Source organism: Chromobacterium vaccinii (assembly GCF_001855275.1).
GTDB lineage: Bacteria > Pseudomonadota > Gammaproteobacteria > Burkholderiales > Chromobacteriaceae > Chromobacterium > Chromobacterium vaccinii.
In genome coordinates, this window is record NZ_CP017707.1 from 2,975,710 (window position 1) to 3,033,380 (window position 57,671).

Sequence of the window (57,671 nt, forward strand, 5' to 3'; positions counted from 1 at the left end):
CGCCGCGTCGCCGGCCCGCATCGCGTCCGCGCGTTACGGCACGGCGGGCCGGTCGCGATGCGGCGGCCCGTCGTTTTCCATTCAGGCCGCCACCCGCTCCGGCCAGCCATGCGTCGCCACTTCGGTGGCCAACTCCAGCCAGGCGGCGTCGCCTTCCAATTCCGCCAGACGCATGCAGCTGAGCGCCAGCTTGACGCTGTGGTCGTCCCGTTGCTCCCGCGCCAGCCGGCGGATGTCGGCCAACGGCGGCAGCGGGTCCCGGCGCAGCGTCGGCAACGCCGGGCAGCCGTGGTAAATGAACGCCCCCAGCAGCGCCATCTGCATCTGCAAGACCGCGCAATCCGGCACTTCGCTCAAGCCTTGTCCGCGCGCCAGGCTCAAGCTGGCCTCCCAGGCGGTGAGCAAATGCAGGATATTGAACTGGCGCCTGGCCAGAAACAGCAGGCGGCACAGGCGGCGCTGCTCGCGCGCCCCGGCCAGCAAGCCGGGCGGCAGGCGCCACGGCAGCACAGACGCGGCCAGCGCATGTTCGATGTCGTCGGCGATCAGCCTGCCCTCCTCGCCCGGCGGAATCGGCGCGCGGTGCCAATCGCGCAGCAGCTCCGACAGGGTCAGCGGCACCGCGCTGCTGCCCGGCGACGGCAGCAGCCGCCAGTTCGCCAAGGCATAGGCCAAGGCGGCGTCAATCTCAGCCGCCACCTCGCCGCGCGCCGCGTAGGCCAGCCGGATCACGCCGTGAAACGACGCCGAAGCCGGCGCCTCCAACACCAGCCGCAGCCGTTGCGGCCAGCAGCGCTGCCAGCGCTCGCTTTCCCGCTCCCAGGCGAAACGCCGCCGCCAGGCGGCCTCGCTGGCCGCGTCGCCCAGCCAGCCGCTGGTGTCGGCGATGTCGCGGCCATCGTCCACCAGGGGTTCCAGATGCGCGCATGACGCGGCCCGCCGGCGCAGCTCGCCCTCGTCCGCGCCCAGTTCGGCCAGCGCCTGCAAAGCCATAGGCACATGATTGGACAAGCCTTGCCGGTAACTGCCGGAATAGGCCAGCAATGGCGGCAGCAACTGTCGCAGCATCCGCGTCTCCTTCGCGATCAACTCCTCTGCACTGTGCGTGGAAGCGGCGCGCAATGCCAATTGGATTTCAGGATGTAGGCGATAGCAGAACGCTATCTGTACGGCACGCGCGGGCCAGGACGGAAACAGCTGGCGCGGCGACGCAAAAAAACCGGCCCCGCAAGGCCGGTTATTCGCTGAATCAACCGCTTACCACACCTCGCCCGGCCGCCAGTCGGTTTCCAGCGACGCGCTGATGTCCAGCGCCGACGGCGTATGGAACAAGCGATAGATCATCACCTCCTCCTCCGGCGTCTCCACCAGGCCTTCCCGGTCCTGGTAGGCCAACGGCCCCAGCCACAGCTCCCAACCGCGGCGGGCGTAGAAATCGGCCTCGGACGGCGACAAGGCGGCGATATCGTAGTCATCGCCGATCAAGGCCGGAATGGTGGAGAGCACCGCGCAGCCATAGCCCTTGCCCTGCCGCTCCGGCAGGGTGGCCATCGCCTCCACATAGGCGGAACGCAGCGGCGGCAGGCCTTCGGCGCGCAGTTCTCGCGGCAGCCAGGCGGCGTGGCTGACCAGCTCGCCCTCCTCGCTGACCATCAAATGAGTGGCGTCGCCCAACAACTCCATATACGGCGAAAAATCCTCTTCGTAGGCCTGAGAGCACAAGCTCAGGATGCGGTCGCGCTGCTGCGCGGTCAGATCGCGGTTGGGCACAACCGTGAAGCTGAGCGTGGACATATCGGTCATGGCGGGCTCCTATCGTCGAAAAACAAGAGCGGCTGACGCAAACGTCCGAAACCGGCGCGCCGACGCAGGCAACAGCCTGCGACGAAGGCGGCACGGCATCGGGATGTCTGGCCGGCCTCTCGAAAGAGGGCCAGGGGCACCAGTGGCTGAGACCCCGCCGCGCTGGCAGGGTTCAGCCCACCTGCCCTTCCATCCAGTCCGGCGGATACCGCCCGCCAGCCACATGGCGGTGGAAAGACGAGTACGGCCAATCCCGCACCCGCGCCGCCCAGCCGTGCCGGACCGGGCTGTAATGCAGGAAATCCAGATGGCGGGCCAGCTCCTCCGCCCCGGCCACCCGCCGCTGTTCGTAGCGCAGTTGCCAAAGCGCGTCCCGTTCTCTGGGCCGCCCGTCCGCGCGCAGATAATGCGCGCCCACCAGCCGCGTCACCCGGCGCTTGATCTCGCGCCAGCGCGCGCCGTGATCGGCGTCGCCGGCCGGCAGCGTCCAGATCGCGTGCATCCGGTCCGGCAGCAACACCCAGCCCTCGATCCGGAACGGCCGCGCCGCGCGCACGGCGACGATGGCCCGCCGCAAAGCGACGCGGACCATCTCGTCGGTGAGCACCGCATGCTGGCGCGTGGTGGCCACGGTGAAGAAGAAGCACGCGCCCGCCACCACTCCTGGCGGAAGGGGAGACATCGCTCGCCCCAAGCAAAAGAAGCCAGAGTAACGGAAACGGGGGGATCAGGGGACCGGCCGAAAGCCGGGGTGAGTGGCATGTCCATCGTTGCGGCATTGACCCTTCGTGATAACAACCAGGCGGTTACCACTCACATACCCGCCTCTTTGAAAAAGCGAGTTCCGCCCAAAGGCGGGTCAGGGGGCTGCGCGGCCAGCCCCCTGGCCGCCCCAGGCCGCCCCTACCACGCGCGAAACCCCACTCACCGGCCAGGCGCCGCCGAACTCGCGTCGCGCTACCGTCGCGCCGCTCAAACAAGCGGCGGCTTAAAACCTGGCCGGACGATTTTTAAGCGGCGCGCGCTGAAAGGGGAAAGCAGGAGACTATCGATATACATCTCGTTTTGCAGGCAAGGAATAGATATATCGTTCCATCTCGCTAAATTGTTAGTTCTCGCGCCGTAGAACCGAACCGATGCCGCCCCTCCCCATCAGCGCAAGCCGGCTCCGAAACCCTTTCCAAGGTTTTAAGCCGCCCCCTGTCTGAGCGGGGCGACACTTGCGCCCCGCGAGTTGGGCAGCGCCTTGGAAAGGGTTTTGGAGACGGGGTTTCGCCGCGCTGCTGGGGCGGCCTGGGATCGCCAAGGGGCTGGCCGTACAGCCCCTGGCCCGTCCGCCGGGCGGAACCGGCATCCAATCATCGTCCGCGCAGCGGACACAAAACCAGCCGGCTCATACCAAGTAAACGTTGGGCTTCACTGCGCTCAGCGCCAACCTACATGAAAGCCAGCTTGCAGTACTCCACAACCAACATCCTATAGATTAGTCTTTACTCTTATCACTCTGCCGGGTTTGAACTATAAAATGCTCCGTTCCTTCTAAAACCCTAGACCACTGACCAGCCACCTTCCTTTGAAACTCCACATCATCAACATGGCCTTGTGGAATATAAAATTTATCAAGCTCAACTTGAGAAAGATTTTTATAACCAAGATCACTTGCCATTGCCGACAATAGCTCCAGCCATTTATGATCTCTCGACTCCCCTGGAGGCCGATGCAACAAGTCATAGTACTCATGCCACAAGCTCCTCACCTTTTGGATTCTTGAGAAAATAATATCAATCTTATTCAAGGACTGCGCCATTTGAGAAGAAATGAAAGGTGCCTTTCTCTCTGCCATGAGCAAAATAAAAAGCTGTCGTTTCGCCTCTATTTTTTCCTTCCTACTTTGAAACCACAAAGTAAAAACCACTCCTGATAGAGGTCCTAAAAAAACAGCAAATCCCGTTATCCATGCCTGTACCTCTTGGACTTTAAGAGTTTCCAGTGCTATTAAATTGATATCCATAATCACCACCAAAATATATTATAAAAATAATTTGCAATGCAAAATTTACCCATCAATAGAAAATCCATACACCATACCAATGCAACCCATCTCCCCATCAGTGCAGCGGACTCTACAAAACAATTCACACCGACCAGACCTTTTCAACATAGCAGCCAAACAAAAAGGGCAAGCCTCCCGGCCTGCCCTCTCGATCCACCATTTGACGGTGCGTCGCCCTTTCGGGTGACGCACCCTACCCATCTACGTTACAGCGACGGCAATACCTCGCCGTCGATCAGGCCGTTGAAGCGGCCGCTGGCCACCAGCGCCGCGGCCTTCTCGATGTCCGGCGCGAAATAACGGTCCTTGTCGTAGAACGGCACCTGCTCGCGCAGCATCCCCTTGGCCGCTTCCAGCTTGTCGCTGGATTTATTCGGCGCGCGGAAGTCTATGCCCTGGCAGGCGGCCAGCAACTCGACGCCCAGGATGCCGGCGGTGTTGCCGGCCATGTCGCGCAGGCGGCGGCCGGCGAAGGTGGCCATCGACACGTGGTCTTCCTGGTTGGCGCTGGTGGGCAGGCTATCCACCGAGGCCGGATGCGCCAGCGACTTGTTTTCGCTGGCCAGCGCCGCGGAGGTCACCTGGGCGATCATGAAGCCGGAGTTGACGCCGCCGTTGTTGACCAGGAAGGGCGGCAGCTTGGACAGATTGCTGTCGATCAGCAGCGCCATCCGGCGTTCGGACAGCGAGCCGATCTCGGCGATGGCCAGCGCCAGGTTGTCGGCGGCGAAAGCCACCGGCTCGGCGTGGAAGTTGCCGCCGGACAGGATGTCGTTGTCGCCGGCGAACACCAGCGGGTTGTCGGACACCGCGTTGGCCTCGACGCGCAGCACTTCGGCGGCGTTGCGGATCTGGGTCAGGCAGGCGCCCATCACCTGCGGCTGGCAGCGCAGGCTGTACGGGTCCTGCACCTTGCCGCAGTTTTCATGCGATTGCTCGATCTGGCTGTGCGCCAGCAGTTCGCGGTACAGGCGAGCGGCGTCGATCTGGCCCTGGTGGCCGCGCACTTCGTGGATGCGGGCGTCAAACGGAGTGCGGCTGCCCAGCGCGGCTTCCACCGACAGGCTGCCGGCCACGGTGGCCGACACGTACAGGTCTTCGGCGGCGAACAGGCCTTCCAGCGCGAAGGCGGTGGACGCCTGGGTGCCATTCAGCAGCGCCAGGCCCTCCTTCGGCGCCAGCGTGATCGGTTCCAGACCGGCGGAGCGCATCGCCACCGAGCCCGGCACCCGCACGCCGTCGACGAAGGCTTCGCCCTCGCCGATCAGCACCGCGCTCATATGCGACAGCGGCGCCAGGTCGCCGGACGCGCCGACCGAGCCCTTCTGCGGAATCACCGGGTAGATCTGGCGGTTGAACAGCGTCACCAGCGCGTCGATCACTTCGCGGCGGATGCCGGAAAAGCCGCGCGCCAACGAGTTGATTTTCAACGCCATCACCAGCCGCACGCTGCTGTCTTCCATCGGCGCGCCGATGCCGGCGGCGTGCGACAGCACGATGGAGCGCTGCAGCAGCTCCAGCTCGTCGGTGGCGATCTTGGTGCTGGCCAGCAGGCCGAAGCCGGTGTTGATGCCGTAGACGGTGCGGCCCTCGGACAGCACGCGCGCCACGGTGGCGGCGGAGGCGTCGATTTTCGCGTAGGCGGACGGATCGATCTTCAATTGCAGACCGGTTTCACGTGAAACGCGGCGCAGGTCGGCCAGCGTCAGCCGGCCCGGTACGATGTTGAGGATGCTCATGGCTTCTGTCTCTCTTGCTTCTTTGTTCTATTGCTTGCGTATCTCGTTATTGCGGCAATGCGTACAGGCGGAAGAAACTGTCGGCTCCCCGCCTCATCGCGCTTACTTCAGCATCGGCAAATCCAGGCCCTGTTCCTTGGCGCAGTTCACCGCGATGTCGTAGCCGGCGTCGGCATGGCGCATCACGCCGGTGCCCGGATCGTTGCGCAGCACGCGGCCCAGGCGTTCGGACGCGGCATCCGTCCCGTCGCAGACGATGACCACGCCGGAGTGCTGCGAGAAGCCCATGCCGACGCCGCCGCCGTGATGCAGCGATACCCAGGTCGCGCCGCCGGCGGTGTTGAGCAAGGCGTTCAGCAGCGGCCAGTCGGACACGGCGTCGGAGCCGTCGCGCATGCTTTCGGTTTCGCGGTTGGGGCTGGCGACCGAGCCGGAATCCAGGTGGTCGCGGCCGATGACGATGGGCGCCTTCAGCTCGCCGTTCTTCACCATCTCGTTGAAAGCCTGGCCCAGGCGGGCGCGGTCTTTCAGACCCACCCAGCAGATGCGCGCCGGCAGGCCCTGGAAGGCAATGCGCTCCTTGGCCATGTCCAGCCAGTTGTGCAGGTGCGGATCGTCGGGGATCAGCTCCTTCACTTTCTGGTCGGTCTTGTAGATGTCTTCCGGATCGCCGGACAGCGCCACCCAGCGGAAGGGGCCGATGCCTTCGCAGAACAGCGGGCGCACATAGGCCGGGACGAAGCCGGGGAAGTCGAAGGCGTTTTGCACGCCCTCTTCCAGCGCCATCTGGCGGATGTTGTTGCCGTAGTCCAGCGTGGCCGCGCCACGCTCCTGCAACGTCAGCATCGCGCGCACCTGCACCGCCATGGATTTCTTGGCGGCGGCGGTGATCTCGGCGGCGGCGGTTTTCTGCTTGTCGCGCCACTGGGCCACGGTCCAGCCCTGCGGCAGATAGCCGTGCACCGGGTCGTGGGCGGAGGTCTGGTCGGTGACCACGTCCGGGGTGATGCCGCGCGCCACCAGTTCGGCGAACACGTCGGCGGCGTTGCCCAAGAGGCCCACCGACACCGCCTTGCCCGACTGCTTGGCGTCCTCGACGATGGCCAGCGCCTCGTCCAAGGTGGTGGCCTTGCGGTCGACATAACGGGTTTTCAGGCGGAAATCGATGCGGGTTTCGTCGCATTCGACGGCGATCATGGAAAATCCCGCCATGGTCGCGGCCAGAGGCTGCGCGCCGCCCATGCCGCCCAAGCCGCCGGTCAGAATCCAGCGGCCCTGCGGCTTGCCGCCGAAGTGCTGCCTTGCAACAGCCACAAATGTCTCATATGTACCCTGCACGATGCCCTGCGAGCCGATGTAGATCCAGGAGCCGGCCGTCATCTGGCCGTACATCATCAGGCCCTTTTTATCGAGCTCGTTGAAGTGCTCCCAGTTGGCCCAGTGCGGCACCAGATTGGAGTTGGCGATCAGCACCCGCGGCGCGTTTTCGTGGGTCTTGAACACGCCGACCGGCTTGCCGGACTGAACCAGCAGCGTCTCGTCGTCTTCCAGCCGCTGCAGGGTTTCCAGGATCTTGTCGTAGCACTCCCAGTTGCGGGCGGCGCGGCCGATGCCGCCGTACACCACCAGGCTTTGCGGGTGCTCGGCCACCTCGGCGTCCAGATTGTTCTGGATCATCCGATAGGCGGCTTCGGTCAGCCAGCTTTTACATGTGAGCTGGTTGCCGCGCGGCGCGCGGATGTGGCGGGAAGCGTCAAAACGCGGGTCGGTCATGGTTCTCTCTCCTCTGTTTTCCTTGAATCGCGCGATCGTCAACGGCGCAGGTGGCGGCTCAGGCTCCAGGCCAGCCGCGCCGCCGCCTTGGCGCCATGGCTGTCGATATCGAATGCGGGATTGAATTCCACCAGATCGGCGCCGGCGAGCTTGCCGCTCTTGGCGATGCGCGAAGTCAGCGCCTCTACCACGGCGATGTCGACGCCGTAGCCGGCCGGGGCCGACACCGCCGGCATCTGCGCCGCCGGCAGCACGTCCAGATCGATGGTCAGGTAGACGGCGTCGACGCTGTCGAGGAATTCGGCCAGCTGGCCGCGGATGTCGGCCAGCTGCCAGCCGGTCATCTCGGTGTCCAGCCGCCACTCGGCGCCCAGCGCGCGGGCGGTGTCGAACAGCGCCTGGGTGTTGGCGGTTTCGGCCACGCCCAGGCACAGGTAGCGGAACACGCGGCCGTGGCGGGCGCAGTCGGCGGCGATCTGCGCGAACGGCGTGCCGCTGGTGGCCTCGTCGGCTTGGCGCAGGTCGAAATGGGCGTCGAAATTGATCACGCCGATGCGTTTGTCCGGATGCGCCGCGGACAAGCCCAGCCAGTGGCCGTAGGCGGTTTCGTGGCCGCCGCCCAGCACCAGCGGCAGATGGCCGGCGGCGATAACCTGCGCCACGCGCTCGCCCAAACGCTGCTGCGCAGCTGCCAGGTCGCCGTCGGCGCACGCGACGTCGCCGGCGTCGTACAAGGGCAAGGTCGGGTGCCAGGCCAGGTTGGCCAGCGCCTTGCGCAGCGCCTGCGGGCCGGCGGCCGCGCCGACGCGGCCTTGGTTGCGGCGCACGCCCTCGTCGCAGGCGAAGCCGATGATGGCGATCCCCGGCGCGCCGCTTTCAGGCAGCGGCTGCACCGCCTGATGCCAGCGTTTGGCCGCCTCGCCTTCGGCCGCGTCCACGCGGCCGGTCCAGATCTTCATGTCCACCATGAGCATGCTTCCTTTATTGCCGTCCCGGCCGGAAGCGCGCTGGCGTCCGGCGGGCCGAACGGTAATCAGTCGATATGTTGCGCCGTGCCGCGGAACACCCGCCGCTTCAACAGCGGCACGCCGACGCTGTAGGCCAGCTCGGCCGGGTGGGCGATGTCCCAGACCAACAGGTCGGCGACGCAGCCGGCGGCCAGCCGGCCGTGGGTGTCGCCGCGGCCCAGCGCCCGCGCCGCGTGGCGAGTGACGCCGGCCAGCGCCTCTTCCGGCGTCAGGCCGAACAAGACGCAGGCCTGGTTCATCGCCAGCCGGATGGAGGCGAACGGGCTGGTGCCAGGGTTCAGGTCAGTGGACACCGCCATCGGCACGCCGGCGGCGCGCAGCTTGTCCACCGGCGGTTTTTGCGTTTCGCGCAGGAAATAGAAAGCGCCGGGCAGCAGCACCGCCACAGTGCCGGCACGGCCCAGGGCCTCGACGCCGGCATCGTCCAGATATTCGATGTGGTCGGCCGACAGGCCGCCGAATTCGGCCACCAGCTCCGCGCCGTGGAGGTTGGACAGCTGCTCGACATGGCCCTTCACCTTCAGGCCATGGGCGCGCGCCGCCTCGAACACGCGGCGGGTCTGCCCCGGCGTGAATCCCACGCTCTCGCAGAACACGTCCACCGCCTCGGCCAGGCCGGCCCTCGCCGCCACCGGCAGAATGGATTCGACCACCAGGTCGACATAGCCGTCGGCGTCGCCGGCGTATTCCGGCGGCACCGCGTGGGCGGCCAGCAAGGTCGTCGCCACCTCCACCGGCAAGGACGCTTCCAGCCGTCGCGCGGCGGCCAGCTGCTTCAGCTCGTCGGCCTGGGTCAGGCCGTAGCCGGACTTGATCTCCACCGTGGTCACGCCTTCGGCCATCAAGGCTTTCAGCCGCGGCAAGCTGGCCAGCGCCAGCTCCTCCTCGTCCAGCCAGCGAGTGGCGCGGACGGTGGAGACGATGCCGCCGCCCTCGGCGGCGATCTGCTGATAAGGCACGCCGGTGAGCCGCTTTTCCCATTCCGCCGCGCGGCTGCCGCCGTACACCAGGTGGGTGTGGCAATCGATGAAGCCCGGCGTGATCCAGCGTCCCTGCAGGTCGAACACCTCGCCGTCGAAAGCGGCGGCGTCGACGCCAGCCTGCGGCAGCACCGCCTCGATGTGGCCGTCGCGCAACAGCAGCGCATGGCCTTCCAGCGCGCCGTAGGGCGCGTCATGGACCGGGTCCATGGTGGCCAGCCTGGCGTTCAGCCACAGGCTGGGCCGGTGGGGATGGGGAACGTTCATGGTCGTCCTGCCGGGTTATTTGTATATACATTTAATCGCCTGGACTGCCGGTGTCAAGCGCAAGGGAAAATCTTTTCCCAGACTGTCTCATGCAAGGTACTGATGTTGCATGGCAATAAAAAACGGCCGCTTGTCAGGCGGCCGTTTTTTCTGCGATTGTCGGTTAATTGTATATACCGTTTACTTCTTCACCCGCGTCTGCGAACGCAGCTTGTAACGCAGCCCCGGATGGGTGAGCCGGGCGAAGCTGACCAGCTTCTTGTGCGACCAGGTGCGGCGCAGCACCAGCAGGCAGGGCTCGGCGGCGGCGATGCCCAGCAATGCCTGCTCCGCCGCCCCCGGCAGCACCGCTTCCACGCTATGCTCGATATCGGTGAGCGGGCAGCTCTGCATCAGGTAGTCGTTGGGCGTGCGTTCGGAAAAGTCCTGCCGCAGATAGTCGGGCGCGAAAGACGGGTTGACGTAGCGGTCCTCCAGCTGGATCGGCACCTCGTCCTCGCAATGGACGATCAGCGAATGGTAGACGGCGCCGCCGGCGCGCATGCTGAGCCGCAGCGCCACCTCTTCGCTGGCCGGCGCCGCCTCCAGCAGAATCACGTGGGCGGTGTGGCGATGGCCGCGCGCCTCGATTTCGGCGGCGATATTGTTGATGTCCAGCAGCGGCGACTCCGCCTTGCGCTCGGCGACATAGGTGCCGTCGCCGGCGAAGCGCAGCAGGATGCCGGCCTCGGCCAGGTCGCGCACCGCCTTGTTGACCGTCATGCGCGACACGCCGAACTGCCGCGCCAGCTCCAGCTCCGGCGGAATCTTGCAGCCAGGCAGAAAGTGGCGGTCGCGAATGCCGGACAGGATGTAGTCCTTGATGCGCTGGTAACGGGGTTGGGCGGCGTCTGACACCTTGGCTCCAGTCTTGACGGGAATGAGCGATTGTAGCGCGAGCGGCCGCATCGCTGGCTGATCCAGCGCAGATAAAGGGAGGCGAAACCATGATGACCCTGCCGCAGTGGCTGGCGGCCTACGACGAAAGCCACCGCCATCCGTTCAACATCGCCATGCACAAGCTGTGCGTGCCGCTGATCGCGCTGTCGCTGCTGGGCATGCTGATCGTGCTGCCCGGCCCGCTGCCCTGGGCCTGGCTGGCGGCGCTGGCCGCCGTGGCCTGGTACTGGCGGCTGTCGCGCGCGGCGGCGCTGGTGATGGCCGTGCTAAGCGGCCTGGCGTTGCTGCTCTTGACCATCGCCCAAAGCCAGGGCCTGCCGCTGGGCATCGTCTCGCTGCTGGTGTTCGCGCTGGCCTGGGCCGGCCAGTTCGCCGGCCACGCGCGCGAAGGCAAAAAGCCGTCGTTCACCCAGGATCTGCAATTCCTGCTGATCGGCCCGCTGTGGACGCTGCGCGCGCTGTGGCGGCGGCTGGGCTTGATCGAATGACGCGCTGAACCGTCCCGCCGCGCGCTATCATCGGTGTTTTCCCGATCCCGATGGAGCGCGCGATGTTCCTTCCGCAAGGCCTGAGCCTGGCCCCCCTGGCGCCGGGCGTCGACCAAATTCTGCTGGCCGGCGACGGCTTCTCCGCCCGCATCGCCCTGCTGGGCGGCCAGTTGATCGACTACCGCCGCGACGGCGAGCCGCCGCTGCTCTACCTGTCGCCGCAAACCGCCTGCCAGCCGGGCAAGGCGATACGCGGCGGCGTGCCGGTGTGCTGGCCGTGGTTCGGCCCGCATCCGTCCGATGCCGGCCAGCCGGCGCACGGCGTCGCCCGCCAGCAGCTCTGGACCCTGCGCGACGCCAGCCGCGACGGCGAAGTGTTCCACGTGAAACTGGATGGCCCGCGCCACGGCGATCTGGCCGCCGAGCTGGATTTCCGCATCGGCCCCGACGGCGCCGCCATCGCGCTGGCCACCACCAACCATGGCGATGCCGCGCGCACCCTCAGCGCCGCGCTGCACAGCTATTTCGCGGTGTCCGACATCGACAGCGTCGAGCTGCTGGGCCTGGAAAACGCCCCGGTACACGACAAGGTGGCCGACGCCCGCTCCGCCCTGCCGGCCGGCCCCTTCCGTTTCGTCGGCGAGGTGGACCTGGTGGTGTATTCCAGCCAGGCCGCGACGCTGCGCGACGCCGGCTGGCGACGCGACATCGCCATCCAGCCGGAAGGCTCGGCCAGCGCGGTGGTGTGGAACCCGGCGCCGGCCAAGGCGCGAAAGCTGGCCGATCTGCCGGACGAGGACTGGCGGCGCTTCGTCTGCGTGGAAACCGCCAACGCCGGCGACGACGCGCGCGCGCTGGCGCCGGGCGAGCGCCACCGGCTGGCTTGCCGCCTGCATTTCTCTTGTCACGGCTAGGGGTTATAATCCCCAGTTCGAGACGGCCGCCGCGACCCTTCGGTCCGGCGGCGCTTTCCAGGCTATCCGGACCTCAGCAATGGCACGACCAGACAAGATTTCCCGCTTCCTTCCGCTGACCTTCGCCAACGGCAACAGCGTGCGCCGTTTCGGCAAGCACTGCCCGCAGTGCCGCGCCATGGTGGGCGCCGAGCACATGGAAGGCCTGGCCAGCCTGATGCACGGCAAGATCTACCTGTCCGCCGAAGCCTGCTGTCCTCAGTGCGAGCAGCGCTTCCCGGTGGCCTGCGTGATCACCGACGACAAGCGCGTGCACCGCGTGCTGCTGCCGCTGTGGATGTTCCGCTTGTGGATGAAGTCCGCCACCCGCCACGATCCTCAGCCGATCAACAATGACAAGTGGGACCTGGAGCAGGCCGACAGCGCGCCCAAGGGCCTGATGCTGCCGGCCGACGCCGACGTGCTGCGCTCCGAGGAAATCCTCGGCCGCTTCCAGGGCGAGCCGATCAGCGCCTGGATCGAATACCAGGGCCAGCGCTTCGTGTTCGACCGCGCCGCCCCCGGCAACAATCTGGCCCTGGCCGCCAGCGAACTGTTGCTGGAAGGCCGGCTGATCTACCGCCAGCAATAAGGCCGAGCGCCGCCGAGCAGGCGCTAAAGCTTGTCCACGCCATTCGCGGTCCGCCCCATGCCCGGAGCCGGCGGCGGATTCGGCTGCTTCGGCTCAGCCGCTCCGCAGGCCCGCGCCAGCTTGTCCAACCCCTCCAGCGCCTCCGCCATCGCCCGGTACGAATCGACGGAACCCGCCGCGCCGCCGCCGGCCAGGCGCTTCTTGGCGTCGGCCCGCCATTTGCGGGTGATCAGATCGAGCCTCTGCCGCTGCGCCCGCAGAATCTCCAATACCTGCTCGTCCGGCAATGCCCCCTCTCCCTGCAGCATCGCCTTGTACGCCCGCACGCTCCTCACTTCGCTCCCGATCTGGCTCATTGCTCCTCCTTGGCGCATTTGATGCCGGAACACGCGTTCCTGCGATCCCAAACGTCAATCATCCATTCCGGTCCTGCCCGCCAGCCAATCCCGCAGCGCCGTCGGCCGGGTGCGGCGGCGGTCGCGCACGAACAGCTCGGCGCCCAGCGTCTGCTCCATCTGCCGGATCACCTGACTGGCCCCGGACTGGGTGATGCCATGGCGGCGCGCGGCCTCTGTCACCGTGCCGCACTCAGCTACCGCCAGCATCAGCCGCCAGTGCATCAGGTTCATCATCGATCGCCCCCTCATGAAAACTACGTCTTGCAACCATCGGCACAGTTAATGACAGGGTGCTGAAATTCTTGTTTTACCGCAAGCGCAGCCAGGCGGCAGCATGGAGGCCTGAATCGCGTTGGCATTGCCCCGCCGCGGGCGGTGCGAAGCGCCGCACCAAGTGGAGAACCCGATGGAACTGTATTTCGCCCTCATGGCATGCTCCCTGGCGCCGCACATCGCGCTGCGCGAACTCGGCCTGCCGTTCGAGCTGGTCCGCGTCGACAACCGAACCAAGCGAACCGGCGACGGCCGCGATTTTCTCGACATCAATCCCAAGGACTATATCGCCGCGCTGGCGCTGGAAAACGGCGGTTGGCCGCAGGCCCGGCTGCAGGAGATGCTGAACTTCATCGCCGCCGAACTGCACGGCGGCAGCGCGCCGCGATTCCGCTCCGGCCTGCCGGAGACCGCGTTGCAGATATTCCGCGACAAGCTGTTCCAGCGGCTGGACTGGCTGGAAGACAGGCCGCAAACGCAGGCCTGCCTGCTGGGCGACCGCTTCGGCATCGCCGACGCCTATCTGTACGAGGTGCTGGGCTGGCTGCCGCGCTTCGAAATAGACATCGCGCTCTGGCCGGCGCGGCATGCCTACTGCCAGCGCATGGACGCCCGGCCGTCGGCGCGGGCCGCGCATCGGGCGGAAGAAACCGCGGCGCCGGCGCGCTGAGCCGGTTCCGCAATGAAAAACGGCCGGGAAAACCCGGCCGCTTCGCGCTCCAGCAAAAACTCAGTGCACGCTGGCCGGGTAATGGCCGGCCACCCAGCTCTCGAAGCGGTCGAACATCGCCGCGTCGCCGGCCGCGTTGTCGGCGATCAGCTCCGCGCCGTGCACCAGGCGGATGCGCGCGTCCAGCGCGTCCGGATACTGCGCCGGATAATCGCGGGCGGCGGATTCGGCGATCAGCCTCCGCGCGTCGGCCCAGGCCTCGTCCACGCTCTGGTTGCAGCTGTCGGCCAGGTAGCGGGCATTGAACGGCTCGCCGGTCAGGCGCAGCAGCGTGGCGTTGTGGTTGATGCTGTTGCCCGGGCCCCAGTAGTGCTCGGCCAGCAGCGGGCCGATAGCCGGGTTGTCGGTCAGGTAGCCGAACTTGCCGATGAAGTAGGCGCGAGTCTGGTACACCGCCATATTGGCCAACAAATAGCCATGGTAGGCGGCGGCCGATTCCTGGTTCAGCAGATGCGGAATGGCCAGCAGCGGACGCGGGCTGACGGCTATGCCCAGGATGCGCCGCTCGCTGTCGCGCGCCAGCTGCAGCACGCGCTCGGCGGTGAGCTCGCTCTCCGGCTGCGCGTACAAGGCGCGCTCAAAGTACGCCACCACGGCGATCGAGCGCTCAGCGTAGGCGGCGAACGGCTGCGTCGCCTCGATGCGGGCGCGGATCAGCTCGTCCGGAATCGCCTCGCCCTGGCCATTGCGGGCGTAACGTTTCAGCCAGTCGGCGTCGTCCAGCAGGCTGTCGCAGAACATGCTCTGGGTTTCGGCGTAGGCCATAGACGTCGGCGCGAACTCCTGCGAGAAGCACGGCGCGTTCTGCGTGACATTGGCGAAGTGTGCGGCGTGGCCGCCCTCGTGGAACAGCGTGTTGATCGCGCGCGCGCCGCTGCCCACCTGGTCCGGCTTGGCGTCGGCAGTGAAGTTGATCTGGCCGGCCACCCAGGCTTCGCCGTCGAAGAACGATGGAATCGGACCGTGGCAGAAACCGTTCTGGTACTTGCCCTGGCGCTCGATCAGATCGAGCTGCATCGTCGCGCCGCGATACTGGATGCCCAGCCGGCGGAAGCTCAGCACCCAGCGCTCGACGGCCTTGGAGAACGGCAGGTAGGGGTCCATCTGGCGGGTAACGTCGCCGCTCATGTGGAAGCGCAGATTGTGCGCCAGCAGCGCGCCATCGCCGTGCTTGGCCCTCAGTTGGTCCAGCGCGCGCTGGTTGGCGTCGCGGGTGCGGGCCTCGAAGTCATCCAGAATGGCGAACAGCTGATCCGGCGTCATCTGCTCGTTCTTCTTCACCTTGTATTCGAAGTAGTCGGCGTAACCCAGGCTGCGGGCGAGCGCGTTGCGCTTATTCACGATGGCGATGAAGCCATTGTCCAGCGCCCAGCGCTCCAGGCCCATCAGCGCGTCGTGCGAGCTCTTGCGCGCCGCCTCGTCGCGGTTGGTGCCCATATTGGTGGACAGCCCGCTCAGCGTCGCCTCTTCCAGCTCGCCGGCCTCGTTGATGTGGCGCATCTTGTAGCCGCGGCGCTTGGAAAACAACTCGGACTCCAGCGCCACCAGTTCGGTCATCAGCTGGCGCGCTTCGTCGCTTTCAATGATGTTGCTGTCGAACAGCGCCTGCCAGCCATTGAAGCCGTGCAGCAGCGCGTCGCGCTCGGCGCCGGCCGGCAACGCCTCCAGCTGGGCGATGGCGGCCTTGGTCCGCGCCAGCCGCTGCGGGCTGGAGATGAAGTCCTTGAACGCGCCCTCGGCGCGGGCGAAGCCGGCATCGTCGTCGGACACCGCCATATACGTATCCCAGAACAGGTCTTCCTTGGCCTTGTGGATGGCCAGGTAATCGCGGTTGAGCGCGTCGAACTCGCCGCGCAGCGCTGCCAATGCAGTCATTTCCATTTTCTCCCAGGGATGTCGCCGCTCTATCGGCGGCATGGTTTGAGCGATGAATATCGCCACGTCATGGATGATTAAGTCTCATACCATATCCCCGCAAGGTCAAGATATCTCAATGCTATTTCACATGGATCCCCTTTTTTTGCATGAGTAAATCAAAACTCGCGCCGATCGGGGCGACATCAACCGCCGGAAAACCGGCGGCTGATGGCGCAAGCGGCTAGAACATCGACAGCGGGTAGGCCGTGTTCACCCGCCACACCCCGCCGATCGGGTTCAGATAACCGGCGATGCTGAACACCGCGCCGTTTTCGCCGGTGCAATAACCGGCGGCATTGACCGCTGGCGCCGACGGACCGACAAACTGGCCACCGGCTGGCGGCGCGGCGGCAATGGCGTGGGTATAGGCGTAACGGACCGACGCCATGATCTGCGCCCGGTTGCAGGCATCGGGATAGAAAGTGGAGCTGCCGGCCCCGCCCTTGGCGACCCATGCGCCCGCCGCCGCGTCATACACCTGGATGCCGCCGCCGACATAGCGATATGGCCCTGGATGGGCCGCGCCGGGCAACACGATGTAGTCCACGCCACCGGTAATTTGAGCCGCCAACGGCGCAGCGGCCCCCGCCCCCAGCACGGGATTGTGTCCGCCCGGCCGGGCGTGGAAACCGGTGGCCGCGCCACCGTTGATCTCGCCGCAGAAAATATGCCGCAGATTGATCTGCGGGTTAAGCCGGCTATTGGCGGCAGGCGGCACGGCGACCTGCACCGGAACCGACGCGACATCGATCGAAGCCGGCGCGCAATTGATCGCAGCGGCGGCCGGCAGCGCCGCGGCCAGTCCAAATAGAAGCAGCAGAAGGGAATGCATGGGAAACTCCTTGCCTGGCGGACAGCACATGCTGCCTACCAGACAAGACGAAACGGCTTCCCCTTTGTGAAAACCGCACGCCCTCCCCGCAACCGCGCGGACTCAGGCCGCGAGCAGCAGATCCAGCCGGCGGCCATCGCGCAACGGCTGCATGTCGAAGCCCAGCCGCTGCGCCAGCAGCAGCATCGCCACGTTGCCGGGCGCGCAATGCGCGCGAAAGCGCCGGCACGCCAGCCGCTCGCGGCCGAAGGCCAGCATCAGCCGGGCCGCCTCCCGCGCGTAGCCCTGCCGCCAGGCGGTCTCGGTCAGCTCGATGCCGAACTCGGCCTCGCCGTCGTCCGCGCCGCGCAAGCCGACCGAGCCGATCAGCGCGCCGTCGTCGATGCGCTCGATCGCCAGCTGCCAGTCGCGGCGCGGCACTCGCCGCTGCTGCGCCAGGAAACCAGCCAGCAGCCGCGCGCAGAAATCCGCGCCCATCTGCTCAGGCGCGTAATGGCGGCCGAACGCTGCGCCCTTGCGCACCGCCAGATAGGCGTCGAGATCGGATTCGCGAAAATCGCGCAGCCGCAGCCTGCCGTCCGGCTCGGCCAGGATCAGCATGAGCAGATCTCCAGCCGGCGCCGATCGGCGCGCTGCTCCAGCCGCGATCGGCGCAGATGGTCGTCATCGGCCAGCAGTTGTCGCGGTGGCGCTTCGGAGGACAGAATGGATGGGGAAACGGGCTCGTCGCCGAGCATGTCGCGCAGCAAGTGGCGCGACAGGATAAAGATCGATGCCATGATGGCGGTACCTGTAAAGAACGATGAAAGAGCGAGGAGTCCGGCGCGCCGGGCGGCGAAACGGCTCCGATAATTCCCGCGACGATGCGTTTTTGCAGGATACGCACGCGGCGGAAGCGCGAAGTCTGCTCCCGCCCATGGCCATTCGTCAAGCATAAGGCCGCGGCCTTATGCTCACCAGCGCCGGCTTGTCTGCCTGGCCGGCGCGTGCGCCGCGCGCCAGCGGCCAAATCCGGTGCGCAAGGCGGCATCCATCAGTCCCAGCTGCAGGCCGACCATCACCGCGTACAGCAGCATGCCCCCGCTCAGCGGCATCCATGGCACCGCCCAGTCGCTCAGATGCGGATACAACAGCCAGGCCAGCAGCAAACCGGCCACCAGCGTCAGTTCCACCACGCGCCACGATCGGGTGCGCAACGCCAACCGGACGCCGATGTCGGTCAAGAAAAAAACCAGGCAGAGCAGATAGAGTTCCATGATGAAATCCCCGCTACAAGGACAGCGGCGCCGCGGGCTGGCTCCAATTGTCCGACATTGTACGGCGCTGGCTGCTGCCCGCGATTTCTGCGCCCTGCCCCCCTTTTCTTAAGGGGTTATAGCCAAACCCGTACCAAGTGTCAGGTACGCCTTTTATGTTTATGGTCTAGCCACGCCGGTCAGATTCATTACATTGTCAGACAACATCCATAAGGAGTCGGGTTTTATAGCGCTTCAGTACAATGTTTTTCTGGGTGGCGCGCCGCTATCCTGCTGAAATCAGCAAACTGTCATAAGGATTTCCATCATGGCCACCAGCACCCAGGGACAGGTTCTCTCGCTGCAAGGCAGCGTCAAGGCGATCGGCGTCGACGGCAAGGTACGCATCCTGAAAGTCGGCGACATCCTGCAGCCCGGCGAGCAACTGCAGCTGGAAAACGGCGCCGCCGTCAGCATCAGCCGCGCCGACGGCGAAGTGATGCACCTGGACGGCGACCGCCAGGTGACGCTGACCGAGGAGGTGCTGCACGCGCAGCATGCCGACGCGGCGGAAGCCAGCATCGCCCCGCTGGCGCCGGAAGCGCAGCAGATCCTGGCGGCGCTGGACAATCCGGCGGCCAACCCCGGCAATCCTTTTGACAGCCTCGACCCGGCAGCCGCCGGCCTGAACGACGCCGGCGGCGAGAACAGCGGCCACTCCTTCGTCCGCATCGGCCGCATCTCGGAAAGCCTGACCGGGCTGCAGCTGGAAGCGGCGCAGGTAAGCGCGGCGCAAGTGCCCGAAAACCGGGCCGCCGACGTCCCGGCGCAGAACTCGCCGCCGTTCTTCACCGCCGCCAATGGCGCGCCGTTGGGCAGCGACATGAATGTCACCACCGACGAAGACACGCCGGTCAGCGGCACGCTGACCGCCAGCGATCCCAACGGCGACCCGCTGACCTTCGTCAAAGGCGCCGATCCGCAGCACGGCACCGTCACCGTCAATCCGAATGGCACCTGGACCTATACCCCGGCCCAGGACTACAACGGCGGCGACAAATTCACCGTCACCGTCAGCGACGGCCGCGGCGGCACCGCCACCGTGACCGTCAACATCGGCATTACCCCGGTCAACGACGCCGCAGTGATCACCGGCAATGACCAGGGCGCCGTCACCGAAGACCTCAACGTCTCCGCCGCCAACACTCTGGACTACAGCGGCAAGCTGAACGTGGTCGACCCTGACAAGGGCCAGGCGGTGTTCGACACCGCCCGCGTCGACAACAAGACCGCCAATCTGGGTTCGATCACCATCGACGCCAACGGCAACTGGCACTACAGCGTCGACAACGCCAAGGTGCAGTATCTGGGCCAGGGCGACACCCGCACCGAAGTCTTCACCGTCTACTCTCAGGACGGCACGTCCCACGACATCACCGTAGTCGTCACCGGCGTCAATGACGCCGCGGTGATCTCCGGCAACGACCAGGGCGCCGTCACCGAAGACCTCAACGTCTCCGCCGCCAACACCCTGGACTACAGCGGCAAGCTGAATGTGGCCGATGCCGATCAGGGCCAGGCGGTATTCAATACCAGCCGCATCGACAACAAGACCGCCAATCTGGGGTCGATCACCCTCGACGCCAACGGCAACTGGCATTACAGCGTCGACAACGCCAAGGTCCAATACCTGGGCCAGGGCGACACCCGCACCGAAGTCTTCACCGTCTACTCCCAGGACGGCACGTCCCACGACATCACCGTCGTCGTCACCGGCGTCAACGATGCCGCGGTGATCTCCGGCAACGACCAGGGCGCCGTCACCGAAGACCTCAACGTCTCCGCCGCCAACACCCTGGACTACAGCGGCAAGCTGAATGTGACCGACGCCGACCAGGGACAGTCTTCGTTCGACACCACCCGCATCGACAACAAGACCACGAATCTGGGTTCGATCACCCTCGACGCCAACGGCAACTGGCATTACAGCGTCGACAACAGCAAGGTCCAGTACCTGGGACAGGGCGACACCCGCACTGAAGTGTTCACCGTCTACTCCCAGGACGGCACGTCCCACGACATCACCGTCGTCGTCACCGGCGTCAATGATGCCGCCGACGTCGGCCACGGCGCCGGCGACATCGGCTCCGGCATCGTCAAGGAAGACACCGCGGCCCAGACCGTCGCCAGCGGCAAGCTGACCGTAGTGGATGTCGACCAGGGCCAGGCCCAGTTGCAGCCTTACCAGCAGGTGACCGATTACGGCACCTTCCAGGCCAACGCCGACGGCACCTGGACCTTCACCATCGACAACAGCAGCGCCAAGGTGCAGGCGCTGGGCGAAGGCGACAAGGTGCCGCTGCAGTTCACCGTCCTCTCCGAGGACGGCACCGGCAGCGCGGTGGTATCCATCCAGGTGCTGGGCACCAACGATGCCGCCACCTTCTCCGGCAATGACACCGGCAGCGTGACCGAGGACCAGAACGTCTCCGCCGCCAACACCCTGGATTACAGCGGCAAGCTGAACGTGTCCGATGCCGACCAGGGCCAGTCGGTGTTCAACACCAGCCGCATCGACAACAAGACGACCAACCTCGGCAGCATCACCATCGACGCCAACGGTAACTGGCACTACAGCGTCGACAACGCCAAAGTGCAGTACCTGGGCCAGGGCGACACCCGCACCGAAGTCTTCACCGTCTACTCCCAGGACGGCACGTCCCACGACATCACCGTCGTCGTCACCGGCGTCAACGATACCGCGGTGATCACCGGCAATGACCAGGGCGCCGTCACCGAAGACCAAAACGTCTCCGCGGCTAAAACCCTGGACTACAGCGGCAAGCTGAACGTGGTCGATGCCGATCAGGGCCAGGCGGTGTTCAACACCACCCGCATCGACAGCAAGACCGTCAACCTCGGCAGCATCACCATCGACGCCAATGGCAACTGGCACTACAGCGTCGACAACAGCAAGGTCCAATACCTGGGCCAGGGCGACACCCGCACCGAAGTCTTCACCGTCTACTCCCAGGACGGCACGTCCCACGACATCACTGTCGTCATCAACGGCGTCAACGACGCGGCCATCATCGGCGGCACCGACCACGGCATCGTGGTCGAGGACGATATCACCCAGGTGAACGGCACCCTGCTGGTCAAGGATGTGGATCAGAATCAGTCCGCCTTCCAACCGATGGCCGACGTTCAGGTCGACTACGGCACATTCCACTTCGACAGCGCCACCGGCCAGTGGACCTTCACGCTGGACAACGCCAAGGCTCAGGAACTGACCAGCGCCGATAGCCTGGACCGCACCTTCACCGTGCACTCTGTGGATGGCACGCCCCACGTCGTCACCATCACCATCCAGGGCAAGGATGATCCGGCCGTCATCACCGGCAACGACCAGGGCGCCGTCACCGAAGATCTGAATGTGTCGGCGGCGAATACGCTGGACTATGTTGGCAAATTGAATGTCGTCGACCCTGACAAGGGCCAATCGGTATTCAATACCAGCCGCGTCGACAACAAGACCGCCAATCTGGGTTCGATCACCATCGACGCCAACGGTAACTGGCACTACAGCGTCGACAACGCCAAGGTGCAGTACCTGGGCCAGGGCGACACCCGCACCGAGGTGTTCACCGTCTACTCCCAGGACGGCACGTCCCACGACATCACTGTCGTCGTCACTGGCGTCAACGATACCGCGGTGATCACCGGCAATGACCAGGGCGCCGTCACCGAAGACCAAAACGTCTCTGCGGCTAAAACCCTGGACTACAACGGCAAGCTGGATGTCAGCGACCTAGACCAGGGCCAGGCGGTGTTCAACACCACCCGCATCGACAGCAAGACCGTCAACCTCGGCAGCATCACCATCGACGCCAATGGCAACTGGCACTACAGCGTCGACAACAGCAAGGTCCAATACCTGGGCCAGGGCGACACCCGCACCGAAGTCTTCACCGTCTACTCCCAGGACGGCACGTCCCACGACATCACTGTCGTCATCAACGGCGTCAACGACGCGGCCATCATCGGCGGCACCGACCACGGCATCGTGGTCGAGGACGATATCACCCAGGTGAACGGCACCCTGCTGGTCAAGGACGTGGATCAGAATCAGTCCGCCTTCCAACCGATGGCCGACGTTCAGGTCGACTACGGCACATTCCACTTCGACAGCGCCACCGGCCAGTGGACCTTCACGCTGGACAACGCCAAGGCTCAGGAACTGACCAGCGCCGATAGCTTCGACCGCACCTTCACCGTGCACTCTGTGGATGGCACGCCCCACGTCGTCACCATCACCATCCAGGGCAAGGATGATCCGGCCGTCATCACCGGCAACGACAAGGGCGCCGTCACCGAAGATCTGAATGTGTCGGCGGCGAATACGCTGGACTATGTTGGCAAATTGAATGTCGTCGACCCTGACAAAGGCCAATCGGTATTCAATACCAGCCGCGTCGACAACAAGACCGCCAACCTCGGCAGCATCACCATCGACGCCAACGGCAACTGGCACTACAGCGTCGACAACGCCAAAGTGCAGTACCTGGGCCAGGGCGACACCCGCACCGAAGTGTTCACCGTCTACTCCCAGGACGGCACGTCCCACGACATCACCGTCGTCGTCACCGGCGTCAACGATGCCGCCACCTTCTCTGGCAACGATGCCGGGGCGGTGACCGAAGACGCCAATGTCTCGGCGGCGAATACACTGGACTACAGCGGCAAGCTGAACGTGTCCGATGCCGACCAGGGCGAGGCGGTGTTCAATACCAGCCGCGTCGACAACAAGACCACCAATTTGGGCAGCATCACCATCGACGCCAACGGCAACTGGCATTACAGTGTCGACAACGCCAAAGTCCAATACCTGGGCCAGGGCGAGACCCGCACCGAAGTCTTCACCGTCTACTCCCAGGACGGCACGTCCCACGACATTACCGTCGTCGTCACCGGAGTCAACGACGCCGCGGTGATCTCCGGCAACGATCAGGGCGCGGTGACCGAAGACCTCAACGTCTCCGCCGCCAACACCCTGGACTACAGCGGCAAGCTGAACGTGGTCGATGCCGATCAGGGCCAGGCGGTGTTCAACACCAGCCGCATCGACAACAAGACCAGCAACCTCGGCAGTATCACCATCGACACCAACGGCAACTGGCATTACAGCGTCGACAACGCCAAAGTCCAATACCTGGGCCAGGGCGAGACCCGCACCGAAGTCTTCACCGTCTACTCCCAGGACGGCACGTCCCACGACATCACTGTCGTCGTAACCGGCGTCAACGATGCCGCGGTGATCTCCGGCACCGATCACGGCATCGTGGTCGAGGACGACATCACCCAGGTGAACGGCACCCTGCTGGTCAAGGATGTGGATCAGAACCAGTCCGTCTTCCAGCCGATGGCCGACGTTCAAGTCGACTACGGCACCTTCCATTTCGACAGCGCCACCGGCCAGTGGACCTTCACACTGGACAATGCCAAGGCACAGGAGCTGACCAGCGCCGATCGCTTCGATCGCACCTTCACCGTACTGTCCTTGGACGGCACGCCCCATACCGTCACTGTCACCATCCAGGGCAAGGACGATCCGGCGGTGATCACCGGCAATGACCAGGGCGCCGTCACCGAAGACCTCAACGTCTCCGCCGCCAACACTCTGGACTACAGCGGCAAGCTGAACGTGGTCGACCCTGACAAGGGCCAGGCGGTGTTCGACACCGCCCGCGTCGACAACAAGACCGCCAATCTGGGTTCGATCACCATCGACGCCAACGGCAACTGGCACTACAGCGTCGACAACGCCAAGGTGCAGTATCTGGGCCAGGGCGACACCCGCACCGAAGTCTTCACCGTCTACTCTCAGGACGGCACGTCCCACGACATCACCGTAGTCGTCACCGGCGTCAATGACGCCGCGGTGATCTCCGGCAACGACCAGGGCGCTGTCACCGAAGACCTCAACGTCTCCGCCGCCAACACCCTGGACTACAGCGGCAAGCTGAATGTGGCCGATGCCGATCAGGGCCAGGCGGTATTCAATACCAGCCGCATCGACAACAAAACCGCCAATCTGGGGTCGATCACCCTCGACGCCAACGGCAACTGGCATTACAGCGTCGACAACGCCAAGGTGCAGTATCTGGGACAGGGCGACACCCGCACCGAAGTCTTCACCGTCTACTCCCAGGACGGCACGTCCCACGACATCACCGTCGTCGTCACCGGCGTCAATGACGCCGCGGTGATCTCCGGCAACGATCAGGGCGCGGTGACCGAAGACCTCAACGTCTCCGCCGCCAACACCCTGGACTACAGCGGCAAGCTGAATGTGACCGACGCCGACCAGGGACAGTCTTCGTTCGACACCACCCGCATCGACAACAAGACCACGAATCTGGGTTCGATCACCCTCGACGCCAACGGCAACTGGCATTACAGCGTCGACAACAGCAAGGTCCAGTACCTGGGACAGGGCGACACCCGCACTGAAGTGTTCACCGTCTACTCCCAGGACGGCACGTCCCACGACATCACCGTCGTCGTCACCGGCGTCAATGATGCCGCCGACGTCGGCCACGGCGCCGGCGACATCGGCTCCGGCATCGTCAAGGAAGACACCGCGGCCCAGACCGTCGCCAGCGGCAAGCTGACCGTAGTGGATGTCGACCAGGGCCAGGCCCAGTTGCAGCCTTACCAGCAGGTGACCGATTACGGCACCTTCCAGGCCAACGCCGACGGCACCTGGACCTTCACCATCGACAACAGCAGCGCCAAGGTGCAGGCGCTGGGCGAAGGCGACAAGGTGCCGCTGCAGTTCACCGTCCTCTCCAAGGACGGCACCGGCAGCGCGGTGGTATCCATCCAGGTGCTGGGCACCAACGATGCCGCCACCTTCTCCGGCAACGATCACGGCGCCGTCACCGAGGACCTCAACGTCTCCGCCGCCAACACCCTGGATTACAGCGGCAAGCTGAACGTGTCCGATGTCGATCAGGGTCAATCGGTATTCGACACCAGCCGCGTCGACAACAAGACGACCAACCTCGGCAAGCTGACCATAGACGCCAACGGCAACTGGCATTACAGCGTCGACGACGCCAAGGTCCAATACCTGGGCCAGGACGTCACCCGCACCGAGGTGTTCACCGTCTACTCCCAGGACGGCACGTCCCACGACATCACCGTGACCATCAAAGGCGTCAACGATCCGGCCGTGTTCGGCGGCACCGACGGCGCCACTCTGGTGGAAGGCACCTTCCCGACAGCCACCGGCACCCTGCTGGTCAGGGACGTCGATGCCGGCGAGGCTGGCTTCCGCCCGCAAGCCGACGTGCTGGTGAAATACGGCACCTTCCATTTCGACAGCGCCACCGGACAGTGGACGTTCACCCTGAACGACACGGCCCAGGAGCTGACCAGCCAGGACAAGATCAACTACACCTTCCCGGTCCAATCGCTGGACGGCACCTCGCACAACGTCAACATCACCGTCTACGGCACCGACAATTTCGCCAAGATCAGCGGCGAAAGCACCGGCGCCGTCACCGAGGACCTCGCCGTCGGTGCCGATGGCGCGCTCACGCATAACGGCAAGCTCGACATCGCCACCCCGGACAAGGGCCGCGCGGCGTTCGACACCGGCCGCGTCGACAGCCATGCCGGCAATTACGGCACACTGACGATAGACAAGGACGGCCACTGGCAGTACAAGGTCGACAACGACAAAGTTCAGCACCTGGGCCAGGGCGAAACGCGCACCGAGGAGTTCACCGTCTACGCCAAGGACGGCACCGAGCACAAGATCAGCGTCGACGTCCACGGCGCCAACGACGCGCCGGCCTTCGTCGGCGACCAGACGCACGGCTTCGCCAAGGACGGCGGCATCCAGGTCACCACCGCCGAGGACACCCCGGTCAGCGGCCAGCTGCACGCGCAGGACGTGGACGCCAACGACCAGCTGAGCTACGCCGCCAGCGGCAACCCGCAGCACGGCACCGTGGTGCTGGGCAAGGACGGCAGCTGGACTTACACGCCGAACCAGGACTACAACGGCAGCGACAGCTTCAAGGTGACGGTCACCGACAAGGCCGGCGCCACCGACACCATCACCATCCACGTCGGCATCACGCCGGTGGACGATCCGTCGGTGCTGAAGCCGGACAGCGGCAACATCGTCGAAGACAAGCCGCTGGCGGTCGATGCCGCCCACGGCCTGCTCGCCAACGATTACGACGTGGACAGCAAGCTCAGCGTGCACAGCGTCACCGTGGCAGGCCAAACCTACCAGCTGGGCAAACAGGGCGTGGACGTGGCGCTGGACGGCAAGGGCGTGCTGCATGTCAACGCCGACGGCAGCTACAGCTTCGCCCCGGCCGCGCACTACGCCGGCGAGCTGCCGCAGATCGGCTACACCACCAACACCGGCAGCAGCTCGACGCTGACGCTGACCATGACCCCGGTCGCCGACGCGCCGGTGGTCGGCGTACAGATCGGCCAGGGCAGCTACCAGCCGGGCAGCCCCTATGTCGGCGGCCGCAACTTCGAATCGTGGGAAAAGACCGCGGCTGAATACGGCAAGAACGCGATCACGCTGGACGACGGCAACAACTCGTTCGCCGACCTGCGCGGCAAGACCGACACCGGCTTCGCCGTGCGCGGCATGGGCGGCAACGACGCCATCTACCTGGACACCAGCAAGGCCGACAACGTGCTGATCGGCGACGACGGCAACCTGAGCCAGTTGAGCGGCAAGCCGAATGAAGTCAACGACACGCTGTATGCCGGCAAGGGCAACGACATCCTGATCGGCGGCAAGGGCGACGACAGCCTGTACGGCGGCGACGGCGTCGACACCGCGGTCTATGCCGGCAACTTCAAGGACTACACCATCACCCGCCCGGTCATCGGCGCCGGCGGCAGCGTGTTCTTCGAAGTGACCGACAAACAGACCACCGCGGCCAATCCCTACGCCGGCGAAGGCCACGACAGCCTGTACGACATCGAGCGGCTGCAGTTCAAGGACGGCACCTACTACTGGAACGGCAAGGACTGGGCCAAGGAAGGGCCGGACCTCACCCGCTATCCGATCGACATCAGCGCCTCGCTGGTGGACCGCGATGGCAGCGAAGGGCTGGACAGCATCGTCGTCCGTCTGGACGCCAAGTACGCCGGCTCGCAGCTGTTCGACAGCCAGCACAACCTGATCGGCATCATAGGCAAGGACGGCTCGCTGACCATAGTCCAGGCCGGCCACTGGGACGCCAAGGCGCTGGACGTGAAGCTGTCCGGCCTGCAGCTGGAAGTGCCCGGCAACGTCAAGGGCGCGCTGTCCATCGGCGTCGACGCTGTTTCACGTGAAACCGGCAACGGCGACACCGCGACCGGCCATGCCGGCGCCAACGCGGCCAATATGGCGCCGGAGACCTTCGACGTGTCCGCGTCCGGCCAGGAAGACCAGCCGCTGATCAGCATCGCGCTGTCCGGCAAGGACGGCGACGGCAGCGTCTCCGGCTTCGTGATCAAGGACCTTCCGACCAACGGCACGCTGTACAGCGACGCCGCCGGCACCCAGGTCGTCAAGGCCGGCGACACCGTGGGCGGCGCCGTCTACTTCAAGCCGGCGGGCCACTGGAGCGGCGACACCGGCTTCGGCTACGCGGCCAAGGACAACCAGGGCGCGGTGGACGCCAGCCCGGCCAAAGCCTCCATCCACATCGAAGCCGTGGCCGACGCGCCGCAGCTGTCGCTAGGCGGCTACTCGTCGCTGGCCTCGCTCAACTTCGAGGACGTCAATCTGAACGGCCGCGAATGGCGGCAGGACGTGGCGGTCAACAAGATCGGCGGCGCCAATACCATAGGCGTGTGGAACACCGACAACGGCCGCGGCCTGATCGAAGTGGGCACCGAGCGCACCTACACCGGCGGCAGCTCGACCAACAAGGTGCTGGAAATCGAAAACGGCCCCGGCGACCGCACGCTGTACACCGACATCCAGTGCGAAGCCGGCCGCTTCTACCAGCTGGGCTTCGACATCTCCGCTCGCCTGAACTACGTCAGCAGCTCGCAGTTGCAGGTCAAACTGATCGCGCTCGACGCCAGCGGCCACCCCACCGGCAAGGCCACCGTGCTGTACGACTTCAACCCGACCAGCACCGGCTGGCTGCGCGACCAGCAGGTTGCGCTGCCGATCGCCCAGGACGGCAAATACCGGCTGCTGTTCGAGGCCAAGGACGGCGATGCCAACGGCGCCATCCTCGACAACCTCAGCTTCAAGGCGATGGACAACGTCGGCTATGAAGGCAACTTCATCAAGCTGAGCAGCATCAGCGCCTCGCTGGTCGACCGCGACGGCTCGGAAACGCTGAACGTCTCCCTGTCCGGCCTGCCCAGCGGCGCGGTGCTGAAAGACGCGTCCGGCCATCAGGCGATGGTGGACGGCTCCGGCCGGCTGGATGTCAGCAACTGGAGCCTGGACAGCCTGCAATTGAAGGGTCCGGCCGGCTACCATGGCCAGCTGAACCTGACCGTCACCGCCACGGCCACCGAGCAGTCCAACCACAGCCAGGCCAGCAGCAGCCAGAACCTGAGCGTGTCCATCCAGGCGGTAGACCATCCAGTCACCCTGTCCGGACTGCACGCGCTGGATGGCGGCAGCGACGCCATCGCGCTGGAAAGCCATCTGGCCGCCGGCACCGCGCCGGACGCCGCCCAGCTGACCCAGCAGGGCAACTTCGTGGTGAACGCGCCGGACGGCGTGGCCAGCATCCGCATCGGCGGCGTGGAAGTGGTCGGCGCCGACGGCAGGCTCACCGGCAATACGCTCAGCACCGCCTACGGCGCGCTGAAGGTCACCTCCTTCGACGCCGCCAGCGGCAAGCTCGGCTACCAGTACACGCTGGGCCACGCCGGCGCCAGCGCGGGCGAGCGCTTCATCGATAGCCTCAACGTGGAAGTGCGCGACCGCGACGGCAGCAGCGCCAGCGACAAGCTCAACGTGGCCATCGTCAATGACGCGCCGCTGGCGGCCGACGACCGCGCCAGCCTGGCGGTGCTCAGCGGCGATCTGAAGATCAGCAGCAACGGCATCGTCGGCGACTGGATGGACTGGGACGGCGGCCACCGCGTCAGCACCTTCAACCAGGGCGGCAACGACAACGGCCAGAACCAGCTGCGCTGGGGCGACACCTACGGCCAGCAGTCCGGCTATAGCTTCCGCGACAACGACACCCTGTTGAACAACACGCTGCCGCTGAACCAAACCTTCAAGCTGGGCGACCTCACCCACCTGAACTACGAGATCAGCGGCAACTCCGGCATCAGCAACGCCACGCTGGGCCTGTCGTTCATGCTGGGCGTCCAGCCGCAGCAGTTCCTCGTCCACCTGAACCACCAGGAGACGCCGAACAGCCGCGACTACGAAGCCAGCAAGGACATCGTCACCATCGACAACGCCAGCCAGACCTTCGAGTACAACGGCCGGCAGTACATCCTGCAGATCCTGGGATTCGATGATGGCAAGGGCCATATCGGCAACGAAATCCACACTGCCGAGAACGCCAACTCCACCTTCGGCATCATGGCGCGCATCGTCGAGGGGAGCGACTTCCACCATCCGGCCACCGGCGGCGACGTGCTGCAGAATGACGCCGCCGGCGCCGACGGCGGCCTGAAGGTGGTGGCTTGCGCCAGCGGCGGCCAGGCCGGAAACGGCGGCGTGGAGGCCATCCTGCACGGCCAGTTCGGCGACCTGCTGATGCACGCGGACGGCAGCTACAACTACACCTTCACCGGCGATAGCAAGCTGTTGGGCAACGGCCAGACCGACACCTTCACCTACACGGTGCGGGATGCCGACGGCGACCTGTCCAACGCCAGGCTGCACATCGACCTGTCGACGCTGGACCCGAATCAGCGCCTGCTTCAGGGCGATGCCGGCGACAACCGGCTGACGGGCACCGACGCCAGCGAGCTGATCCGCGGCGGCGCCGGCAGCGACATCCTGACCGGCGGCGCCGGCGTCGACACCTTCAAGTGGTCGCTGGGCGATCAAGGCACCGCTGCCAAGCCGGCGCGGGACGTGATCACCGACTTCGGCCAGCATGGCGAGAAAGACGTGCTCGACCTGAAGGACCTGCTGCAGGGCGCAAGCCACAACGCGGCCAGCCTGGAGGGTTACCTGAACTTCCACAAGGAAGGCGCCAACACGGTGATAGACGTCCATCACCAGGGCCAGGGCACGGCGGTCACCCAGCAGATCGTGCTGCAGAACGTCGATCTGACCCAAGGCGCGACGCTCAGCGACGCGCAGGTGCTGAAGAACCTGCTGAATCACGGCCAGCTGCATACCGATTGAGGCGCGCAGCCCGATGTCGGCAGCCCCCCGTCCGCGCGGGGGGCTTTTTTGCGTCCACCGCGGCATGGCGGAGAAAAACCATCCATGTCCGCGTCGGCGGAGCGCGGCGCTGCCATCCCCTTGCTGCGGACCGATGAAATGAAAGAAGGGAGAACGAAACGGGAATGTCGCGCCGGCGGGAATTTCCGGCATGAAAGCGACCCGGCTGGCGGCGGCGGTCCGCCGCGGAACGGCGGCGAACGCTGCATGTCACCCCAGCCGGAAAAACGGCGTCACGCCACGGCGGGACCGGTCAGGCCGTCGACGCGCAGTTCCAGCAGCCGTTTCGCGTCGGCTTCGCTGACCACTCCCTTGGCGATCAGCCTGGCGCCCATCAGCGACGTCATCCGCTGCACGCCCTTGACCAGCACCTGCCGGCCCTCGTCCTGATGGATGCCGCGCGTCAGCGCGCCGTCCAGCACCAGATAGTCGATGCCAGCCTGGTTCAGCCGGGCGACCAGTTCCAGCCTATGGCCGCGGATCTCCACCGCCAGCCGGTGGCCGGCGCCCTTCACCGCCTCGCCGAAAGCCAGGAAGGCATCCCAATGCTCGTCCAGCCCCGCCTCGTCGAACTCGAAGGACACCGTCGTCCGGCTGCCGCCCAACATTTCCATCGCCTGCCACTGGAAGCCTCTGGCCGCCAGCGAGGCCGGGGACAGGTTCACCGCCAGCGCGGAGCCCGGCGCGTCGGCCAGGGCCAGCCTCAGCGCCTCCAGGTCGGCCAGGTGGCTCAGGCCCAGGCGCAGGCTATGCGACACCAGCCGCATCGCGTTGATCGCCGGCAGGCCCCCCATCGCGGGCCGGAACAGCATGCCCTCCTGCCACAGGATGCCGCGCGCGGCATCCCGCACCGGGAACCAGCGCAGCCTCAGGCTATGCTCGCGGCAACTGGCTTCGATCAGTTCGCGCCAATCCCATTCGCTGCCCACTTCCGGACCGCCGCCATCATCGACCCGCCACTGGTTGTCGCCCGCCGCCTCGGCCTCGGCCAGCGCCTGGCTGGCGCGCGCCAACAGGCTGGCCAAGCCATCGCCCTCGACAATGCCGCATACGCCGATGTGGCCGATGCCGTCCCGGTCGCTCAAACCCATCTGCCGGTAAAAAGCCAGCTGCTCGCATAGCGTCTCCGCCAGCTGCCGGCCGCCGTCGATCTCCAGCTCCGGGCAGAACACGGCGAAATCGGCGCCGCGCAGCCGGGCCGCCAGCCAGCCCTTGCGCCGCGAAGCCAGATCTTCCAGATCCGCCGCCAGGCGGACCAACAAGGCGTCGGCGCGCTCGCCGCCCAGCCGCTGGTTCAACTCGGCCAGCCCGGCCAGCCTCAGCAGCAGCAGGCAGCCGCGGACATCCTCCTCCTCGGCCAGCGTGCTGGACACCGCCTGCTCCAGCGCCTCGCGGTTGGGCAGGCCGGTCACCGGATCGGTATGGCGCTCGCGCCGCAATTGCTCCACCTCTTCCGACTGCTCGCCCAGATAGGACTGCAGCCTCTCCACCATGTGGTTCATCGCGCCCACCACCCGGGCCAGTTCCGGCACCTTGGGCTCGGTCATGCGCTGGAAACGACGCTCGCTGATCGCCCGAGCCTGATTGACCACCCGCTGCAAATCGCGCCGCAGCTTGAAAATATCGATGGAACCCAGCAAGCCGGCCAGCAAACCCGCTCCCAAAAGCCACAACATGGTCTGTAGCGCGCCCATCCACAACGACTCGTAGGCGTAGCCCAGCGCGGCCTCTACGCGTATCTCCCCGGCCTGCAGCCAGCCGGCGGTGACCAACGCGTTGCCCGGCTGCGGGGACAGCGGCAGCAAAGTCCGGAACCAGTCCGGTGCCGCTGGAAAAACCGCCTGGTTGACGCGGTCGACCACAACCTTGCCGTCGGCTCCCTGCCAGCGGATGTGATGAAAATATCCCTGGTCGAAAGTCGCGTTGATCAAGGTTTCAGCCATCGCCTTATCCGCCTTGTTCTGGGTGATCATCAGCGCCAGCGCATTGGCGGCATTGGCATTTTGGCCTGTCAGCTGCTGTTCCAAATAACTGCGCGCGTTGTACAGATTGGCCAGCAGCGCGCCTGACAACGACGTGAACACCAACAACAGCAGCAACAGCCACAACCGCTGGATAAGGGAAAGGTTTTTCATCGCGTCGCCCATCTCAAAAAGTGAAGCCCTCGTTTTTCATCTTGTCCATCACCTGGCGCCATCGCGTCAGCTTGGAGACATTGCTGCTGCGGTTGCCCACCCACAGGCCCTGGGCGTTGAAGCTGAACACCGGCAGCAGGTCGGTCCGCTGCGAAGCCGGCTCGATCGAGGTCACTAGGCTGTCCAGAATCTGCGGCTCGGCGCTGGGCGTGGGATAATAGGCCAGCACCATGTGAGCCTGGCTGATCGTGCTGTCCGGCCCGCCTATCCGAGCCTTGACGTAGGTGATGCGCAGCTTGTCCGGCGAGACGCCGAGCACCAGCAGCGAGATGTACTTGCCGATGCTGAAGTCCTCGCAGTCGCCCGCCCCCTTGCCGAACATCTCCAGCGGCGTCGCCCAATAATCCTGAACGCCCCAGTTGTCTATGTCCTCGCGGTACAGGATGCGCCGGTTGAAAAACTGGTTAACCTCGGCCAGCTTCTGCCGCTCGTCCACGCCCTGCAGCTTGCCCAGCAGCTGGTTCCATTCGCGGAACAGCGCGACCGCGCGCGGGCCGTAGCGGGCGGCCGAACGCTCGGTCGGCAGGCTGGCGGCGGTGACGCACAGGCCCGCCAGCAACAGCGCGACGGACATCAGGCAGCGCCGCAAGCGCCGTCCCGAAACGAGCGAGGCAAGCTTCATGGTCATTCCATGCCGATCAATGATCGCAACTGTAGCAGATTGACGAATGATATTCGCTTGGCGCGGAATATTCACTTGCCATTTAAAGAAAATTTGTTTAATCTATTTATTGAAATATTTAATAATATCAACCTCTTGCACCCGGAGACGATTAACCATGAAACGCTTACAAAAATGCAGCGTTCGCCTGACGCTGGCCGCGTTGATGAGTTTAGCGGCCGCATCGGCGCAGGCCACCGACCTGCGTCAAGTCGTGGAAAAAACCATCGCCAACAATCCGGAAGTCCGCTTCCGCTTCCATGAATTCCGCTCGTCGGCGGAAGAAGTCGGCATCGGCCGTTCCGGCTATCTGCCGACCGTGGATGTCTCCTACACCCAGGCCCGCGAAGACAACAAGGAGCCGCTGGTCAATTACGGCCCGCAAATCACCAGCGACTTCAACCGCAAGGGCTGGTCCGCAGACCTCAGCCAGAACCTGTTCCAGGGCTTCCAGACCATGAACACGGTCAAGCAGCTGGAGTTCGGCAAACGCGGCAAGTACTACGAATTCGTCGACGCCTCCGAACAGCTGGGCCTGGAAGCCACCCGCACCTATCTGGACGTATTGCGCTACCGCCAGCTGCTGGATTACGCCAAGGAAAGCTACGGCGTCCACAAGGGCATCTACGATCAGATCGAACAAAAGGTGAAGGCCGGCGTCGGCCGCCGCGTCGACCTGGAACAGGCAGCCGGCCGGCTGGCGCTGTCCGAAACCAATATGATCAACGAGTCCTCCAATCTGCACGATGTGTCCGCCCGCTACGCGCGCCTGATCGGCGAGGAGCCGCCGACCGACCTGGCGCCGGTGCCGGCGATGCAGGACAAGCTGCCGCGCGACAAGGACCTGCTGGTCTCCGCGGTGCGCAGCAGCCCTGCCTATTTGGCAGCGCAGGAAGGCGTGCGCGCCGCCCAGAGCGATCTCAAGGTCAAGCGCGGCGCTTTCTCGCCGACGCTGGACCTACGCGCCCACGCCGAGAAAACCGACAACCTGAACAGCGTCTACGGCACCCACGACAAGCAGTCGGTGGCGCTGGTGTTCAACATCAACCTGTTCCGCGGCGGCGCCGACAAGGCCCGCTTGGGCGTGGCCGCCGAACGCTACAACTCGGCGCTGGACCTGCGCGACAAAGCCTGCCGCGACCTGCAGCAGACGGTGCGCATCGCCAGCAACGATGCCCACAAGCTGAGCGAACAAATGGGTTATCTGCGCCAGCACGCGCTGTCTACCGAAAAGGCCCGCGATGCCTACCTGAAGCAGTTCGACATCGGCCAGCGCACCCTGCTGGACGTGCTGGACAGCGAGAACGAGCTGTACGACTCCAAGCGCGCGCTGGCCAACGCCGACTACGACAACAAGCTGGCCCAAGCCCGCGTGCTGGCCGCGTCCGGCCTGCTGCTGCCCGCTCTGCAGCTGAAGCCGATCGAAGAACAAAGCTTCGAATCCGACAGCGACGACTCGCAGCGCGACGCCTGCAATACCGCCTACACGCCGCCGCAGCCGTTCAGCACCGCCGGCATCCCCATCCATCCTTATGTGTCCACCACGATGGCGGAAGACGCCGCGCCAGCGAAGAAGACTGGCAAAGCCAAACGCTAAAACCTGGCCGCCGCAACCAGGCAAGACCCGCAATGCGGGTCTTTTGGCCATTGTGGCGGCGATCACCGGCATCGGGGCGCCGGCCCGCGCGCGGAACGGAAGCTGATCGCCGTTCGCGCCCGGCCGCGCGTTCCTTTGGCGGCACGTAAACAGTCAGACCCGGCACGATTGCCGACAATATCCATGGGAGTGGAAGCATGGCTTCCGAAATATCCAATCCTGAAACCGCGCAGCCGCTGAGCGAGCAAGCGACCCATCTCGACCCCCTGCTCGACTGCCTGTTCTCGCTGGCCCGCGGCTACGGCATCACCGCCACCCGCGAATCGCTGGTGGCCGGCATTCCGCTGGTGGACAACCGGCTGTCTCCGTCGATGTTCGCGCGCTCGGCGCGCCGCATCGGCCTGTCCACCCGCGTGGTGCGCCAGCCGCTGTCCAGCCTGCGCCAGCAGCTGCTGCCCGCCGTGCTGCTGCTGGAGAACAACACCGCCGGCATCCTGCGCGAGATCCGCGACGGCGTCGCCTTCCTCAGCATGTCCGAGCTGCCGGACGCCGTCGTCGAGATTCCGCTGGAAGACCTGGACCACAGCTTCGAAGGCATCGCCATCCTGGTGAAGCCGCGCTTCCAGTACGAGAAGCGCGCGCCGGAGCTGGCCGAGATCCGCGCGCGCCACTGGTTCTGGCGCACCATCTACGGCAGCAAGTCGCTGTACCGCGACGCGCTGATGGCTGCCTTCCTGATCAATGTCTTCGCGCTGGCGATGCCCATCGTGTCGATGGCGGTCTACGACCGCGTGGTGCCGAACATGGCGCTGGAAACGCTGTGGGTGCTGGCGATAGGCGCCGCGCTGGTGCTGGTGTTCGATTTTCTGCTCAAGCTGACCCGCGGCTACTTGATAGACCTGGCCAGCAAACGGGTCGACGTCGCGCTGTCGGCGCTGATCATGGAGCGGGTGCTGGGCATCCGGATGGAGGCGCGGCCGGCCTCGGTCGGCGCGTTCGCCGCCAATCTGCGCGCCTTCGAAACCGTGCGCGACTTCATCGCCTCGGCGTCGATCACCGCGCTGATCGACGTGCCCTTCGTGCTGATCTTCCTGGTGGCCATCCTGTGGATCTCGCCGCTGATGGCGGTGCCGATGGTGATCGCCATCTTCATCATGCTGACTTTCGCCCTGCTGGTGCAGGAGCGGATGCAGGCGCTGACCGAGACCACGCTGCGCGCCAGCTCGCAGCGCAACGCCTACCTGGTGGAAAGCCTGTCCGGGCTGGAAACCGTCAAGGTGCTGGCCGCCGAGGGCGTGCTGCAGGGCAAGTGGGAACAGGCCACGCTGTTCCTGGCCCAGGTCGGCTCGCGACTGAAGATCCTGGCCGCCTCCACGATGAACTTCGCCGGCTTCATCCAGCAGTTGCTGTCGGTCGCCATGCTGGTGCTGGGCGTATACGAGATCATGGCCGGCAACGTGTCCATGGGCGGCGTGATCGCCGCGGTGATGCTGTCCAGCCGCGCGATGGCGCCGCTGAGCCAGGTGGTCAGCCTGCTGACCCAGTACCACAACGCCAAGACCTCGCTGGCCTCGCTGGACGGCTTCATGAAGATGCCGGTGGAGCGCGAGAAGGACGCCGCCTTCTTCCACCGCACCAGCTTCAAGGGCGAGATCGAGTTCCGCAACGTGTCGTTCAACTACCCGAACAACCCGATGGTGGCGCTGCGCGAGGTGTCGTTCAAGATCCGCGCCGGCGAGCGCGTGGCCATCATCGGCCGCGTCGGCTCCGGCAAGACCACCATCCAGAAGATGATACTGGGCCTGTACCAGCCGACCGGTGGCGCGATCCATATCGACGGCATGGACATCAAGCAGATCGACCCGGCCGAGCTGCGCCGCCAGATCGGCCACGTGCCGCAGGATCCGGTGCTGTTCTACGGCACCATGCGGCAGAACATCTCCATGGGCTCGCCGCATGCCTTCGACGCCAGCATCGCCGCCGCCGCCGAGCAGGCCGGGCTGACCGAGTTCGTCAACAGCCATCCGCAAGGCTTCGACATGCTGATCAGCGAACGCGGCGAATCGCTGTCCGGCGGCCAGCGCAAGGCGGTGACCATCGCCCGCGCGCTGCTGAACTCGCCACCCATCCTGCTCTTGGACGAGCCGACCAGCAATATGGACCACAGCAGCGAAAGCCAGATCCGCCAGACGCTGGCCCGGGTGTCGTCCGGCAAGACCATGCTGCTGGTCACCCATCACAACGCGCTGCTGGACCTGGTGGACCGGCTGATCGTGGTCGACCACGGCGCCATCGTCGCCGACGGTCCCAAGCAACAAGTGATCGAAGCGCTGCAACAGGGCAAGATCGGAAAGGCGGGCGTTTGAGATGGAAATGAACTGGAAACAACGCCTGAACGGCTGGGTGGAGCGCGGCCAGGAACGCACCGGCCCGTACTGGGACAAGCTGATGGACTGGGCCTCCGCCCGCGACCTGGCCGACCGCAACGACTTCGCCGCCGACGCCGACTGGGCGATCCTGCAGCAGAGCCCGGGCCGGCCGCGCATCTTCGTCTGGAGCATGCTGGGCGTGTTCATCGTCGCCTTCCTGTGGGCGGCCTTCGCCAAGGTGGACGAAGTGTCGCGCGGCGAGGGCAAGGTGATCCCGTCCAGCCAGAACCAGCACCTGCAGAGCCTGGACGGCGGCGTGGTGTCGCAGATCCTGGTCAAGGAGGGCCAGGTGGTGCAGAAGGGCCAGCTGCTGCTCAAGGTGGACAACACCCGCTTCGTCTCCTCGCTGGAGGAAAACCAGGCGCAGTACCTGGCCTTGCAGGCCAAGACCGCGCGGCTGAAGGCGCTGGCCAACGGCACGCCGTTCACGCTGCCGCCCAAGGTGCTGGAGCTGGCGCCGGAGATCGCCAAGCAGGAACTGGACCTGTACAACTCAAAGCAGATGGAGCTGAACGCCAGCGTCGGCATCGCCCGCCAGCAGTTGGCGCAGCGCAGCCAGGAGCTGAACGAGGTGCGCGCCCGCTATGCCCAGGCCCTGTCCAGCTACGATCTGACGATGAAGGAACTCACCGTCACCCGGCCGCTGAAGGAGTCCGGCGCGGTATCCGACGTCGACCTGCTGCGCCTTGAGCGCGACGTCGCCCGTTTCCGCGGCGAACGCGACCAGGCCGCCGCCCAGATGCCCAAGATCCAGGCCGCCATCGGCGAGGCGCAGCGCAAGATCCAGGAGGTGGAGCTGGCGATGCGCAACACCGCCAGCGCCGAGCTGTCGGACACCATGGCCAAGGCCAGCAGCCTGTCCGCCGGCAGCGTGGCTCTGGCCGACAAGGTCAAACTGTCCGAAGTGCGCTCCCCGGTGCGCGGCGAGATCAAGCGGCTGTTCATCAACACCATCGGCGGCGTGGTGCAGCCGGGCAAGGACATCATCGAGATCGTGCCGATGGACGACTCGCTGCTGCTGGAAACCCGGATCACCCCGCGCGACATCGCCTTCCTCCATCCCGGCCAGCGCGCCGTGGTGCGCTTCACCGCCTACGACTTCACCATCTACGGCGGCATGGAGGGCAGCGTGGCCGAGATCGGCGCCGACACCATCACCGACGAGAAGGGCAACGCCTTCTACATCGTCAAGGTGAAAACCCAGGGCTCGCTGCTGGGCAAGGAAAAGCTGCCCATCTTCCCCGGCATGGTGGCCCAGGTGGACATCATGACCGGCAAGAAGAGCATTCTGTCCTATCTGCTGAAGCCGGTGCTGCGCGCCAAGGCCGAAGCGTTGCGGGAGCGCTGACATGGTCCACCTGCTGTTCTCCGCCAGCTCGGTGCTGGCCGGCTACTGGCAGGACGCGCTGGGAGAGGCGCGCCGCTGCGCGCGCCTGCCGCCGCCGGAGCGGGACGCCGTCTTGTGGCTGGATCTGGCCAGCCTGGACGCCGGCCAGCGCGACGCCGACTGGCCGACGCTGTGCCGCCACTACCGGGTGGTGGCGCTCAGCTCCTCGCCCAACGACGCCGAAGGCATGCACTGGCTGCAACTGGGCGTGTCCGGCTACGCCCACGCCTACGCCGCCGCCGACGAGCTGCGCCAGATCGCCGCCAGCGTCGCCGCCGGCGGCACCTGGCTGGGCCGCAGCCTGCTGCTGCAGCTGTGCCAGCGCTTCGGCGCGCTGGTGCCGCCGCCCGAGCAGGCCGGCTGGCGCGATCGGGTATCCAGCCGCGAGGCCGAGGTGATCGCCATCCTCAAGCAGGGCCGCTCCAACAAGGAGATCGCCCGCGAGCTGGACATCACCGAGCGCACGGTCAAGGCCCACCTCACCGCCATCTTCCAGAAGTTCGGCGTCGAAGACCGCTTCCAGCTGCTGCTCAAGCTGACCCAGCCCGCGCACTGAAACGGCGCGCCGCGCATGAAAAAACGGCCATCCTCCGGGATGGCCGTTTTTCTTTGATGGACCAGGCGGCTCAAGCCGGCTGCCGGCGCCTGCCGCGCCACAGCTCGCGCGCGCCCACCGCCGAATACAGCGCCAGCGCGCCCCAGATCAGCGCGAAACCCATCGCGCGGTCGGGACCGAAAGGCTCGCCATACAGCATCACGCCCAGCGCCAGCTGGATGCTGGGACCGATGTACTGGATCAGCCCCACGGTGGCCAGCTTCAGCCGGCGCGCGCCGGCGGCGAACATCAAGAGCGGCACCGCCGTCACCACCCCGGCGCCGATCAGCAAGCCGTTGCGCAGCGCGTCGACATGGCCGAAAGCGCCCTGCCCGCTCCATTCGAACCACAGCAGCGCCGCCAGCGCCAGCGGCGACATCAGGAAGGTTTCCAGCGCCAGGCCGGGCAGCGACGGCAGCGGCGCCATCTTGCGCAGCAGGCCGTACAAGCCGAAGGTGGCGGCCAGCGACAAGGCGATCCACGGCAGCGAGCCGGCGCTGAAGGTCAGCCAGGCCACGCCCGCCGCCGCCAGTCCCACCGCCAGCTTCTGCGGCCGGCTCAGCCGTTCGGACAATACCAGCCGCCCCAGCAGCACGTTGACCAGCGGATTGATGAAGTAGCCGAGGCTGGCCTCCACCACATGGCCGGCATTCACCGCCCAGATATAGATCAGCCAGTTCAGCGACAGCACCGTCGACGACAGCGCGAAGATGCCCAGCTGGCGCGGCTGGCGCAGCGCGGCGCGCAGATCGCCCCATTGCCTGAGCGCGGTCAGCACCAGCGCGACGAACAAGGCCGACCAGACGATGCGGTGGCACAGAATTTGCAAGGCCGGCACCTCGTGCAGCGGCTTCCAGTACAGCGGAAACAGGCCCCAGCAGATGAAGGCGCCGACGGTGTACAGCACGCCGCGGCTATCGCCGGCGGAAGAAGAGGAAGACATGCGATTCTCTGCGACACGGAATATTCCAACATCCAGCTTACCCGCTTTATTCCATCGGAAAAATCATCATTACCTATACAGTCAGTTTACAAACACTTAACAAGCAATATTTTGCTGCACTGGCACATAAACCGCACCCGGACATGCCTTGTCGCGATCCATTTGACGTTGACGTAAACGTAAACTATAGTCGGCGAAATTAGGGTTAACACTCTAAGCTGCGACAGCCGCGCATACCCAGGGCACAAGGTATAAAAATAAAGTGTCCCCGGCGCCCGCCAGCACAGCAAGCGCCCGGAACCAGCCGCCCACAAGGCAGCCGCGGGCTGATCGCCACAAGCGAGCACGACAGGAGGAGAAACCATGTCAATCCGCCACGCAGACCTGGAAGAAAAATACACCGCCCCCACCGGCCAGGTTCTGATGACAGGCATCCAGGCGCTGGTGCGCCTGCCCATGCTGCAGCAGGAACTGGACCGAGCCGCCGGCCTCAACACCGCCGGCTACGTCACCGGCTACCGGGGATCGCCGCTGGGCAATGTCGACCAGACCATGATCAAGGCCAAGAAGCATCTGGATGCCCACAACGTGGTGTTCCATCCCGGCCTCAACGAAGATCTGGCCGCCACCGCGGTCTGGGGCACCCAGCAGGTCAACATCTTCGAAGGCGCCAAATACGACGGCGTCTATTCGCTGTGGTACGGCAAGGGTCCAGGCGTGGACCGCTCCGGCGACGTGCTCAAGCACGGCAACGCGGCCGGCACCTCCAAGCACGGCGGCGTGCTCTTGGTCTGCGGCGACGACCACGCCGCCAAGTCGTCCACCTTCCCCCACCAGTCCGACCACATTCTGGCCGCCAGCATGATCCCGGTCCTGAGCCCGTCCGGCGTGCAGGAAGTGCTGGACCTGGGCCTGCACGGCTGGGCGATGAGCCGCTATTCCGGCTGCTGGGTGTCGATCAAGGCGATCACCGACACCGTCGAGAGCTCGGCCATCGTCGACATCACGCCGGAACGGCTGGAATTCAAGATTCCCAAGGATTTCCCGCTGCCCGAGGACGGCCTCAACATCCGCTGGCCGGACACCCCGCTGGCGCAGGAAAAGCGCGTGCTGCACCACCGCCTGTACGCGGCGCTGGCCTACGCGCGCGAAAACAAGCTCAACCGCATCACGCTGGATTCGCCCAAGCCGCGCCTGGGCATCATCACCTGCGGCAAGAGCTACCTCGACGTGATGCAGGCGCTGGACGACCTGGGCATCAGCGAGGCCCAGGCCGCCGACATCGGCCTGCGCATCTTCAAGGTGGGCATGGTGTGGCCGCTGGAGCCGGAAGGCGTGCGCCAGTTCGCCCAGGGCCTGGAAGAAATCCTGGTGGTGGAAGAGAAGCGCCAGATCATCGAATACCAGCTGAAGGAACAGCTGTACAACTGGCGCGACGACATCCGCCCGCGCGTGGTGGGCAAGTTCGCCGAGAAAGGCGAATGGGCGCTGCCGCACGGCGACTGGCTGCTGCCGGCCGCCGGCGAGCTGACCCCGGCGATGATCGCCCGCGCCATCGCCAACCGGCTGGCGCTGATCTTCGACAGCCCGGTGATCCACGACCGGCTGAAGTTCTACGACGATAAAGAGGCGCAGCTGGTGCAGCCGCGCGAATCCATCGCCCGCGTGCCGCACTATTGCTCCGGCTGCCCGCACAACACCTCGACCAAGCTGCCGGAAGGCAGCCGCGCGGTGGCCGGCATCGGCTGCCACTACATGGCGCATTGGATCAGCCCGGAAAACACCAAGACCTTCACCCAGATGGGCGGCGAGGGCATCACCTGGCTGGGCCAGGCGCCGTTCACCACCACCCGCCACATCTTCACCAACCTGGGCGATGGCACCTACTTCCACTCCGGCATCCTGGCCATCCGCGCCGCGGTGGCCGGCAAAGTCAACATCACCTACAAGATCCTGTACAACGATGCGGTGGCGATGACCGGCGGCCAGCACGTGGACGGCTACCTGGACGTGCCGATGATGACCCGCCAGCTGGCGGCCGAAGGCGTCAAGCGCATCGTGATCACCAGCGACAACCCGGACAAGTACCAGAACGCCCAGGGCCTGGCGCCCGGCATCGACGTGTTTCACCGCCGCGAGCTGGACCGCGTGCAGCGCGAGCTGCGCGACATCGAGGGCGTGACCATCCTGATCCACGATCAGACCTGCGCCGCCGAAAAGCGCCGCCGCCGCAAGCGGGGCGAGTTCCCAGACCCGGCCAAGCGCGCCTTCATCAACGAGCGCGTGTGCGAAGGCTGCGGCGATTGCAGCAAGAAGTCCGGCTGCCTGTCGGTGCTGCCGGTGGAAACGCCGCTGGGCCGCAAGCGCAAGATCGACCAGTCCAGCTGCAACAAGGACTACTCCTGTGTCGAGGGCTTCTGCCCCAGCTTCGTCACCGTGGAAGGCGGCAAGCTGAGAAAGCCGGCCGGCGCCAGCGCCGACCTCGCCAAGATGCCGGCGCTGCCGATGCCGAAGATCCCGGCGCTGCACGAGCCGTTCGGCATCATGGTCACCGGCGTCGGCGGCACCGGCGTGGTCACCATCGGCCAGGTGCTGGGCATGGCCGCCTACCTCGACAACAAGGGCGTGACGGTGCTGGACATGGCCGGCCTGGCGCAGAAGGGCGGCTCGGTATGGTCGCACGTGCGCATCGCCGACTCTCAGGACAAGCTGCACGCGGTGCGCATCGCCGCCGGCGACGCCAACCTGGTGCTGGGCTGCGACCTGGTGGTGACGGCGGCCGAGGAAGCGCTGGCCAAGATGCGCGACGGTTTCAGCCACGCCATCGTCAACAGCTACGAATCGCCGACCAGCGGCTTCCTGAAGAACCCGGACATCCGCTACCCGGCCAAGGCGATGAAGGACGCCATCGTCGAGGCGGTCGGCGCCGGCCGCTTCAGCGAGGTCAACGCCAACAAGCTGGCCACCGCGCTGATGGGCGACGCCATCGCCGCCAATATGTTCATGCTGGGCTACGGCTGGCAAAAGGGCCTGGTGCCGGTGTCGCTGGAAGCGATCATGGAAGCGGTGCGCTTGAACGGCGCCGCGGTCAAGTTCAATCAGGACGCCTTCACCTGGGGCCGCCACGCCGCCCAGGACCTGGCCCGCGTCGAAGCGCTGGTCAGCCCGACCGCCGTGGTCCAATTCGTTCCACGTGAAACGCCGGACGCCGTGGTCCACCACCGCTCCACTCTGCTCGCCGCCTACCAGAACGGCGCGCTGGCCGAGCGCTACAAGGCGCTGGTGCAGCAGGTGCGCCAAGCCGAGGAGGCCGCCCAGCCGGGCAGCACCGCGCTGACGCTGGCCGCCGCCCGCGCCTACCACCATCTCCTGGCCTACAAGGACGAGTACGAAGTGGCGCGCCTGTACAGCGACGGCGAGTTCCAGCGCGAGGTGGCCGCCCAGTTCGACGGCGACTACAAGCTGCGCTTCCACATCGGCGTGGCCTGGCTCACCCGCGGCCAGCCGCGCAAGATCGCCATCGGCTCCTGGCTGATGCCGGCGATGAAGCTGCTGGCCAAGCTGCGCTTCCTGCGCGGCACCGCGCTGGATCCGTTCGCCTGGCAGGACGACCGCAAGCTGGAACGGCAGTTGATCGCCGAGTTCGAGCAGGAGCTGCCGGCGCTGCTGGCCAAGCTCACGCCGGACACGCTGCCGCGGGCGGTGGAATGGATGAAGACCTGGGAAGGCGTGCGCGGCTTCGGCCACATCAAGCTGGCCAACTACCGGCAAGCCAAGACCCGCCAGGCCGAGCTGCAAGGCGGTCCGGCCCAGGCCGGCAAGCCCGCCGCCAACGCCGCCGTGGCCTGACCACGATTGTTTCCGCAGCTTTGGGCGTCGACTCCTGTCGACGCCTTTTTTCCATCCGCAACTGGAAATGACATACGGATCAACTATGTTTTCCAGTATGCGAACCGCTTTTCCACCGACTGGAGACACCCCATGTCCGCCCTGCTGCGCCGCGCCGCCGTCGCCTCGTTCAGCCTGATCCTGATCGCCTGCTCCACCACCCCGCCCGCCAAACCGGGCCTGTCCGCCAATGGCTGCGTCGGCGGCGTTCTGCCGCCTCCGGCCGGCATGAGCGCGGCGCAGAATCCTGAGCTGCTGGCCAAGGCCGTCGGCGCGCCGGGCAAGGGCGGCCTGTGCGAAGGCGCGGTCTACCGCCAGGACGCCGCCGCTGGCGTCATCGTCTACCGGGTGTGGGACAGCGCCAAGCCGAGCTCCCGCCTCGGCCGCTGGTGGTCGTTCAGCCAGCCGCAGGGACCGGTCGCCCAATACCAGGCGGCCAACGCCATCTGCCCGGCCTGGAGCCAGCTCAACAGCGTGGTGCGCTGCCAGCTGAAAGCCGGCGTCCAGGTGGCGGTGGGCCCGGGCCAGAGCGCCGACTGCGCGCCCGATCCCGACTTCCCGCCGTCGCCGGTCAACCAAGTCTACGTGCCCAACACCAGTCCGGACGACATCCTGGTGGAAAATTGCGAAGACCAAGGGGCGTTCCCGCCGGCGATGTAAGCGTTTGCGGCGGGAGGCCGCGGCAAGGCATAATCGAGGATTTTGCAAATAATTCTCATTACAATGCACCGCCTCGCCTGCACCTTCGCCTCCGCCCTGCTGCTCGCCGGCTGCGGCGGCGGCCCCGCCGCCTCGCCGCCGCAAACCGGCCGCTTCATCGACAGCGCCGTCAGCGGCCTGGATTACGAAACCCCCACCCGCGCCGGCAAAACCACCGCCGCAGGCGAATTCCAATACCTCAGCGGCGAAACCGTCGCCTTCCGCATCGGCAAACTGGAGATCGGCGGCGCCGCCGGCTCGCCGGTATTGACCCCGCTCAGCCTGGCCGGCGCGCAAGACGCCGGCGATCCCGCCGCGCTGAAGATCGCCCGCCTGCTGCTGACGCTGGACAGCGACGACAACCCCGCCAACGGCATCCAGATAGCCCCGGCCGACGCCGCCCGCTTCCAGCAGCCGCAAAAGCTGGCCGAGATCGGCGACGCCCAAGCCCTGCTCGACCAACTGGGCATCGGCCGCAGCCTGGTCAGCGCCGAATACGCGCAAGCCCACCTGCAGCTGAGCCTGGCCGCGCTCGACGCCAAGCCGATCGCCCGCTTCCAGGCCCGCGACGCCGTCGACGGCCGGCCGCTGGCAACCGGCGAAGCCGCCGGCTGCGCGGACGACAGCCAGACCGGGCTCAGCTGGGAAGTGAAAGCGGAATCCGGGCTGCGCAGCCGCTTGCACAGCTATTACGCCAGCGCCAGCCGCGAAACCGAACGCCCGGCCCAGTGCGAGCCGGGCCAGGAGGACTGCCTGGCCGTCACCTACGTCGATGCGGTCAACCAGCAGAAACTGTGCGGCCACGACGACTGGCGGCTGCCCAGCGAGCGCGAGCTGAAAACGCTGCTCGACTGGAGCCAGCTCGATCCGCGGCGCAATCTGCCGGCGATCGACCGCCGCGCCTTCCCCGACGCCGAGCCGGCGTTCTACTGGACCGCCACCAGCCGCCAGGCGCGGGGTTCGCTGGCAGTCGCCTTCGACGACACCCACCGCACCCTGCCCCACGTCAGCCTCAGCCTGGGCATGCCGGCCAAGATAAGACTGGTGCGCGGCCCAGCGCTGCCGGACGCGCCCAATCCGGAAGACCTGCCGCAAACCATTCCGCCCTACATCCCGGTGGACCGCGCCGGCGACCTGGCCAGATCAGGCGCAGAAGCCGCCTGCGTCGACGACAGCGAGCATCCGGACGCCTTCCTCAAGGTGGTGCTGTGGCAGGCGCGCCCGCGCGATGCGCAGGCCGGGCAAGTTTCTTCCGCGCTAGGCGAGGCCAACGGCCAGGCCTGGTGCGGACAGCGCGATTGGACCTTGCCCAGCGCGGCGGACGGCAGCCGCTGGCTGCAGTTGCGCCTGGCCGGCGACGCCGCGTTCCGCGCGGCCTTTCCCGCCGCCGCCTCGACGCAGGCGATCTGGGTGAAGGACGACATCGGCAAAGCGCGCATCCTGCGCGCGGACGGCCAGTACGCCGACACCGGCGCCGCCGCCTTGCTGGCCATCAGCAAGCGCGCGGCCAAGCCGCCGATGCCGGACAGCGACGACACGCCGCCCGACGCAGCCACGCTGGCCGACTGGCGCCAGCGCTACCTGCGCTACCGCCCCGGCCAGGCCACGCAGCCGGATTGGCCGGCGCCGACGCTGGATGCCGCCGCCCGCGACGGCTTCCGCGATCTGGGCCTGCTGCCGGCGATGCCATTCCCGGCCGACAATCCCTATTCGCCGGCCAAGGCGGCGCTGGGCGAGAAGCTGTTCTTCGATGCGCGGTTGTCGCGCAACAACCGCATCGCCTGCGCCAGCTGCCATGATCCGCAGCACGGCTGGGCCGATCCCCGCGAAGTCTCCTCCGGCCACGTCGGCCAGTTGGGCGGCCGCAACGCGCCGTCGGTGATCAACAGCGGCTACTTCGCCCGCCTGTTCTGGGACGGCCGCGCCGCCAGCCTGGAACAGCAGGCGCTGGGGCCTATCGCCAATCCGCTGGAGATGCACCAGCCGCTGGCCGCGGCGGTGGCCAAGATCGCCGCCGCGCCTGAATACGGGCCGCTGTTCGCCGCCGCCTTCGGCGACGCCGCGGTGGACAGCAACCGTCTGGCGCTGGCGCTGGCCACTTTCGAGCGCGCGCTCATCAGCCACGACAGCGCCTTCGACCGCTTCCTGAAGGGCGACGCGCAGGCCTTGAGCAACCAGGCGCTGTGGGGCCTGCAGCTGTTCCGCACCAAGGCCCGCTGTCTCAACTGCCACAACGGGCCGGAGCTGTCCGATCAGCGCTTCCACAACCTGGGCCTGCACTTCATCGGCCGCGACCGCGAGGATCGGGGCCGCGGGGCGATCACCGGCCGCGGCGAAGACATGGGCGCGTTCCGCACGCCGGGTCTGCGCGAGCTGCTGTACACCGGCGGCTACATGCACAACGGCGACATGCCGCTGTTCGCCGACGACGGCGGCGGCGTGCTGGAGTTCTACAACAACGGCGGCAACGAGGTGGCCGCGGCCGGGCTGGACAAGTACACCCAGCCCAAGCCGTCGCCGCTGCTCAAGCCGCTAGGCCTCGGCGAGGCGGAAAAGCTGGCGCTGCAAGCCTTCCTGCGGGCGCTGTCCGGACCGCCGCGGCTGAAGCCCGCGGGGCTGGACGAGCTGTCGCGCCGCTGAGCGCCCGGCCAAGCCGGCGCCCTCAGCCCCGGTCTGGCCGGGCGGCGAACCACTGGGCGCAGAAATCGATCAGCGCCCGGGACTTGGCCGGCTGCGGCGTTTTCTTCGGATAGACAAGATAGACCGGCCGCGCCGGCGTCTCCCAGCCGGCCAGCACCCTGGCCAGCCTGCCGCCGATCAAGGCGGCTTCGGCGACGAAATCCGGCAGCCGCGCGAAACCGGCGCCGGCTTCGGCCAGCTTCCGGTTCAGGCTGTAATCGCTGACCTGCAGCCAATGCGGCACCTCCACTTCTTCCGCTCGCCCCTCGCGCTCGAAACGCCAGCGCGCGCCGCCGTGGTAGCGGCTATGCACCACGCAGGGCAGCCGCGCCAGATCGGAGGGTTCGGCCGGCGCGCCGCGTTCGGCCAGCAGCGACGGCGCCGCCACCACCCAGTCGCGGGTCTGGAACAACGGGCGCGCCACCAGTTGCGGCGGCAACTCCCGGCTGGAGCGGATGGCCAGATCGAAGCCGTCCTCCTCCAGATCGCGCTCGGCCACGCTGACGTCCAGCTCCACCGAGATGCGCGGATACTGTTGATGAAAAGCCAACAATAGCTCGGCGCCGAACGCGCCGGCGAACATCTGCGGCACCGTCAGCCTCACCGTGCCGTCCGCGTCGCCGCTCAAGCCGCGCACCGCCGCGGCCGACTCCCGCAGCAGCGTCCGCAGCCGGCGGCAGTAGCCGAGATAGGCATGGCCGGCCTCGGTCAGCGTCAGCTTGCGGGTGCTGCGAAACAGCAGCTGCGCGCCCAGTAACGCTTCCAGCCGGCTCAGTTGCTTGCTGACCTGCGACTTGGACGTGGCCAGCCGCTCGGCGGCGGCGGTGATGCTGCCGGCCTCCGCCACTTCGAGGAAGACCAGCGCCAGTTCGGATGAGGGTTCGATTGTTTCCATATAGGTTCCAATACTTCCACGTTTGCCCGGTTTTTCCAAGCCGCGCGCGCGCCTAAGCTGACGGTTCCCCCACTCAAGCTGCAAGGAAGACGATATGAAAATCCTGCTGATAGGCGCCAGCGGCAACATCGGCCGCGCCATCGCCGCCGAACTGTCCGGCCGCCACGAAATCATCGCCGCCGGCCGCGATCACGGCGACGTGCGCGTGGACATCGAGGACGAGCAAAGCATCGCCGCCATGTATCAACAGCTGCCCCGGCTCGACGCGGTGGCGGTGGCCACCGGCGGCCGCAACGGCCACGTCGGGCCGCTGGCAGAGATGAACGCCGAGCGCTACCGCGTCGGACTGGACTCCAAGCTGATGGGCCAGGTCAACGTGGTGCTGCGCGGGCTGGACAAGCTGGCCGACGGCGGCTCGTTCACGCTGGTGGGCGGTGCCTGGCAGCCGCAGGCCATCGTGCCGCTGCTGAGCAACGTCTACATGGCCAACGCCGCGCTGGAGGGCTTCGTCAACGCCGCCGCGGTCGAACTGCCGCGCCGGCTGCGCATCAATCTGGTCAGCCCGCTGCTGCTGGCGGAATCGGAGGCCGAATACGGACCGCTGTTCCGCGGCGTGCCGCTGGTGGAGGCGCGCCAGGTGGCGCGCGCCTACAGCCTGAGCATAGAGGGCGCGCAGACCGGCCAGACTTACCGGCTGGGCCGGCTGGATTAGCCGCAGCAGAATGGCGGCGACGATATTGCCGGCGAAACCCGCGCCCGGATCCAGCCCGTGATTCCAATGGATGCGATCCATTGCCCGTCCCCTTGAAACGCCGCAAACGGCGGCCTTCTCAAGATAAGCGCGGGTCCGGCATCATGCCAAAGGGATCAGGAGCGCAGCTGGCGACAGGTTTCGCCGATGCCGGCGTGGATGCACAGGTCGAACAAGGCGTCGAAACGGGTGGGCGTGTAGTTGATCAGCGCGCAGGGAATGCCGGCCCGCGCCGCCTCCACCGGGATCAGATTGACCGGCGACACTTCCAGCGACGAGCCCATCACCAGCAGCAGCTCGGCGTTAAGCGCCGCCTGGAAGGCCACGTCTATCATCGGCACCGCCTCGCCGTACAGCACCACGTCCGGCTTCAACGCCGCGCCGCAGCGGCGGCAAGCCGGAAGCTCATGCCGCTGCACGTAATCCAGCGGATGCGGCGTGCGGCAATCAGGGCAGCTGGCGGTCAGCAGCGTGCCGTGCAGCTCCAGCACGCGGCGGCTGCCGGCCCGCCCGTGCAGGCCGTCGATGTTCTGGGTGAGGATGGTAACTTCCTTGCCGTCCTCCTCCAGCGCGGCGAGGAAGCGGTGGCCGTCGTTGGGCTGGTAGTCGCCCACCAGCTTGATGTGGAAGATGTCGCGGAAGGCGCGCCAGAAGGCGGCGGGGTCGCGCTGGAAGTAGTCCACCGATACCGCGTCGGCCAGGCTCATGTCCCTGGACCACAGGCCGTCGGCGGAGCGGAAGTCGGGGATGCCGGATTCGGTGCTCATGCCGGCGCCGGTCAATACCGCGATGCGCCGCGCGCCGCCCACCAGTTGCCGCAGATACTGCACTTGCCTTTCCGTCACGCTCATCCACCGCTTCCTTGCCGCCGGGCCATGCCCCATGGCCACTATAGCGTAAGGGTCAAGCCACCGGATATTTTATTGCGTTCTTGACCATCTTATCCCGAACCGCCTCGTCCAGATCGACGCCGGCCACCATCGCCAGCCGCGTCAGATACAGCAGCACGTCGGCGATCTCTTCTTGCAGATGGGTGAACTTGGCCGGGTCTTCGCGCAACCGCGCCGCAGCGTCGTCATCCAGCCACTGGAAGATCTCCGCCAGCTCACCCACCTCGCCCACCAGCGCCAGCAACAGATTGCGCGGCGAATGATGCCGGTTCCAGCCGCGCTCGTCGGCGAAGCGCTGCAAGGCGGCGGTCAGGCCGCCGACATCGATCAGCTTGTCTTGAGTCATCATCACTTTCTCGTTTCACGTGGAACGCCAGCCGCTGCCCGCGGCCGGCAAAACCCGGTTCGCGACCGCTTTACTCCGCCAGCTCCAGCGTCACCGAGCCGTCGCCGTTGTCCCGCGCCAGCTTGAACTGCTTCTGCTCCGGCAGATAGCGCATCGCCCCCGCGCCGGTGGTAAACCGCAGGCCGACGCCGGCCACCGGCAGCACGCGCCAGTTCCGGCCCTGCCCCAGGTCGATCACTTTCTTGCTGGCGAGATAACTCGCCAGCGCGGCGCGGTTCTCGTCCGGCGCGTCCACCACGATCTTGTCGGCGCTGATGCCGGGGAAGTTGCCGCCGCCGCTGGCGCGGTAATTGTTGGTCACCACGATGAAGCGCTGCGCGGGATCGATCGGCTTGCCGTTGAAGGTCAGGTTGACGATGCGGTGGCTGCCCGGCGCCGCCAGCTTGCCGTCGCCATCGTAGCGCGCCGGCTGGGTGACGTCGACCTGGTAGCTGACGCCGTACAGGCTGTCGAAATTGTAGGAGCGGAACGCCGGGTTGATCAGTTCCTGCGCCGCCGGGCCCTTGGGGTCGATGCGATTGAACTGGCCGGCCGACATCTCCAGCCACTCGCGCACGTCGGCGCCGGTGACCTTCACCGCCTTGATGGTGTTGGGATAGATGTAGAGGTCGGCCAGGTTGCGGATGGCCAGCTTGCCGGCCGGGATATCGGTGTAGTAATTCCAGCCCTGGCGGCCGCCGGCCTTGAACGGCGCGGCGGCGGACAGGATGGGCAGGTGTTCGTACTCGGTGCCCTGCAGCGCTTTTTGCATGTAGCAGCGCTGCGCCTCGGCGACGATGGCCACCGACGGATCGTCGGCCGCCTGGGCGAAGTAGCTGTAGATCGGCCGGCGGGTGGCGGCCACCTCGCCGCGCACGTAGTCCAGCGTGGCCTGGTGTTCGGGTCCGATCAACGCCTTCACGCGCGGATCGATGTCCGCCAGCGGCTTCTTCGCCTGTTTGTCGAAGATGGGCCTGAGCGTCGCCCGCTTGCCGACCACCCGCCACTTGCCCTCCGCCTGCTCCAGCGTCAGGTCGATCACGCCCAGGTGGTCGCCCCAGCGGCCCGGCATCGCCGCCGGCACGCCATGGATGGTGCCGGCCTGCAGATCCACGCCGGGATAGCCGGCGAAAGCGGTGGACGGAAACTCGGCATGGGCGTGGCCGAACAGGATGGCGTCGATGCCCGGCACCTCGGCCAGCCCCGACACCGCGTTTTCGGCGAAGCGCGGCAGCTCGCCCTTCTCGAAACCCGAATGCGGCACCGCGATCACCAGGTCGGCGCCGGCGGCGCGCATCTTGGGCACGTAATCGCGCGCGGTTTCCAGGATGTCCCGCACCGTGGCCTTGCCCTGCAGAGTGTTCTTGTCCCACTGCAAAATCTGCGGCGGAGCGAAGCCAATCACGCCGATGGTCAACGCATGGGCCTTGCCCTCGGCATCCTTCACCTCGCGCTTGAGCAAGACATAAGGCGTGAACAGCGGCTGTCCGCTCCTGGCGTCCAGCACGTTGGCGTTGACGTAGGGGAAGGCCGCGCCCTTCAGCGACTGCTGCAGGAAAGGCAGGCCGTAGTTGAATTCGTGGTTGCCCAGATTGCCGGCGTCGTACTTCAAGGCATTGAGCACCTTGTAGGCCGGATGGGTGTCGCCGGCCTTCAGCGGCTTGATTTTGGCCACCAGATCGCCCATCGGGCTGCCTTGCAGCAGATCGCCGTTGTCGATCAGCAAGCTGTTGGGCGACTCGGCGCGCGCCGCGGCGATCAGGCTGGCGGTGCGTTCCAGGCCGAAATCGGCTGCCGGCTTGTCCTGGTAATAGTCATAAGCCAGCAGGTTCATGTGGACGTCGGAGGTTTCCAGCACCCGCAGTTGGACCGGAGCGGCCCAGGCGGAGGCGGCGAACACGGCGGCGAGAGAGGCGAAAAGCGGCGCGGATTTCATCAGGGAAGGCCTTTTGAGTGTTTTTATCGCGTCCGCATTATACGCCGGAGCCGATCCCTCCCCGCCGCGCCAAGCAAAATGCCCGGCGCGGGCCGGGCATCGCATGCGCTTGCGAGGGCTTACTTGAGCAGGCCTTCAGCCTTCAGCGCCTGTTGGGCCGCCGGCAACTCGGCCACCCGCTTCAGGAAAGCCAGCAGCGCCGGGTAGGCCGCCAGCGAGCGCTGCAGATACTGCGCCCAGGACAGGCAGGTGAACAGATAGGCGTCGGCCACGCTGAACTGGCCGCCCAGCAGATAAGGCGTCTTCTCCAGTTGCGCCTGCAGCAGCGCGAACCGCGGCTGCAGACGCGCCCAGGCGTCTTCCTTGACCTCGTCGGTCTTGCCGGAAAAGATCGGCGAGAAGTTCTTGTGGACTTCGGTGGAGATGAAGTTCAGCCATTCCTGCAGCCGGTAGCGCGGCAGCGTGCCATTGGCCGGCGCCAGTTGCTTGTCGGGAACCTGGTCGGCGATGTACTGCATGATGGCCACGCCCTCGGTCAGCAGCTCGCCGTTGTCCAGCTGCAGCGCCGGCACGTAGCCCTTGGGATTGATGGCGGAGAAGTCGGCGCCGCCGGCGGTGGTGTGCGGCACGTCGCGCAGGCTGACCGATTCGGTGCTGAACGGCAGGCCGCTGGCGAACAGGACGATGTGCGAGGCCAGCGAACAAGCGCCGGGGGAGAAGTACAGTTTCATCGCTATGCTCCTGTGGGAAGGATGGGACAAACCGCAATCGCGCCAGCCTGATCCAAAACCATGCCGATTGCAACCCCCTTCCCGCCAGGGTTTCGCCGTCAGCCCAGCAGGCTGATCAGCCACTCGATGCGCAGGTTCCAGCCGGCGAAGCCGGCCAGCCAGAACAGGATGCCGAGCGCGCCGAAACCCCAGGACGCGAACAACGGCAGCAGGTTGGCCGACAGCGCCGCCACCGCCGCGCAGGCCACCGCGATCGACAAGCCGGCGTCGCTGATGTCGAACAGGTCGTGCCGCGCGTTCAGCGGCTCGATCGAGCCTTCCTTGGCTTCGGCCTTGCCGCGCAGCGCCTCGCTTTCGGCCTTGTAGCGCGCCAGCTCATGCCGCAATTGCTCCTGCTGCGGCTTCAGCGCCGCCGCGCTGGCCGGGTTCGCCAGCGCCAGCAACTCCGCCTGGCGCATGCCGGCCTCGGTCAGGTGCAGCTTGATCTTCTTGGCCTGGTACTCCGACCAGGCGTCCGCCGCGTCGGCCTTCAGCAGCTGGCGCGCCTGGACGATATTGTCGTCTTTCAGCTTGCCCAGGCCCATCAGCACCGACAACAACACCACAGTCAGCGCCACCCAGCTGTTCAGGCGCTTCTTCTCCGCTTCCACGCTGATTTCGACTTCCATATTGTTCCCCTTGGCCGGCGCCGGACCATCCGCCGCCTTGTTCAACATAACGCGGCAAGAGGCGATCGGATGTCAGCCGGCCTTCTTGCCGAACAAGCGCGGCCGGGAGTCCGCCGGCCGACTCTTCATTTCAACGAACAGCGCCTCCACCTGCGCGCGCGCCCACGGCGTGCGGCGCAGAAACACCAGGCTGGACTTGATGCTGGGATCGTTGCGGAAGCAGCGGATGTCGATGCGCGCGGCCAGCTCTTCCCAGCCGTAATGCGCGTGCAACTGGTTCAGCATCATTTCCAGCGTGACGCCGTGGGTGGAATTATTGGCCTGGCCGCTCATCGAAAGCATCCTGTAAAAGCAAAAGCGGCGAGTGTAAGCCGCCGCCCGTCCGCTGGCAAAGCTACTTGGCCGCCGTCTTGTTGCGGCTGCGCGTCGCGCGCGGCTTTTTCAGCACCACCGCCTCCCCGGCGTCCGGCACCTCGCCGGCGGTGACTCCCATCGCCAGCGCCACCCGGCCCAGCCGCTGCTGCTTCTCCACGCTGATCGGCCCGGCCGCCGCCAGCAGCAGCATCACCAGCTCCAGCGCCATCGCCCGCTGCGCTTCTCCGGGCAACAGGTCCTGGATGGTGGCCAGCGCGCGCTTTTCGTCGTTGCGCACCAGCCAGGTCTGGCGCCGCACCGCCTGCTTGAAGGCTTCCAGCGTCAACTCCTCGCCCAGGCCGGTGTCCTGCATCACCCGGCGTATCGCGTTGAATGGCCGGACGTCGACCACGCCGTTGCCGATGGCGACGTAGATCAGCAGGCGCAGGAAACCGTCCACCGCGCCGCCTTCGGAATAATGCTCCTCCAGCTCGCGCCGCTTCAGGCGCAGCATTTCCTCGCGCTCCCAGCCGCCGCCGTGGCTGCGCACCCGATAGGGCCGGCGCGGATCCAGGCCCACCAGAGCGGCGGTCAGCGGCGCGTCGTAGACGGCGCGGAAGGTCATTTCCTTCATCGCGTCGCGCTGGTCGCGCCAGCCGTCCAGCAAGCTGGCGGTCCAGTCGGACACGGTCTGCTGCCATTGCCAGAACGGGTTGTCGCCGTCCACCGGCTTGCGCGCCTCCTTTACCTTGCCGGCCCAGTCCGACAAACCGTTCAGCAAGGGGTTGCGGCTGGAGAACCAGCGCCGCTCGAAGCGCGACGGGTGCATCTCCCGCATCAGGTGCGCGGTCCACGGCGTGGTGCAGGCCTGCAGCCACGGCGACACGAAGCTGTCGTACAGCTGCTGATTGATCTCCGCCACCCGCTTCACCACCTGGAACGCGCGCTCGCCGTCGCGGCCGTCGCCCAGCGCCAGGATGTCCGCCACCTCGCGCGGCTCGAAGCGGATCACGTAGCGGCCCTGCAGATACTGCAGGCCGGGCATCTCCGGATAGGTGTCGGTGATCACCGCCTCATAGAGGCCGGGCGGCAGCACGTCGATCAGGTCCAGCGCGCTGGCCAGCTCGCTGTGCTCCTTGTTGGCGACGCCGGCGGACACGAAGATGCCGAGATGGCCGATCTGCTCGTGCAGGCAGTAGACGATGGTCTGCTCGTTGCCGCGGATTTCCTCCACGTCTTTGTACAGGTCGGCGATCCAGTACAGCGCCTGCTGCGGCGGCGTGATGTTGTCGCCCCAGGACGCGAACACAATGATGGGCGAGCGGATCTGCCTGAGGTCGATCCGCACCGCGCCGTCGTCCAGGTACACCTCGCCGCGGCTCAACCGGTTGCCGACGAACAGGTTCTGGCTGATCCACTCCATCTCTTCCTTGTTGAGCAGGTAATGGCCGCCCCACCAGCGCTCGAACTCCAGGAAGCGGTTGCGCTCCTTGTCGATGTTGGCGTACAGGTGGTAGCCCTTCTTCCAATAGGTGTTGGCCGGATCCATCTGCTCGAAATTGGAAACCAGGTGCGCGCCGTCGAACTGGCCGTGGCCCAGGTCGCCGGTCAGCGAAGCCAGCCAGGTGCCGCCCAGCATGCCGCCCTGGTAGCGCATCGGGTTCTTGCCGGCCACGCCGGCCCAGTAGGACAACGGCGAGCCGGCCAGCAGGATGGGGCCGACGTCTTCCGGCGCCGAGGCCGCCACCATCGTCAGCGCCCAGCCGCCCTGGCAGTTGCCGATCACGAACGGCTTGCCGGCGTTGCCCGGATGCGCCTCGCGCACCCGGCGCAGAAAAGCCTTTTCCGCCCGCCACACGCACTCTATGGTCTGGCCGGGCACCGGCACCGGGAAAAACATCACGAAATAGCAGGGATGGCCCTGGCGCAGCGCGATGCCGATCTCGCTGTCCATCTTGAAGCCGCCGATGCCGGGCCCATGGCCGGCGCGCGGATCTATCACCACGAACGGCCGCAGCTCCGGATCGGTCGGCGGGCAGTTGGCCGGCGGGCGGATCGCCGCCAGCGCGTAGTTGACCGGCTCGTCCAGCTCGCGGCCGTCGACGATGATGTCGAAATCGAACACCAGCACCGGCGGATTGCCGGACGCCTGGTGCTCCAGATAGGTGTCGCCGCGCTCGCGCAGCACATCGCAGAACAGCAGGCCGCGCTGGACGGCGTCAGTCCAGTAGTCGGCCCAGTGCTGGCCCAGCGACCACCATCCCCCCTTGTCGGTTTCCGCCATGCAGATCTCCCGGTTGTCCGCAGCTTTCACTGTAGCCCACCACTGCCGCCCCCACCTCTCGATGGCAAGAGTATCAACAAGTTATTGCAGATTAACAGTCATAAACATAAGCGATTTCCACGGCAAAACTCGCCTGACATTTGCATCCAATACTGCAGCCACCAACAGCTCACACGAAGGGAAACCGTCATGACCCAGCTGCTCAAACCCCTGCTCATCGCCGGCCTGCTGTTCGCTGGTTCCGCCGCCTACGCCGACGATGCCCCTGCCGCTCCCGCCGCCCACAAGGGCTGGCACATGGACCCGGCCAAGCACGAAGAAATGCGCGCCAAGCACCTGCAGGCGCTGCACGACAAACTGAAGATCCAGCCGCAGCAGGAAGCCGCCTGGCAAACCTTCGCCGCGTCGATGAAGCCGGAAAAGATGGAAAAGCCGGCGATGGACGACAAGGCCACCGCGCCGGAGAAGATGGAAAGCATGATGCAGCGCCAGCAAGCCCGGATGCAGCAGCGCCTGGACGCGCTGAAGGCCTTCTACGCGCAGCTGACGCCGGAACAGCAAAAGACCATGGACAATCTGCACGGCCCGCGCGGCAAGTGGCAGCATCATAAGAAACCGGAAGGCGCGGCCCCGGCCAACGGCTGATCCCGCGATTCGATCCCGCCCGCGCCGGCTCGCCGGGCCGCGCGGCAACCGACCGAAAGAGGCCCATCATGAAAGGCTGCATCCGCTTGAGCGGCGCGCTGCTGGCCGCCGCGCTGGCCGTGGCCGCCGTCGCTCCCGCCGAGGCGTACTACCACCACGGCGGTCCGCGCATCAGCATCAACGTCTGGCGCGGCGGCTACTGGCACCACGGCTACTACCAGGGCCGGATGGGCTGGTGGTGGGTGGTCGGAGGCGCCTGGTACTTCTACACCGCGCCCATCTATCCCTACCCCAGCCTGTATGCGCCGCCCGCCATCGCCGTGGCCCCGGCCGTGCCCGTCGTCCCTGCGGTGCCGATGGCTCCGCCGGCCCCGCCGGTCGCCGCCGCGCCGCAGGAGCCGGCCCAGGTCTGGTACTACTGCAAGGCGGCCAAACAGTACTACCCGTATGTCAGCGAATGTCCTGGCGGTTGGAAGACCGTGCCGGCGCAGCCGCCCAGATAAGCCGGAAGGAAACGCCATGAACGCACGCTATTGCATGATGCTGCTGCCGTCGCTGCTGGCCGCCTGCGCCGCGCTGCCCACCGGCCCGACAGTGGCGGTGATGCCGGCGCCGGGCAAGCCGTTCGACGTGTTCGCGCAGGA

Annotated in this window: 43 protein-coding genes (1 of these 43 running past the window's edge); 16 read left to right on the forward strand and 27 right to left on the reverse strand. The window is 66.2% G+C overall.

The genetic code is table 11. The annotated features are described in order from the left end of the window. Positions 1-81 precede the first annotated feature (81 nt). From BKX93_RS13785 to hutC, 9 genes are all read right to left on the reverse strand, one after another. A complete protein-coding gene (locus tag BKX93_RS13785; RefSeq protein WP_046167709.1) occupies positions 82-1,068 on the reverse strand; it encodes a questin oxidase family protein in 987 nt (328 codons plus the stop codon). Positions 1,069-1,257: 189 nt separating this feature from the next. Continuing rightward, the gene (locus BKX93_RS13790) at positions 1,258-1,803 is read right to left on the reverse strand and encodes a GNAT family N-acetyltransferase (RefSeq protein WP_052729351.1); all 546 of its coding nucleotides are present in this window, start codon (positions 1,801-1,803) and stop codon (positions 1,258-1,260) included. 172 nt (positions 1,804-1,975) lie between these two features. Beyond that, complete coding sequence (locus BKX93_RS13795) at positions 1,976-2,485, reverse strand: REP-associated tyrosine transposase (protein ID WP_046157989.1); 510 nt, start codon at positions 2,483-2,485, stop codon at positions 1,976-1,978. An 801-nt stretch (positions 2,486-3,286) separates the two neighbouring features. Beyond that, on the reverse strand, positions 3,287-3,814 hold the full coding sequence (locus BKX93_RS24745; RefSeq protein ID WP_145929321.1) for a DUF6680 family protein: 528 nt from the start codon (positions 3,812-3,814) through the stop codon (positions 3,287-3,289). 248 nt (positions 3,815-4,062) lie between these two features. Further along, complete coding sequence (gene hutH, locus BKX93_RS13805; RefSeq protein WP_070980251.1) at positions 4,063-5,595, reverse strand: histidine ammonia-lyase; 1,533 nt, start codon at positions 5,593-5,595, stop codon at positions 4,063-4,065. Positions 5,596-5,697: 102 nt separating this feature from the next. Continuing rightward, positions 5,698-7,368, reverse strand: coding sequence for a urocanate hydratase (gene hutU / locus BKX93_RS13810; protein ID WP_070980253.1), 1,671 nt, complete (start codon positions 7,366-7,368; stop codon positions 5,698-5,700). Between the two features lie 38 nt (positions 7,369-7,406). After that, complete coding sequence (gene hutG / locus BKX93_RS13815; RefSeq protein ID WP_046168819.1) at positions 7,407-8,336, reverse strand: formimidoylglutamase; 930 nt, start codon at positions 8,334-8,336, stop codon at positions 7,407-7,409. A 65-nt stretch (positions 8,337-8,401) separates the two neighbouring features. Continuing rightward, positions 8,402-9,643, reverse strand: a complete 1,242-nt coding sequence (gene hutI, locus BKX93_RS13820) for an imidazolonepropionase (protein WP_070980255.1) — start codon at positions 9,641-9,643, stop codon at positions 8,402-8,404. Between the two features lie 180 nt (positions 9,644-9,823). Beyond that, entirely contained in the window at positions 9,824-10,540 is a 717-nt protein-coding gene (gene hutC / locus BKX93_RS13825) for a histidine utilization transcriptional repressor HutC (RefSeq protein WP_046158854.1), read from the reverse strand. Between the two features lie 89 nt (positions 10,541-10,629). Here hutC and BKX93_RS13830 point away from each other — a divergent pair, with 89 nt between their 5' ends. The 3 genes from BKX93_RS13830 (at position 10,630) to BKX93_RS13840 (ending at position 12,615) form a co-directional block, all read left to right on the forward strand. Continuing rightward, positions 10,630-11,070, forward strand: coding sequence for an Mpo1 family 2-hydroxy fatty acid dioxygenase (locus BKX93_RS13830; protein ID WP_046158848.1), 441 nt, complete (start codon positions 10,630-10,632; stop codon positions 11,068-11,070). Positions 11,071-11,132: 62 nt separating this feature from the next. Continuing rightward, positions 11,133-11,984: a D-hexose-6-phosphate mutarotase gene (locus BKX93_RS13835; RefSeq protein WP_083340557.1), complete on the forward strand. Its 852-nt coding sequence runs from the start codon at positions 11,133-11,135 to the stop codon at positions 11,982-11,984. A 79-nt stretch (positions 11,985-12,063) separates the two neighbouring features. Further along, positions 12,064-12,615 carry a hypothetical protein gene (locus tag BKX93_RS13840; RefSeq protein ID WP_021475197.1) on the forward strand — a complete coding sequence of 184 codons (552 nt, stop codon included), beginning with the start codon at positions 12,064-12,066 and terminating at the stop codon, positions 12,613-12,615. Positions 12,616-12,638: 23 nt separating this feature from the next. Here BKX93_RS13840 and BKX93_RS13845 read toward each other — a convergent pair whose 3' ends face one another. Both BKX93_RS13845 and BKX93_RS13850 read right to left on the reverse strand, forming a co-directional pair. Continuing rightward, positions 12,639-12,971 carry a hypothetical protein gene (locus tag BKX93_RS13845; RefSeq protein ID WP_070980259.1) on the reverse strand — a complete coding sequence of 111 codons (333 nt, stop codon included), beginning with the start codon at positions 12,969-12,971 and terminating at the stop codon, positions 12,639-12,641. A 54-nt stretch (positions 12,972-13,025) separates the two neighbouring features. Further along, positions 13,026-13,247: a helix-turn-helix domain-containing protein gene (locus BKX93_RS13850; protein WP_046168815.1), complete on the reverse strand. Its 222-nt coding sequence runs from the start codon at positions 13,245-13,247 to the stop codon at positions 13,026-13,028. Between the two features lie 172 nt (positions 13,248-13,419). Between BKX93_RS13850 and BKX93_RS13855 the strand changes: the two genes are divergently transcribed. Then, a complete protein-coding gene (locus tag BKX93_RS13855) occupies positions 13,420-13,956 on the forward strand; it encodes a glutathione binding-like protein (RefSeq protein WP_070980261.1) in 537 nt (178 codons plus the stop codon). Between the two features lie 60 nt (positions 13,957-14,016). On the opposite strand, the gene BKX93_RS13860 is transcribed toward BKX93_RS13855, so the two are convergent. The 5 genes from BKX93_RS13860 to BKX93_RS13880 all read right to left on the reverse strand — a co-directional run bounded on the left by BKX93_RS13860 (position 14,017) and on the right by BKX93_RS13880 (position 18,021). Next, complete coding sequence (locus BKX93_RS13860) at positions 14,017-15,891, reverse strand: M3 family metallopeptidase (protein ID WP_070981840.1); 1,875 nt, start codon at positions 15,889-15,891, stop codon at positions 14,017-14,019. A 223-nt stretch (positions 15,892-16,114) separates the two neighbouring features. Next, the gene (locus BKX93_RS13865) at positions 16,115-16,765 is read right to left on the reverse strand and encodes an EndoU domain-containing protein (protein WP_070980263.1); all 651 of its coding nucleotides are present in this window, start codon (positions 16,763-16,765) and stop codon (positions 16,115-16,117) included. 102 nt (positions 16,766-16,867) lie between these two features. Beyond that, positions 16,868-17,365 (reverse strand): GNAT family N-acetyltransferase, encoded by a 498-nt coding sequence (locus BKX93_RS13870; RefSeq protein WP_070980265.1) that lies wholly within the window; start codon positions 17,363-17,365, stop codon positions 16,868-16,870. Next, on the reverse strand, positions 17,359-17,544 hold the full coding sequence (locus BKX93_RS13875; protein ID WP_046158840.1) for a hypothetical protein: 186 nt from the start codon (positions 17,542-17,544) through the stop codon (positions 17,359-17,361). The genes BKX93_RS13870 and BKX93_RS13875 overlap by 7 nt, the downstream gene beginning before the upstream one ends. Before the next feature lie 174 nt (positions 17,545-17,718). After that, entirely contained in the window at positions 17,719-18,021 is a 303-nt protein-coding gene (locus BKX93_RS13880) for a hypothetical protein (RefSeq protein WP_021475189.1), read from the reverse strand. Positions 18,022-18,328: 307 nt separating this feature from the next. Between BKX93_RS13880 and BKX93_RS24750 the strand changes: the two genes are divergently transcribed. Then, complete coding sequence (locus tag BKX93_RS24750; protein ID WP_070980266.1) at positions 18,329-30,376, forward strand: retention module-containing protein; 12,048 nt, start codon at positions 18,329-18,331, stop codon at positions 30,374-30,376. Between the two features lie 272 nt (positions 30,377-30,648). Here BKX93_RS24750 and BKX93_RS13890 read toward each other — a convergent pair whose 3' ends face one another. After that, a complete protein-coding gene (locus tag BKX93_RS13890) occupies positions 30,649-32,550 on the reverse strand; it encodes a bifunctional diguanylate cyclase/phosphodiesterase (RefSeq protein WP_046168488.1) in 1,902 nt (633 codons plus the stop codon). 13 nt (positions 32,551-32,563) lie between these two features. Beyond that, a complete protein-coding gene (locus BKX93_RS13895) occupies positions 32,564-33,232 on the reverse strand; it encodes a transglutaminase-like cysteine peptidase (protein ID WP_231161302.1) in 669 nt (222 codons plus the stop codon). Positions 33,233-33,389: 157 nt separating this feature from the next. Between BKX93_RS13895 and BKX93_RS13900 the strand changes: the two genes are divergently transcribed. The 4 genes from BKX93_RS13900 to BKX93_RS13915 all read left to right on the forward strand — a co-directional run bounded on the left by BKX93_RS13900 (position 33,390) and on the right by BKX93_RS13915 (position 39,240). After that, positions 33,390-34,868: a TolC family outer membrane protein gene (locus tag BKX93_RS13900; protein WP_046168473.1), complete on the forward strand. Its 1,479-nt coding sequence runs from the start codon at positions 33,390-33,392 to the stop codon at positions 34,866-34,868. 197 nt (positions 34,869-35,065) lie between these two features. Then, on the forward strand, positions 35,066-37,234 hold the full coding sequence (locus BKX93_RS13905) for a type I secretion system permease/ATPase (RefSeq protein WP_046168474.1): 2,169 nt from the start codon (positions 35,066-35,068) through the stop codon (positions 37,232-37,234). A gap of 7 nt (positions 37,235-37,241) precedes the next feature. After that, positions 37,242-38,645, forward strand: a complete 1,404-nt coding sequence (locus BKX93_RS13910; RefSeq protein ID WP_235429505.1) for an HlyD family type I secretion periplasmic adaptor subunit — start codon at positions 37,242-37,244, stop codon at positions 38,643-38,645. 1 nt (position 38,646) lies between these two features. Next, on the forward strand, positions 38,647-39,240 hold the full coding sequence (locus BKX93_RS13915) for a helix-turn-helix transcriptional regulator (protein WP_052717657.1): 594 nt from the start codon (positions 38,647-38,649) through the stop codon (positions 39,238-39,240). Between the two features lie 70 nt (positions 39,241-39,310). Here the strand turns inward: BKX93_RS13915 and rarD are convergent, their stop codons facing one another. Continuing rightward, the gene (gene rarD / locus BKX93_RS13920) at positions 39,311-40,222 is read right to left on the reverse strand and encodes an EamA family transporter RarD (protein WP_046168476.1); all 912 of its coding nucleotides are present in this window, start codon (positions 40,220-40,222) and stop codon (positions 39,311-39,313) included. A gap of 363 nt (positions 40,223-40,585) precedes the next feature. On the opposite strand from rarD, the gene BKX93_RS13925 reads away from it, so the two are divergent. The 3 genes from BKX93_RS13925 (at position 40,586) to BKX93_RS13935 (ending at position 47,449) form a co-directional block, all read left to right on the forward strand. Next, positions 40,586-44,071, forward strand: a complete 3,486-nt coding sequence (locus BKX93_RS13925; RefSeq protein WP_070980268.1) for an indolepyruvate ferredoxin oxidoreductase family protein — start codon at positions 40,586-40,588, stop codon at positions 44,069-44,071. A gap of 132 nt (positions 44,072-44,203) precedes the next feature. Further along, entirely contained in the window at positions 44,204-44,770 is a 567-nt protein-coding gene (locus BKX93_RS13930) for a hypothetical protein (RefSeq protein ID WP_070980270.1), read from the forward strand. A 63-nt stretch (positions 44,771-44,833) separates the two neighbouring features. After that, positions 44,834-47,449 carry a cytochrome c peroxidase gene (locus tag BKX93_RS13935; protein WP_070980272.1) on the forward strand — a complete coding sequence of 872 codons (2,616 nt, stop codon included), beginning with the start codon at positions 44,834-44,836 and terminating at the stop codon, positions 47,447-47,449. A 22-nt stretch (positions 47,450-47,471) separates the two neighbouring features. Here the strand turns inward: BKX93_RS13935 and BKX93_RS13940 are convergent, their stop codons facing one another. Then, positions 47,472-48,383, reverse strand: coding sequence for a LysR family transcriptional regulator (locus tag BKX93_RS13940; protein ID WP_186009424.1), 912 nt, complete (start codon positions 48,381-48,383; stop codon positions 47,472-47,474). 94 nt (positions 48,384-48,477) lie between these two features. On the opposite strand from BKX93_RS13940, the gene BKX93_RS13945 reads away from it, so the two are divergent. Then, entirely contained in the window at positions 48,478-49,095 is a 618-nt protein-coding gene (locus tag BKX93_RS13945; RefSeq protein WP_046168479.1) for a short chain dehydrogenase, read from the forward strand. Between the two features lie 155 nt (positions 49,096-49,250). Here the strand turns inward: BKX93_RS13945 and BKX93_RS13950 are convergent, their stop codons facing one another. The 7 genes from BKX93_RS13950 to BKX93_RS13980 all read right to left on the reverse strand — a co-directional run bounded on the left by BKX93_RS13950 (position 49,251) and on the right by BKX93_RS13980 (position 56,382). Continuing rightward, on the reverse strand, positions 49,251-49,985 hold the full coding sequence (locus tag BKX93_RS13950; protein WP_070980274.1) for an NAD-dependent protein deacylase: 735 nt from the start codon (positions 49,983-49,985) through the stop codon (positions 49,251-49,253). A 52-nt stretch (positions 49,986-50,037) separates the two neighbouring features. Then, the gene (locus BKX93_RS13955) at positions 50,038-50,373 is read right to left on the reverse strand and encodes a nucleotide pyrophosphohydrolase (protein ID WP_235429334.1); all 336 of its coding nucleotides are present in this window, start codon (positions 50,371-50,373) and stop codon (positions 50,038-50,040) included. Between the two features lie 67 nt (positions 50,374-50,440). Next, entirely contained in the window at positions 50,441-52,345 is a 1,905-nt protein-coding gene (locus tag BKX93_RS13960; RefSeq protein ID WP_070980276.1) for a bifunctional 2',3'-cyclic-nucleotide 2'-phosphodiesterase/3'-nucleotidase, read from the reverse strand. Positions 52,346-52,464: 119 nt separating this feature from the next. Next, complete coding sequence (gene gstA, locus BKX93_RS13965; protein WP_070980278.1) at positions 52,465-53,076, reverse strand: glutathione transferase GstA; 612 nt, start codon at positions 53,074-53,076, stop codon at positions 52,465-52,467. A gap of 98 nt (positions 53,077-53,174) precedes the next feature. Then, complete coding sequence (locus BKX93_RS13970) at positions 53,175-53,744, reverse strand: DUF4337 domain-containing protein (RefSeq protein ID WP_046158521.1); 570 nt, start codon at positions 53,742-53,744, stop codon at positions 53,175-53,177. A 72-nt stretch (positions 53,745-53,816) separates the two neighbouring features. After that, positions 53,817-54,077, reverse strand: coding sequence for a VF530 family protein (locus BKX93_RS13975; RefSeq protein ID WP_046158505.1), 261 nt, complete (start codon positions 54,075-54,077; stop codon positions 53,817-53,819). 61 nt (positions 54,078-54,138) lie between these two features. Beyond that, the gene (locus BKX93_RS13980; protein ID WP_046168483.1) at positions 54,139-56,382 is read right to left on the reverse strand and encodes a DUF3141 domain-containing protein; all 2,244 of its coding nucleotides are present in this window, start codon (positions 56,380-56,382) and stop codon (positions 54,139-54,141) included. A 189-nt stretch (positions 56,383-56,571) separates the two neighbouring features. On the opposite strand from BKX93_RS13980, the gene BKX93_RS13985 reads away from it, so the two are divergent. The 3 genes from BKX93_RS13985 to BKX93_RS13995 form a co-directional block, all read left to right on the forward strand. Beyond that, positions 56,572-57,027 carry a Spy/CpxP family protein refolding chaperone gene (locus BKX93_RS13985; protein WP_070980279.1) on the forward strand — a complete coding sequence of 152 codons (456 nt, stop codon included), beginning with the start codon at positions 56,572-56,574 and terminating at the stop codon, positions 57,025-57,027. Positions 57,028-57,095: 68 nt separating this feature from the next. Beyond that, the gene (locus BKX93_RS13990) at positions 57,096-57,530 is read left to right on the forward strand and encodes a hypothetical protein (RefSeq protein ID WP_115616510.1); all 435 of its coding nucleotides are present in this window, start codon (positions 57,096-57,098) and stop codon (positions 57,528-57,530) included. 16 nt (positions 57,531-57,546) lie between these two features. Then, on the forward strand, positions 57,547-57,671 hold the beginning of the coding sequence (locus tag BKX93_RS13995; protein ID WP_070980281.1) for a glycine zipper family protein. Its footprint extends 337 nt past the window's final position; the window shows 125 of its 462 coding nt (coding positions 1-125); the start codon lies at positions 57,547-57,549; its stop codon lies off the right edge, out of view.

What these genes read in the sequence shown, in the direction of transcription:
- BKX93_RS13845 (WP_070980259.1), bottom strand. Translation starts at nt 12,971, where the DNA reads ATGAGCCAGATCGGGAGCGAAGTGAGGAGCGTGCGGGCGTACAAGGCG.
- BKX93_RS13875 (WP_046158840.1), bottom strand. Translation starts at nt 17,544, where the DNA reads ATGGCATCGATCTTTATCCTGTCGCGCCACTTGCTGCGCGACATGCTC.
- BKX93_RS13890 (WP_046168488.1), bottom strand. Translation starts at nt 32,550, where the DNA reads ATGAAAAACCTTTCCCTTATCCAGCGGTTGTGGCTGTTGCTGCTGTTG.
- BKX93_RS13905 (WP_046168474.1), top strand. Translation starts at nt 35,066, where the DNA reads ATGGCTTCCGAAATATCCAATCCTGAAACCGCGCAGCCGCTGAGCGAG.
- hutI (WP_070980255.1), bottom strand. Translation starts at nt 9,643, where the DNA reads ATGAACGTTCCCCATCCCCACCGGCCCAGCCTGTGGCTGAACGCCAGG.
- BKX93_RS13895 (WP_231161302.1), bottom strand. Translation starts at nt 33,232, where the DNA reads ATGAAGCTTGCCTCGCTCGTTTCGGGACGGCGCTTGCGGCGCTGCCTG.
- BKX93_RS13835 (WP_083340557.1), top strand. Translation starts at nt 11,133, where the DNA reads ATGTTCCTTCCGCAAGGCCTGAGCCTGGCCCCCCTGGCGCCGGGCGTC.
- BKX93_RS24745 (WP_145929321.1), bottom strand. Translation starts at nt 3,814, where the DNA reads ATGGATATCAATTTAATAGCACTGGAAACTCTTAAAGTCCAAGAGGTA.
- BKX93_RS13850 (WP_046168815.1), bottom strand. Translation starts at nt 13,247, where the DNA reads ATGATGAACCTGATGCACTGGCGGCTGATGCTGGCGGTAGCTGAGTGC.
- hutU (WP_070980253.1), bottom strand. Translation starts at nt 7,368, where the DNA reads ATGACCGACCCGCGTTTTGACGCTTCCCGCCACATCCGCGCGCCGCGC.
- BKX93_RS13940 (WP_186009424.1), bottom strand. Translation starts at nt 48,383, where the DNA reads ATGGAAACAATCGAACCCTCATCCGAACTGGCGCTGGTCTTCCTCGAA.
- BKX93_RS24750 (WP_070980266.1), top strand. Translation starts at nt 18,329, where the DNA reads ATGGCCACCAGCACCCAGGGACAGGTTCTCTCGCTGCAAGGCAGCGTC.
- BKX93_RS13930 (WP_070980270.1), top strand. Translation starts at nt 44,204, where the DNA reads ATGTCCGCCCTGCTGCGCCGCGCCGCCGTCGCCTCGTTCAGCCTGATC.
- BKX93_RS13975 (WP_046158505.1), bottom strand. Translation starts at nt 54,077, where the DNA reads ATGAGCGGCCAGGCCAATAATTCCACCCACGGCGTCACGCTGGAAATG.
- BKX93_RS13830 (WP_046158848.1), top strand. Translation starts at nt 10,630, where the DNA reads ATGATGACCCTGCCGCAGTGGCTGGCGGCCTACGACGAAAGCCACCGC.
- BKX93_RS13950 (WP_070980274.1), bottom strand. Translation starts at nt 49,985, where the DNA reads ATGAGCGTGACGGAAAGGCAAGTGCAGTATCTGCGGCAACTGGTGGGC.
- BKX93_RS13880 (WP_021475189.1), bottom strand. Translation starts at nt 18,021, where the DNA reads ATGGAACTCTATCTGCTCTGCCTGGTTTTTTTCTTGACCGACATCGGC.
- BKX93_RS13960 (WP_070980276.1), bottom strand. Translation starts at nt 52,345, where the DNA reads ATGAAATCCGCGCCGCTTTTCGCCTCTCTCGCCGCCGTGTTCGCCGCC.
- BKX93_RS13900 (WP_046168473.1), top strand. Translation starts at nt 33,390, where the DNA reads ATGAAACGCTTACAAAAATGCAGCGTTCGCCTGACGCTGGCCGCGTTG.
- BKX93_RS13970 (WP_046158521.1), bottom strand. Translation starts at nt 53,744, where the DNA reads ATGGAAGTCGAAATCAGCGTGGAAGCGGAGAAGAAGCGCCTGAACAGC.
- gstA (WP_070980278.1), bottom strand. Translation starts at nt 53,076, where the DNA reads ATGAAACTGTACTTCTCCCCCGGCGCTTGTTCGCTGGCCTCGCACATC.
- BKX93_RS13945 (WP_046168479.1), top strand. Translation starts at nt 48,478, where the DNA reads ATGAAAATCCTGCTGATAGGCGCCAGCGGCAACATCGGCCGCGCCATC.
- BKX93_RS13870 (WP_070980265.1), bottom strand. Translation starts at nt 17,365, where the DNA reads ATGCTGATCCTGGCCGAGCCGGACGGCAGGCTGCGGCTGCGCGATTTT.
- BKX93_RS13785 (WP_046167709.1), bottom strand. Translation starts at nt 1,068, where the DNA reads ATGCTGCGACAGTTGCTGCCGCCATTGCTGGCCTATTCCGGCAGTTAC.
- BKX93_RS13855 (WP_070980261.1), top strand. Translation starts at nt 13,420, where the DNA reads ATGGAACTGTATTTCGCCCTCATGGCATGCTCCCTGGCGCCGCACATC.
- BKX93_RS13915 (WP_052717657.1), top strand. Translation starts at nt 38,647, where the DNA reads ATGGTCCACCTGCTGTTCTCCGCCAGCTCGGTGCTGGCCGGCTACTGG.
- BKX93_RS13860 (WP_070981840.1), bottom strand. Translation starts at nt 15,891, where the DNA reads ATGACTGCATTGGCAGCGCTGCGCGGCGAGTTCGACGCGCTCAACCGC.
- BKX93_RS13955 (WP_235429334.1), bottom strand. Translation starts at nt 50,373, where the DNA reads ATGATGACTCAAGACAAGCTGATCGATGTCGGCGGCCTGACCGCCGCC.
- BKX93_RS13980 (WP_046168483.1), bottom strand. Translation starts at nt 56,382, where the DNA reads ATGGCGGAAACCGACAAGGGGGGATGGTGGTCGCTGGGCCAGCACTGG.
- BKX93_RS13840 (WP_021475197.1), top strand. Translation starts at nt 12,064, where the DNA reads ATGGCACGACCAGACAAGATTTCCCGCTTCCTTCCGCTGACCTTCGCC.
- BKX93_RS13925 (WP_070980268.1), top strand. Translation starts at nt 40,586, where the DNA reads ATGTCAATCCGCCACGCAGACCTGGAAGAAAAATACACCGCCCCCACC.
- hutH (WP_070980251.1), bottom strand. Translation starts at nt 5,595, where the DNA reads ATGAGCATCCTCAACATCGTACCGGGCCGGCTGACGCTGGCCGACCTG.
- hutG (WP_046168819.1), bottom strand. Translation starts at nt 8,336, where the DNA reads ATGGTGGACATGAAGATCTGGACCGGCCGCGTGGACGCGGCCGAAGGC.
- BKX93_RS13935 (WP_070980272.1), top strand. Translation starts at nt 44,834, where the DNA reads ATGCACCGCCTCGCCTGCACCTTCGCCTCCGCCCTGCTGCTCGCCGGC.
- BKX93_RS13910 (WP_235429505.1), top strand. Translation starts at nt 37,242, where the DNA reads ATGAACTGGAAACAACGCCTGAACGGCTGGGTGGAGCGCGGCCAGGAA.
- BKX93_RS13790 (WP_052729351.1), bottom strand. Translation starts at nt 1,803, where the DNA reads ATGACCGATATGTCCACGCTCAGCTTCACGGTTGTGCCCAACCGCGAT.
- rarD (WP_046168476.1), bottom strand. Translation starts at nt 40,222, where the DNA reads ATGTCTTCCTCTTCTTCCGCCGGCGATAGCCGCGGCGTGCTGTACACC.
- BKX93_RS13865 (WP_070980263.1), bottom strand. Translation starts at nt 16,765, where the DNA reads ATGCATTCCCTTCTGCTGCTTCTATTTGGACTGGCCGCGGCGCTGCCG.
- BKX93_RS13795 (WP_046157989.1), bottom strand. Translation starts at nt 2,485, where the DNA reads ATGTCTCCCCTTCCGCCAGGAGTGGTGGCGGGCGCGTGCTTCTTCTTC.
- BKX93_RS13990 (WP_115616510.1), top strand. Translation starts at nt 57,096, where the DNA reads ATGAAAGGCTGCATCCGCTTGAGCGGCGCGCTGCTGGCCGCCGCGCTG.
- BKX93_RS13985 (WP_070980279.1), top strand. Translation starts at nt 56,572, where the DNA reads ATGACCCAGCTGCTCAAACCCCTGCTCATCGCCGGCCTGCTGTTCGCT.